The organism is Streptomyces sp. NPDC055140, assembly GCF_053607285.1.
Map to the genome: position 1 here is coordinate 223,353 of NZ_JBSGTG010000010.1, position 56,241 is coordinate 279,593.

The window sequence follows — 56,241 nt, forward strand, 5'->3', positions numbered from 1 at the left end:
ACTCACGGGCGACGAGGGGAACGGGGCGTCACGCCCTGCCGTGCGAACTCCCGGTGACCTCAGGGTACTTGGGGAAAAGTGCGCTTGGAAGGTGCGGCCCCGCGGCGTCAGGAAAGGGACTGCACGGTCTGCCGCACCTGGGTCGCGACGGTGTCCGGCAGGGGTGCGTAGTGGATCCGGGTCAGCGCCTGCTGGCCCTCGTCGCTCGCGGTGTAGGTGAGGAAGGACTTGAGCGCCGGGAGTGTGGCGGCCCGGTTGCCCTTGTCGCACACGATCTCGTACGTGACCAGGACGATCGGGTACGCCCCCGCGGCCGAGTGGCCGTAGCGGAACTTCAGTGACATGTCCTTGCCCGCGCCGGCCACGCGGGCCGCGGCGATTCCCGCGGACGCGGACTCCGGCGACGGGGTGACGGGATCCGCCGTGCCCGTGTCGATGCGGACGGTCGGTACGTGGCTGCTCGCCGCGAAGGACAGCTCGAAGTAACCGATCGACCCGTACGAGGAGTTGACCTCGGAGACGACTCCGCTGGAGCCGTTCGCCGAGCCGCCGCCCCTGGCCTGCCAGGACTTCTCCGCCGCGTAGGGCCAGGCGGCCGGGGCGGCTCCGGCGAGGTAGGCCTGAAGGTTCTGCGTCGTGCCCGAGTCGTCCGAGCGGTGCACCGGACGGATGCGGGTCGAGGGGAGTTCCGCGTCGGGGTTGAGCGCGCGGATCTGCGGGGCGTCCCAGGTGGTGATGCGGGTGTCGAAGATCCCGGCGAGGGTCGCGGCGTCGAGGACCAGGTCGTCGACGCCGGGCAGGTTGTAGCCGACCGCGATGGGGCCGCCCGCCATGGGCAGGTTGATGGCCCGGCCGCCGGTGCACGTCTGCTTCGACAGCTCGACCTCTTCGGGCTTCAGAGCGCTGTCCGAGCCGCCGAACGCGGTCGCGCCGCGCAGGAACTGGGCGGCGCCGGCGCCCGATCCGAGCGGGTTGTAGGCGATCTGGACGCCGGGGCAGGCGCGTTGGTACTGGTCGATCCAGTACTTCATCACGTTCTGCTGGGCCGTCGAACCCGAGCCCGGCACCTGGCTCTTGCCCGCGCAGTGGATGTCGGCGACGGGGGAGGCGTCGGCCGAGGACGCGTGATCGCCGACGGCACCCGGGCCGCCCGCCCCGCACCCCGCGAGCAGGAGCGTGGCCATGACGGCAGCCGCACCGGCCGGAACGCTCCGCTGGATCACACGTCTGGCACGGGCGCTCTGCACTGTCGTTCCCCCTGATGAAACCGCGATCGGAAGGACAAATGCTTACCGATCATGGCGGTCGTGGGGTGACGTGAGGGTGAACTCCAGGCGAAGCACCACCGTACGAAGGGCGAGCGGGGCCCGACGGGCCCCGCTGTCCAGTTCCGCTGACGCTTGGTTCGGCGCTTGGCTCCTGCTCAGTCCTTGTAGTCCGGCGCGATCCGGTCGAGCAGGCGCAGCATCGCCGCCCACGCCAGGTCGTACGCGTCCTCGTCCTGGAAGTCCGAGTTGGCCTCCGCCTCGCCCGCGAGCTGCCGGGCGGTGTACTCGCACACCTCCGGGGAGGGGATGGTGAGCGGGGCGCCGCCGGCCTGCGCGGTGACCTGGATCTCGCAGGCCTTCTCCAGGTAGTACATGCGCAGGAACGCCTGGGCCGCGCTCCCGCCGACGGTGAGCAGGCCGTGGTTGCGCAGGATCAGCGCGGGGTGGCCGCCGATGTCCTCGACCAGGCGCCTCTGCTCGTCCAGGTTGAGCGCCACGCCCTCGTAGTCGTGGTAGCCGACCCGGTTGTGGAACTCCATCGACATCTGGTTCAGCGGCAGCAGGCCGCCCTGCTGCGCGGCAACGGCGCAGCCCGCCTTGGTGTGCGTGTGCAGGACGCAGTGGGCGTCCTCGCGGGCGGCGTGGATCGCGCTGTGGATGACGAACCCGGCCGGATTGACGGGGTAGGGGGTCGGCTCGACCGGGTTCCCTGACAGGTCGATCTTGACCAGGTTGGAGGCGGTGATCTCCTCGAAGAGCAGCCCGTACGGGTTGATCAGGAAGTGGTGGTCCGGGCCCGGCAGGCGCAGCGAGATATGCGTGAAGATCAGGTCGGTCATGCGGAAATGGGCCACGAGCCGGTAGACGGCGGCGAGTTCGCGGCGCAGCCGCAGCTCCGTCTGCGCGGCGTCCTGATCGGCGGCGGGGGTCAGCAGGTCGGTCACGAGACGGCTCCTTCGAGAGTCGGGTCGACCACGGGGGTGAGCGGGCGGCCGGTGCGGTGCCAGGCGATGACGTTCTCGGCGGGCGCGCACACGTATGCGCGCTGCGAGGCGTCGGACAGGAACGCGCTGTGCGGGGAGAGCTGGATGCGCGGATGGGTGCGCAACGGGTCGTCGGCGGGCGGGGGTTCGACCGGGAACACGTCGAGTGCGGCCCCGGCGAGATGCCCGCTGTCCAGCGCCCGCAGGAGCGCGTCGGCGTCGACGAGTTCACCGCGCGAGACGTTCACGAGGAACGATCCCGGCCGCATCCGGGCGAGCAGGGCCTCGTCCGCGAGACCGTGTGTCTGCGGGGTGAGCGGGGTGTGCAGGGACAGCACGTCGGCGCGGCTGACCAGCTCGTCGAGGCCGAGCCGGTCGACCTCGGGCGGCCAGCCGGCCGGGTCGGCGTGCGGGTCGAAGGCGGCCACGCGGCCGAAGACGGGCGCCGCCATCCGCGCCACGGCGCGCGCGATACGGCCGAACCCGACCAGGCCGAGTGTCAACTCGCTTGCCCGGCGCGGCAGTTCGCCGAACTCCGTGTTCCAGCCGCCGCTCCGCACCGTGGCATCGGCGTGCGGCAGGTGCCGTACGAGGGAGAGGGTGGCGGCGAGCGCGTGCACGGCGACGTCCTCGGTGGCCGCGTGCGGCAGGTTGCTCACCCACAGGCCGCGCCGGCGGGCCTCGGCGGTGTCCACCATGTCGTAGCCCGCGGACATCGTGGCCAGCATGCGCACGGTGGGCAGCCGGTCCAGGAGGGCCGCGTCCACGGGGGCGTAGCCGACGATCAGAGCCTCGGCGTCGTGCGCGGCCGCCGCGATCCTGGCGGGGTCGCGGCTCCCGACGACGCGGACCTCGAAGCCCGCGTCGCGCAGGAGGCGTGCGCCCGGCTCGACATCCAGCTCCTCGGGGTCGGTGAAGACCACCACGGGCTGACCCATCTCAATTCTCCCCACGCCTGGAGCGACAAATTCAGGGCGACGAATGATTCGTCGGTCGCTGTGGTGTTGAAGTTACGTTTCGTCTTCCATAATTGTCCAGTCCGCATGAGACGGGCGTCTGTGATGGGCGTCACGAGTGTCCGGCGCCCGTGGCCCCGTGGTCGACAATGGGCGCCGACCCCGGGTGCGGCCGTACCCGGGCAGCCGAGCTGAGGGGAAGCCCCGGTGGACCTGGACCACATCGACCTCGCCGTCGTCCGTGAGCTGCAGACGGACGGCCGTCTGACGTACGAGACGCTGGCGCAGCGGGTCGGCCTCTCCCGGCCTGCCACCCGGGCCCGCGTCCAGCGGCTGCTCGAGGGCGGCGGTGTGCGTGTGGCGGCCGTCGTGCACCCCGCCATTCGGGGCCTCACCGCGTCGGCGCATCTGTCGATCGGTGTCCGCGGTCCGGCCGGGCCCGTGGCGCGCGCCATCGCCGTCATGCCCGAGGCGCCGTTCGTCACGCTGACCGCCGGCGGCTATGCGGTCATGGCCGAGCTGCGCACGAAGGGGATCGCCGATCTGGACCGGGCGATCGAACGCGTCCGCTGCCTGCCCGGCGTCGACGTCGTGGACCCGCTGATCTCCACCCGTCACCTCAAGGACCCGTATCTGCTCGCGGGGGAGCCGGCCGTCACGGAACTCGACGAGACCGACCAGCTCGTCCTGCGCGAGCTGGAGGCCGACGGCCGCCTCCCGTTCGCCGAGCTCGCCGAGCGGGTCGGCCTGTCGGCCGGTGCGGCCCGCGCGCGCACGCTGCGGCTCCTCGACGGCGGCGTCGCGAAGGTCCTCGCGCTGGTGCGCCCCGAACTCCTGGGCCTCGGCATCCTGTGCGGCTTCGCAGTACGCGTCGAGGCGGAGCGGGACGAGGTCGCCGCGCGTCTCGCGGACCGCGAACAGGTCTCCTTCCTGTCCTCCTGCATGGGGCGCGCGGATCTGGTCGGCACGATCACGGTGGAATCCCTCGCGGCGATCCGGACGGCCGTCGAGGACATGCGGGCCGTGAAGGGCGTGCGCGCGGTGGAGAGCTGGGTGCACCTGGAACTCATCAAGGAGCGTTACGAGGATCCGGCTGCCGAATGAGACGCAGGTCGGATGATACGTAAGTGATGGCCCATTTGAACTTACGAAAAGTTTCTCAGCAGCACATCTAGTCAAGTCAACGTCGGTTGCTTATCGTCCATGCGAACGAATCAGCCGCCGCGCCCTGTCTGTGCGCGGCGGCCCTCATGGTCTTCCCACGGTCGAAAGCAGGCCCCCTCATGCACCACCCCCTCGATGACGCCGACCGCACGCTCCTGGTGACAGGCGCGGCGGTGGCCGCCGCCGGAACCCCCGTACGCGCCGAGGCGCTCGCCGTCCGGGGCGGCCGCGTCGTCCACGTCGGCACCGCGGACACGGCACGCGCCGCTCTCGGCGGCCGGATCGACGAGAACCTCGAACTCGACGGCGGCCTCGTCCACCCCGGCTTCGTCGACGCCCACTGCCACCCCGTGATGTACGGGCAGGCCCTGGCCTGGGTCGACTGCCGATCGGCCTGCTCCCCACCTACTCCCAGGTCGGCGCGCTGGCCCCGGTTCTGCTGATCACGCTGCGCCTCGTCCAGGGCATCGCGATCGGCGGCGAGTGGGGCGGCGCCGTACTGATCGCGGTGGAGAACGCCCCGCCCGGAAAGGCCTCGTTCTTCGGTTCGTTCGCCCAACTCGGCTCATCCGTAGGTGCGTTGCTGTCGACCGGCGCCTTCAGCCTGATGAACCTCTTCGGCAACGACGCGTTCATGAGCTGGGGCTGGCGCGTGCCGTTCCTCGCGTCCGCGGTACTGGTGATCGTCGGCCTTGTCGTACGGGTGAAGCTCGAGGAGTCGCCCGTCATGTCCGAGGTGCGCGACGAGCACGCCGCCACCGAACAGAAGCTGCCCGTCGTGGAGGTCTTCCAGAAGGCGTGGCGCACGGTCCTCATCGGCGTCTTCGCCCTGGCCACCGCGACCGGCGGCTACTACGTGGTGACCAGCTTCCTGCTCTCGTACGGCACCGGTGACCTCCACCTGTCCGAGTCCATGCTCCTCAACGGCCTCACCCTGGCAGCGTTCCTGGAACTCCTGGTCACGCCGTGGCTGTCCTGGCTGGCGGACCGGGTGGGCCCGCACAAGGTCGTCATCGCGGGCCTGGCCGGCGTGATCGTCCTGGCGATCCCGCAGTTCATGGTCCTCGGCACCGGCAGCGTCGTCCTGATCTGGCTGTTGATGCTGGCGATGCGCCTGGTGATGTCCGCGCTGTACGGGCCCATCGCCTCGATCCTCGCGGAGGGCTTCGCCCCGCACGTCCGCTACACCGGCATCTCGCTGTCCTACCAGATCTGCAACCTGGTCTTCGGCGGCCTCGCGCCGCTCGCGGCGGTCTCCCTCGCCGCGGCCGCGGGCGGCCACTACTGGCCGACGGCGCTCATGCTCATGGCCATCTCGGCCATCGGCATCTGGTGCACGGCCCGACTCCGGAGCCTGCGGGTACCGCAGGCGGCGGAGGGGACGGCAGCGGTGACGGAACGGGAGGTGGCGAGCGGCGTCTGAGCATCGCCGACCGCTCACCGCGGCCGGACAGGAACCGTGACCGCCGAGGCGCACCGCGCGCCGGGCGGCACGGATCCTGCCCGGCCGCGGTGCTGTCGTCACCCCGGCGTCACCCCGCGCCCAGAGCCTCCGTCCTGCGCCGGTCGAGTTCCCCCTGTACCCGTGCCACGTCCTGCGCGTAGGGGCGGTAGAGAAGGGTGAGGACCGCGCCGTTGACGAGCATCAGGATGACGAGGACCCACAGGAACACCGGCCGGAGTCCGACCATGTCGCCCAGGAAGCCGGCGCCGAGGCTGAACGCCGCCCAGGCGATCGCCTCGAAGACGGACACGTAGATCGCGAAGGCGGCGGCACGCTGCTCGGGTGGGACGACCGCCATGACCATGGGCCGGTTGACCGGCGGGTTGATCCCCTGAGCCATGCCCATGAGGCCGAAGAAGACCGCGAAGAGGGCGATGCCGTCGTACTCGATCTGAGTGCCGAAGAATGCCGTCACGGCGAACGCGAACTGCGCGCCCTGCAACACGGCGACCAGCCCGTACCGGGGGCTGCGGCGCGCGGCCCAGTCGGCCGCGAAGCCGCCGAGAAGGGTGCCCAGGAAGTAGCCGATGCCCATCGGGAGCAGCACCACCGAGGCGACCTGGGTACTGAAGCCGAACACGTCCACCAGATAGACCACACCGAACGTGGAGATCAGGAGGTGGCCGGACAACAGCCGGGACACCAGCAGGATGAACAGGCTGCGGACCCTGAACAGCGCAACCGCCTGCGACCAGGTGACCTTGGTGGCGTGCGCCGTGCGGGCCTCCTGGCCCAGGTCGGCGAGCTGCCGCTCCGCAGCGCCCCGGCCGGGGTCGCGGAACCACAGCCAGATCCCGCAGCCGAGCAGGATGTTGAACGCGCCGATGCCCCACAGACCCCAGCGCCAGCCGTCGTCGACGCCGGCCAACTGGCCTTTGAGCGGGCCGATCACCGAACTGACCAGCGCCACGGCGCCGTACACGAGTCCGACCGCACGGCCCCGTGACGAGCTGTCGAAGAGGTCGCCGATGATCTCGGTGATGACGGGGTGGGCGGCCGCGTAGCCCGCCGCGAGGATCGTGTAGAGCACGAGGAGCTGGGCGAAGTTCTGGGAGAAGCCGGCGGCCACACCCCAGACACCCCACAGGCCCGTCGCGAGGACGAGGACGCCCTTGCGGGACCAGCGCTGTGCGGCCCACACCCAGAACGGGCCCGTGAACACCCCCACGAGCTTGCTCGCGGCGGTGAGGACGCCGAGCGCCCCGAGCGAGATGCCGAGCGACTGCCGGATCAGCGGGAAGAGGCCACTGACGAGGCTCGCCTCGGTGCTGTCGACCAGCAGCGCACCACCGAGCAGCGACAACTGGCGACCGCGCCGGGGCACTCCGGGTGGTCCGATGTCCTTGGTCGTTCTCGCTGGCCCATCGATAAGCTCGGGCATGGCGCCACCCTTTCTTGGCATGGTTCTTCGCTGGAGCGGTGCGGGAGGGAGAGGTGCCTGCCGGTGACGGGGTGGCCGCCCCGTCACCGGCGTTCTTTCGGTGGTGCGGCGGCACGGACCTCTTGGCCCGGGTCGCGGTTCGGTCAGAGCGCGGCGAGTTCCTCGGCGACCAGCCGCAGCCGCGGCGCCGGGAAGAGCCCGCCCGCCATGGCGGCGACATCGATCAGGGGCGTCGGCCCCAGGATCTGCAGGAGTTCCGAGTCCACGACACCTGGCAGGTGGCGGCGCAGGACCTCCACCGCCACCGGGTCGGAGATCAGAGCCCGGATCGGGGTGCGCAGCGAGAAGCGGCCCGCCGGGTAGTCGTCGGCGCGCGGCAGGGGCTGCGTGGCGAGCTCGGCCTGTTCGCGCTGGGCGCGCACCAGCAGGTGTTCCTCGGTGACGGGCCCCACCGCGGGCAGCCCGAGCCGCTCGTACTGGCCGGGCGGCGCCTCGTTCGCCCGCATGAGATCCACCATCAGACGCGCCATGCGCAGCTCCACCGCGTCGTCGGCGAGCGGGGTGCGCTGCTCGGGGTCCGACTCCAGGTCGTAGAGCAGTGTGCCGTGCTGGTACGGGTTGAAGAGCGTGCGCCCGGACATGCGCAGCGTGCGGACGCCCTTGGTGAAGCCGAAGGGTTCGGCGAGCTCCAGGTCCGCGAGCTCCTGCGGCGTGAAGCGTCCGCGCATGTGCGTCGGCATCAGCGTGTGCTCGTGCAGTGGAGCGTTGTCGGGGGAGACGGGCGCCCTCATGTAGACGTAGCGGCCGTCGGTGACATTGACGTGTCCGCCGTGGATGCCGAACAGGCCCGCCTCGCGTACGGACGTGTCCGAGAGCGGCGCGCCCTGCATGTCACCGGGCCGCGGGACGTCGAAGAACTCCAGGAGGGTGGGCGCCAGGTCGATGGTCTGCACGAGGTCCCGGCGCCGCTCGCCCGTCGCGCCGCTCCGGGGATCCCAGGCGAACAGGGGCAGATGGACGAGTTCGTTGTACCAGGGCTGCACGCTCTTGCCCCACCACCCCTTCTCGCCGAGCAGCAGACCGTGGTCCGTGCAGACGAGGAGCAACGTGTCGTCCCACAGGCCGAGTTCGTCCATCGTGTCGAGGACCCGCCCGAGGGAGTGGTCGCACATGGACAGCAGCGCCGCGTACTCGTACCGGGCGTGCCCGACCTGGTCGTCCGTCTCCACCACGCGCTTGTAGTCGGGCCAGTCGAAGTGCGGGCCGTCGTAGTCGTGCGGATAGAGGTCCTTGAAGCGCTGGTGGCTGAAGAACGGCTCGTGCGGGTCGAAGGTCTCTATCTGTACGAACCAGTTGTCCGCGTCGCGATTGGTGTGGACGAACTCCAGGCCGGCGTCGAACGTCAGCGTCTGCGGATGACGGTCCTCGGTCGCCATGTGCGGCCGGTTCACCCAGTCCTGCCGGTAGGCGGCCCCGAACCGGACCTTCTTGAGATCCTCGGGCATCTCGGGATCCGCGACCTGCCCCTTCCAGGGGTCGCCCTCCTGCCCGCGGAAGAACTCCCAGGTGTTGTACCGGCCGTGATAGGTCGCGCCGCCGTCCTCCCAGTAATGGGGGTGGTCGCTGACGAGGTGGGTGTAGACGCCACTCTGCTTGAGCAGTTCGGGCATGGAGTCGTCGAACGGCTCCAGCGGACCCCAGCTGCGGTGCAGGAAGTTGTGCCGCCCCGTGTGGATCTCTCGGCGGGCCGGCATGCAGGGCATCGAGCCCGCGTAACAGTTGTCGTACGTGACCGACCGCTCGGCGAGCCGGGCGAAGTTCGGCGCGTGCGTCCAGTCGCCTCCGTACGGCGGCAGCATCCGCCGGTTGAGGCTGTCGAACATCACCATGATCGCCTTCATGCGGCACCCCCTGTCTGCGTGGATGTACGGCTTTCGGACGCCGGCCGTCCGGTCTCCAGGCGCCGCAGCATCCCTTCGAGCCAGGCCACCCAGCGGTCGACGGACGAGGCGCCGTAGGCGTGCAGCTCGTCGCTGATCTCGCGCGCCAGGTCCTGGTCCAGCTCGGGCAGCGGGTTCTCGAAACCGATGCGCCGGTCGCGGTCGCGGTTGCCGGCGATCTGGGCGCGCCGATAAGTGAGTTCGGTCCTGATCAGCCGGATCGCCGCCTCCTTGTCGAGCGGGGCGGCGAAACTGAACCTGGCCAGGAAGTCGGCGTCCTGGAAGCGGCTGGGCGGATCGTACGGGGAGCGCACCCACTCCATCAGGACGTCGCGCCCCCGTGGCGTCAGCCGGTACACCTTCGCGTCCGGCCGGCCCTCGCGCGGATCGATCTCGTACGCCACCCAGCCGTCGTCGACCATGCGCCCGAGCAGACGGTAGATCTGGCTGTGATGGGCGCGCGAACGGAGGAACTGCCCTTCTGTCTCCACCCACTTGCGCAGGTCGTACCCGCTGAACGGGCGGTACGACAGCAGCGCGAGCAGGACGTACTCGAACTTCACGACCCTCACCCCTATGTGCACAATCACTTATGTGCAGAGATTCATATCGCCGGGGGTGAGGGCAGTCAACAGATCCGGCAGGCTCTTGTCGAGGCGTTCACAGTCGGCCTGAGGTGACCGGGGTGCGGGGCGCCGTCAGATCGGCTGCGTCCGGTGGATGGAGTACTGCTCCATGAGCTTTGCGCGCGTCGCCCCGAGCCGGTACGCGAGGATCTCGGCGACGGTGCGGATCAGGATCATGCCCAGGGCGGGATCGGCCTCGCAGAGATTGCGCACCGCCTGCGCGTCGAACTCGTAGGCGCGTACGGGGCTGAACGCCTCGGCCCCGAAGTCCCACTGGTGCGGCGGGAACAGCCATGACCAGCCGAGCAGATCACCCGCACCCAGCGAGGCGACGGTCACCCGCTTGTGCTCGGTGACCTGGTGGTCCAGCGAGACCGCGCCTGAGCGCACGACCCAGAACCGGTCGGCGATGTGGCCCTCCTCGAAGATCCGCTCGTCCTCGTCGAACGACACCTCCTTGGCGAGCGTCATCAGCCGCTCGCGGTGCTCGTGAGGAAGAGCGGTCAGCAGTCGCGTCGCGTTCGTCATGGACAGGCCTCCTCGCCGAGGTTCCCCACCTTCCATTGGAGCCGCCACGGGCCGATTGAGCACCCCGGGGGCCGCACCGAATCGCGGGAACTACGCAGAGTCACCCATCGGCTTCGCGACGACAGCGGAAAGCCACTCGACGACGTCCGTGGCCTCCTGGTCGCGCGCGATGTCCAGGGGTGTCCTGTCGCCGTAGCCGGCCCGGTAGGGATCCGCCCCCAGCTCGTACAGGTACTGGGCGGTGGCCAGGCGGCCGCCGTGGCAGGCGCGCCAGAACGCGCTGGACACCTCCTCCGGCGTAGGCGGTTCCTCGGCGGTCGCGCAGGCCCGGACCCGGTCGAGCAGACCGAGCGACGCGGCCTGCTGGAACGTGACGTGGGCGCCGTGCTCGACGAGACGGAACGCCGCGCGCCACTGCCCGAAGGCGCAGGCGTCGGTGAGGGGCGTGCCGTCGCCGATCACCGCGCCCGGCGCCTCGATGTCCGCACCGGCCGCGACAAGGGCGTCGACGGCGGCGACGTCGTCATTGCTCGCCGCCCAGTGCAGCGGTGTCTCGGTGTGCGCGCCGGAGAATCGCGCGTCGGGGTCCGCCCCGGCCTGCACCAGGGCGGCGAGAACCTGCGGACCGTTGGGGATGTGGCCGGGCCAGTCGGTCGCGATGTGGAGCAGCGTGCGGATCCCGGAGCAGTCCGGGCGGGCGGTCTCCGCGATCCCGGCGGAGGCCAGCCCCGGGTTCTCGGTGAGCAGGTGACGCAGGGCCGGTACGTCACCCTGGCGGATCGCCTCCGTGACCGCGACGGCGAGCGGGTCCTGAGAGTCGATGGTCGTCGTCATGGGGGGTGCCTTCTGCCGGGACGGGATGAGGCAGGACGAGATTGGGCGGGGCACCGCCATTCTGGCAGTGCCCAGGCGGGCCGCCCCCTGGTCGGCGGGACGGCCCCACCCACGTCAGCGAGGCGACGAACCGCGCGCCCGCAGCAGGTCGGCCATGAGCTTCGTCTCCGACTCCTGAGCGTCGACCATGCCCTGCGCGAGCCGCCGTTCCACCGGGACCTCGCACTGCTGGGCACAGGCGCTCGCCATGTCGATGCCGCCCATGTGATGCGCCGTCATCAACTGCAGGTACAGCACCTCGGCGTCCTTGCCCCTGGCCTTGCGCAGCCGGTCGAGCTCGGCGGCGGTGGCCATTCCCGGCATGAGCGCGCCGCTCTTCGCGGCACTTCCGTCGTCCCCGTGGTCATGCGCGTGACTGCCACCCATCCACGCCATGTAACCGCCGTCCGGCGAGACCTTCGGCAGCCCCCACAGGTCGAGCAGGCCCAGCAGCATGCCGCGCTGGTTGGCCTGGGTGTTGGCGATGTCGTAGGCGAGCCGGCGCACCTCCTCGCCGTCCGTGCGGTCGCGGACGACGAACGACATCTCCACCGCCTGCTGATGATGGACGGCCATGTCCCGGGCGAACCCCGCGTCTGTGGAGCCGACGGCCGGCGGCTCGGCCGACGCCGGCTTCCCCACGCCACTGCCCGGGGTGGCCAGAACCCACAGGGCCAGGGCGAGGGCGACGAGGACGGCCGCACCGATGAAGAGGAGCCGGACGGGAGCGGGCCGCCCGGCCGCTTCGCCGGACCCGGCGGTGTCCGTCGACACCGTCATCAGCTCCCCTCCAGACCGTTGGTGCAGGCGGCGCCGGGCTCGGGGGTCTGCGCACCCTGCACGTACTTGGTGAAGAACTGCCCGACCCGCGGGTCCGACGCCTTGTCGACGGCGAGCTGGTGGCCCCACGCGGACAGCATGATCGGGCCGGTCTGGTCGTCGACCGGACTCATCAGCGAGTAGGGGGTCTTGGCGACCTTCTCGCCGAGCTTCGCGACGTCGGCGTCACCGGCCTTGCCGTTGTACGTCACCCAGACCGCGCCGTGTTCGAGCGAGTGCACGGCGTTCTCGTTCGGTATGGCCTTGGTGTAGACGGTGCCGTCGCACGTCATCCAGGCCTGGTTGTGGTCCCCGCCGACGGGCGGGTTCATCTTGTAGGTGACGGCCTTGGTGACGTGGTTGCGGCCGAGCTTCTTCGCGTCCCAGCTCTTCTCGCCCCGCACGGGCTCCTTCGCCGCGGCTGTCTGCTGCTCGTCCTTGTCGTTCGCGCTGCCGATGGCGTACGCGCCGAAGCCGACGAGCCCGGCGACGATGACTGTGCTGAGCGTGATGGTGATGATGCGGTTGCGCCGGTCGCGGACCTGCTGGGCGCGGCGCATCTCATCGATACGAGTCTTGCGTGCGGTGGCCGCTGCCTTCTTGCTGGTTCTGCTCATGGGGATGACTCCTCGCCGCCGCGCGGTGTCGTGGCGCGGCGGTTCTGCGGGACGGGTGATGTCGTGGTGTGCGCGAGCGCGCGTGCGGCACGGCGGGGCGATGAGCGCCCGCGCCGGCCCGACATCGGCCTAGGTCCGCTGAATCTGGAGGACGTGCAGATCAGGGGCGGTGCCGGAGGGCGGGAGGCCCGAGAGGCTCGGGGGCGGGGCGTCCGGCGTCGCGGCGGCGGGCACGCGGGGGAGAACCGCCGAATGGGGCTGCGCGGGAGCGGAGAGCACGGCGCGTACGCCCCGGGAGACCGGGTCGCAGCACCTGTCCCCGGCCGGGCAGTCGCCCCGGCGCGCGACGGTCTCCACCGTGTGTGGCTGCGCGGATTGCGCATGAGGCTGAGTCGCGCTGCCAGCCGTAACAGAGGTCGCCGTGGGAAGGGAACCGTCCGCCATGCCATCGGTGCCGTGGGCCGCGGGGCCCAGGCACATCACCAGCGCCGCGAGCAGCACGCTCAGGGCAGGGCAGAGCGCGGCGATCCGCGTGGCCCACCACGCGCCGCGCCCCGCACGCTGCGTCCTGCTTCCGGTCATCACCGGTGATGTTAAGCGGTACCTGTGAGTGCCCTGTTGGGCAGGGGGAGCAGTGCGACGGTGTCTACGCCCGGTGGTGTTTACGCGGAGTGGTGGGCGAGTACCGCGTGCGGGTCGGGTGCGCCGGGGTCGGGCGCAGGGTCGGCGTGCACGAGCGCGCCGGTGAGCTTGGGGACGGCGTGCAGCAGGGCGTGCTCCGCGGCGACCGCGACCTCGTGGGCGGCCCGCACGCTGAGCGCGCCGTCGACGACGATGGCGACCTCGGCGCGCAGCCGGTGCCCGATCCAGCGCATCCGCAGTTCACTGACGGCCAGCACACCGGGTACGTGTTTCAGGGCGTGCTCGGCGCTGTCGACGACAGCCGGGTCGACGGCGTCCATCACCCGCCGGAACACCTCACGGCAGGCGTCGCGCAGCACGAGAAGGATGGCGGCGGTGATGGCCAGTCCCACGAGCGGGTCGGCGAGCCGCCAGCCGACGGCTGCGCCGCCCGCCCCGATGAGAACGGCGAGCGAGGTGAACCCGTCCGTACGGGCGTGCAGTCCGTCGGCGACCAGCGCGGCGGAGCCGATGTCACGTCCGACGCGGATGCGGTAGCGGGCGACCCATTCGTTGCCGAGGAACCCGATCACGGCGGCCGCGGCCACGGCCGGCAGGTACGTGATGTCGCGCGGGTTGATGAGCCGGTCGACCGCCGTCCACGCGGCGAAGGCCGCGGAGGCGGCGATGGTCAGGACGATGACGAGTCCGGCGATGTCCTCGGCGCGCCCGTATCCGTACGTGAAGCGGCGGTTGGCGGCCCGCCGGCCCAGGACGAAGGCGACGCCGAGCGGCAGCGCGGTGAGGGCGTCCGCCGCGTTGTGGACCGTGTCGCCGAGGAGGGCGACCGAACCCGAGAGCACGACGACGACCGCCTGTGCCGCCGCGGTCACCCCGAGGGTGGTCAGCGAGATCCACAGGGCGCGCAGGCCACGTTCCGAGGCTTCGAGCGCCTGGTCGGTCTTGTCGGCGGTTTCGTGGGAGTGCGGGGTGAGGACGTGCGCGAGCCGGTGCCGCCACCGGGCCGCCGCCGATGCGGGGCCGTGGCCGTGGTGGCGACCGTCGCTCTGGTGATGCGTGCCGTCGTGGGGTGCGTGTCCGTGCTGAGGGCTCAAGAGTCGGGCCTTCCTGGACGGGGGCGGAGGCTGGAGGGTCGGGGCGGAGCTGGACACCGGAAGGCGTCCCGTTCCATTATGTGCGTATGAGCGCACGCATGCACCTATCACCTGCGCACGGTGCGCACCCGCAAGACCCGAGCGACGAACAACTGGCCTACGCCGCCGATCTCCTCGGCCTCCTCGCCGACCGCACCCGTCTCGTGCTGCTGCACACGCTCGGCAGTGGCGAGGCGGATGTCACGACGCTCACCGAGACGTGCGGCGCGGCGCGCCCCGCCGTCAGCCAGCACCTGGCGAGACTCCGTCTCGCGGGCCTGGTGACCGCCCGCAAGGAGGGCCGCCGCATGGTCTACGCGCTGCCCGACGGGCATCTGCGACGCCTGGTGAGCGAGGCGCTGAACCTCGCGGACCATCACCTCGGATCCCCGTCCGCCTCGCGCGGTGCGGCCGCACCCTTGGAGTGAGGGGGCGGGGAGGTCCGGTTGCCATCAGAACGACGCCGCCCGGAGGGCGCTTGAAAGCCACGGGCTCATCTCCGCCCCGATCCGCCGATGCGACCTTGACGGTGACGTGGTGTCAGTTCCCCGCCGGTGCATCCTGGTCGAGTACGTACAGCTCCGGCAGGTTGACGACGATCGCCTCCTGTGTGCTGCGTGCGATCACGACGACCGCCTCTTCGTCCGGGCTCGGGTTCTCCTCGCGGTGCGGGACGTAGGGCGGCACGAAGATGTAGTCGCCGGGTGAGGTGCGCAGCCTGACTTCCTCCGGGGTGCCGGTGGAGTCGTCCAGGAACACGAACTCCGGGTGGCCCTTCACGACATGGATCGCCGTCTCCGAAGCGCCGTGGTGGTGGTTGGAGGAGGCGGTGTCGGGGGCCACGTGCGTCTGGCCCATCCAGATGCGCTCGGAGCCGACCGTGCTGCCGCTGATCGCCGCGAACCGCCGCATGCCGCCGGTCTGCGCGGTGTCGCCGTCCAGTTCGCCCGCGCGGATGTGGTGGAGCCGGGCGCGGAGCGGCAGCGGCGCGTCATGGTCCGGGAGGTCGGGGTGGAACGCGTCGCGCTCGGGGGAGTCGCCGGGGTGTGAAGGTGTGGCCATGGCAGTCCTGCTCGTCGTGGGCGGGCCGTCGGCGGTGGCCCGGCGTGGAATGCGGGGGGCGCGCGCCGGTGTTGGTGCCGATGACGACGGAGATCGAGGTGCTCGCGGCTCGCTCGGTGCCGTGCTGCGAACGCTCAAGATCTTCGGCCGACCGTAGAGAGCCGGTCGAATGGATGTCAAGATGTGTCCATTGTCGCCGCCCCGGCCTTCGCACCCTTGGTACGGCCCTCGCGGGCCCGCCGGAGCCGGGGTTCGGGCGTGGGGCGCGGCGCGAGCCGGACGTGACGGAAGATTCGGGAAGACGGTGCACATGCAAATCTCGGCGAAGGCGGACTACGCGGTGCGGGCGCTCGTCGAACTCGCCGCGGACAGCGCGCGACCCCTCACCTGCGAGGGGATCGCCTCGGCGCAGGGGATCCCGTTCCGGTTCCTCAAGTCCGTGTTCCGTGACCTGCGTTCGGCCGGCCTCGTGCGCAGCCAGCGCGGCTGTGAGGGGGGCTACTGGCTCGGCCGTGAGGCGGACGCGATATCGGTGGCCGAGGTGATGACCGTGGTGGACGGCGAGTTCTTCACGGTGCGCGGCGAACGCCCGGACAGCCTCGGCCGTTCGGGCGCCGGCCGCAGCGTGAGCGATCTGTGGAGCGACGCCGAGTCGGCCGCGTACGCGCTCTTCGGGCGTACCACCGTAGGGGACCTGGCGCGGGGCGGCGCCCAGGCGCGGGGCGCGACCACCGCCGTGCCGGCGTGAACGGGCCGTCGCCGCGCACGCGGCCGGAGGCGAAGGCGTCCGGCGCGCCACCCGTCGTCACGGTCACCGAGTACACCGACCCCGCCTGCCCGTGGGCCTGGGGTTCGGAGCCCGCCTTCCGGCTGCTGCGCCAGGGTCTTGCGCCCCGCCTGGAGTGGCGTCGCGTCTACGGGATCCTGTTCGACGAGGACGACGACCCCGCACCCGACCCGGACGCCGAAGCCCGCTGGTACGAGGGGTTCGTCAAGGGTGTGGCCGCGCACACGCGGGCGCCGTACGCCGCCCGGCTGCACTGGCTGACGCGGACGAGCTGGCCGGCCTCGGTCGCCGCGAAGGCGGCGCGGGATCAGGGTGACGCGGTGGCCGAGCGGGTGCTGCGCAGACTGCGGGAGACGACGTTCGTGCTCGGCAGGCCCGCGGACACGGCCGAGGGTGTCGCGGCGGCGGTGAGCGGAGTGCCGGGCCTCGACCTCGACCGCCTGCTGAGCGAGCCCACCGCGACACGTGCTCGCGCCGCGGTCCGGGAGGACCGGGCCGAGACCCGTCGGCCGTTGCGCGAGGTGTGCGGCCTCGAAGGCGAAGGGCCGCACCCGGGCGGGGCGAAGGAGGTGGGGGAGGGGCTGCGGTACGCGCTGCCGACGCTGCTCTTCGACGGCCCCGGCGGTCGCGTCTGCGTCCCGGGATGGCGTCCCCTGGACGAGTATCTGGACGCCGTGACCACCGCCGCGGGTGAGCCACTGGCTCCTCCCGCCCGGCTGACCGCACGCGAGGCGCTGGACCTCTGGCGCAGCCTCACGCGGCCCGAAGTGGAACTCCTGACCCACGAGCGCACCCCACCGCCGTACGCGGTCGAACTGGCCACGGCGAACGGCCCGGTGTGGCTCCACCCCGACGAGGCCGACACCCACCCGGCGCTACGTCCTCACGCCCTGCCGTAAGGCGAGACCCTCGTCGGACCGCTGCACGGGCCGTCCCCTCCGTGGCAGGCCCAATTGCCTGATGAGCCCTGGCGGTTCGGGCAAAGACGCAGGTCGCCGGGGTCTCGGCCAATGAGACACCTTTTGGTGTCCATTGACAGGGCCGTGCCGTGGGCGTGAGGATGCGGACATGCATTCATTGCACCCCGGCGTGGTCTGCCGCTACGTGGACTATCGGCGCACCTCCAGCGCACTCTGTCACTGACCCGGCCGTCGCCCGCGGTCTCTTTTGGCGCCGCACCTGCCACGGCAGGTTCCTGAGCGCCGTCATCTCACGACGCCATCGCCGGATCCGGAACGGTCACTCAACTCGCTCTCTTGAGAGGCGTGTTGGGGCGACTCGCCCTGAGCGCTCGCTCCCGCGTGCTCGCTGCTCTCCCGCTTCGGGTGTCCCGTTCCGCGTCCTGATGTGACCCCTTGATCCGGCGTACCGCCGCACGAGGCACTCCGCCCTGCCCTGTTCCGCCCTCCCCTCTCCTCCCGTCATGCCCGCTTCCCGCGCCCCTGCGCGGTCCGGCACGGCCGAGAAAGGTGCGCACCCATGCCGCAGCCGCCCTCCCTCACCCCTCACACGCCACCCGCCGGCGCGGGAATCGACCGGGCACGACCCGCGCTCGGCCGCAGGTCCTTCCTCGGGCTCACCCTCGGCGCCGGCGCCTCGCTGGCCCTCACCGCCTGCGGAGGTGAGTCCACCTCGGCCGCCGGAACCGCGCAGGGAACACTCAAGTGGGGCTGGGACCTGCCCACTTCATGGGACCCGGTCACGTCGTCCGCGGGCTGGGACGTCCACTCCCTCTCCCTCGTCTACGCGGGCCTCACCAAGCTCGACGAGAAGGGCACCGCCGTACCGGCCCTGGCGAAATCATGGAAGTACAACAAGGAAGGCACCGTCGTCACCTTCACCCTGCGCGAGGGCCTCAAGTTCAGTGACGGTTCTGTGCTCGATGCCACCGCCGTGAAGAAGAGCATCGAGCGGGGCCGCGACTACGAGAAATCGCTGATCGCCGCGCAGCTCACCGGCGTGAAGAAGGTGACAGCAGTCGACACGCACACGGTCGAACTGAGCCTGGCCGCCCCCGACTTCCAGCTGCCGGCCCTCCTGGCGGGGAAGACCGGCATGGTTGTGAACCCGAAGGTCTTCGACACGGACGCCGCGAGCCTCGCGACGAAGCCCTCGGGCGCGGGCCCCTACACGCTCGTCTCCTATGTGCAGAACGCCAAGGCGGTGCTACGCCGGAACGCCGGCTACTGGGACGCGGGCCGGATCAGGACACCCAACTTCGAGCTGTATCCGCTGCCCGAGCCCTCGACGGTCGTCGCCTCGCTCACGTCGGGGCAGTACAACGTCGCGCAGATACCGGGCAGTCAGGTGAAGGCCGCCAAGGCCGCGGGCCTCGAGGTGCAGGTCATCCCGTCCATGGTGGTGGCCGTGCTCGACGTCCACATCGGCAGGAAGCCGTTCGACGACCCGGATGTCGCCCTCGCGCTGAAGTACGCGATCGACCGCGAGGAACTCCTGAAGACGGCGTCGTTCGGCTACGGCGAAGTGACCCGGCAGCCCTTCCCGCGTGGATACGCGGGACATGACGACGCCCTCGACAAGCTGTTCCCGTACGACCCCGCCAAGGCGAGGGAACTCCTCGCCAAGGCCGGCCACGCCGACGGGCTCGAGATCAAGCTCGCCGCGCAGAAGGCCGAGGGTGTGCCCGAGCTGATCCAGGCCCAGCTGAAGAAGGTCGGCATCACCGCCACCATCGAGACCGTCCCCGCCGACCAGGCCACCCAGATCGTCTACATCCAGCGGCAGAAGGCCCTGTACGTCGACCAGTTCGCCGGGCGCGACGCCGCGACGCAGGCCTTCCAGGTGCTGTTCGGCAAGGAGGGTCTGATGAACCCCGGCCGCACCGTGTCGCCCGAACTGGAGAAGGCGCTCGACACCGTGCGCCGCACACCCCTCGACTCACCGGACTACCCCGAGGCCCTGCAGAAGGCCACCGGCATCGCCGTACGCACCATGCCGAACGTCTTCCTCTACACCGTCCCGCGCATCCTCGCCCGCAACCGCAAGGTGTCCGCCATCCCCTCCTACCCCGTCGTCCAGCGGTTCGAGGGGGTCACCGTCTCATGACCGCCCCGACTCCGACGGCCGCCGGGACGACACCCCGGACGCACCCCCTGCGGGCCCGGCTGGCCGCCGCGCCCCGGTCGGTGGGCCGCGTCGCGGCGACCACGGTCACCGTGTTCCTGCTCGCGTCGCTCCTGACCTTCGCGCTCGGCGCCCTCTCGGACGCCAACCCCGCGGCGGCGGTGCTGGGCGACCTGGCGACCCCGGCCGACATCGCCCGCATGGAGGCACAGTTCGGTCTCGACCAGCCCCTCGCCACGCAGTACCTGACCTGGCTGGGGCACGCGTTCACCGGCAACCTCGGCGTCTCCTGGTTCACCGGCGTTCCCGTGGCGGACAGCATCACGCAGGCGCTCCCCGTCGACCTGTCCATCGCCGGACTCGCGCTGCTGCTCGCCGTGGTCATCGGCGGCGGGGCGGGCATCGCGGCCGCCCTCGACAACGGCGGAGTGATCGACCGGACCGTCACGCTGGTGTGCTCCGTCCTCGCCACCCTGCCGCCGTTCCTCATCGGCATCGTGCTCATCGTCGTCTTCGCGGTGCAGTTCGGGGCGCTGCCCACCGGCGGCTACGAACCACTGGGCGCCGGAGCCGGCCAGTGGCTGCGCTACGCGATCCTGCCCGCCCTCGCCCTCAGCCTCGACGCCGCGGCCTCCATCGCCCGACAGCTGCGCACCTCACTCGTCGGAGCGCTGCGCGAGAACTATGTGACGGGCGCTCAGATGCGCGGGTTCTCCGCCCGCCGCGTCCTGTTCGGACACGTCCTGCGCAACGCGGCGGGGCCCGCCCTGACCGTCCTCGGCGTCAGCGTGCCCGTCATCCTCGGCGGCGCCGTCGTCACCGAGAAGATCTTCAACCTGCCCGGCATCGCCCAACTCTCACTCCAGGCGGCCGAGAAGCACGACATCCCCGTCATCCAGGGAACACTCCTGGTCACCGTGGCAGTCGTCCTCGTCGCCAACATCGCGGTCAACGCGCTGCTCGCCGCACTCAATCCGGCCGCGGCGCGGCGACAGTCCGGCGGGCGCAGGTCGGCGCCGGACCGAGGGGGCGCGGCATGAAGGTCCTGCGCCGCACGTGGCGTCTCCGCTCGGCCCGCATCGCCGTGGCCGTCCTCCTGCTCGTCGCGTTCCTCGCCGTGGCGGGTGGCGCGGTCGCCCCGCACGACCCGCTGGCCCAACATCCCACCGACATGCTCCAAGGGCCGGGCGCGGGACACCTGCTGGGCACCGACTACCTCGGACGCGACGTGCTGAGCCGGCTCCTCGAAGGCACCGGGCTCTCCCTGGCCGGTGCGCTGGAGTCCGTCGGCGCCGCGATGCTCCTCGGCATCATCCCCGGCCTGGCATCCGTATGGCTGGGCCGCACGGTCGAATGGACCGCGCAGCGCGCCGCCGACACCCTCATGATCATGCCGTTCACGGTGTTCGCGATCGCCGTGGTCGGCGCGCTCGGCAACGGCATGCACCAGGCGATGCTCGCGCTCGGTGTCCTGTTCGCCCCGCTGTACTTCCGGGTGACGCGCGCCGCCGCGCTCGGCCTCAAGCAGGCCCAGTTCGTGGAGGCGGCCGAGCTGATGGGCGCCTCGCGCCGCTGGATCCTCCGTACCCACGTCTGGGGCAAGGTCCTGCCGACGATCGCGGTCACCACCGCCCAGACCGTGGGACAGGCCCTGCTGGTCGTCTCCTCGCTGACCTTCCTCGGGCTGGGCGTCCAGCCGCCCGCGCCCACCTGGGGCGGCATGCTCGCCTCCGACCTGGGCTATCTCGCCCAGCAGCCGTGGGCCCCGCTGATCCCCGGCGCCGCCATCATGATCACCGTGGGGGCGCTCAACATCCTCGCCGACGCGATCCGGGACGGCGACGCCTCCCGTCTCCCGACCGACGCGGCTCAGCCGGCCCCCGGCCCCGTACCCGTACGTGACGACGGCCGGACCGCCGAAGCCGAGCACCGTGACCAGAAGGAGGCGCAGGACCATGTCGCGACCGTCTGAGAAGTCACCCGCCGATCTCGTCCTCGGCGTCGAAGGCCTCGACGTGAGCGTCGGTACGGGCATCCGCGCCGTACGCGACGTGTCCCTGGGAGTGCGCCGCGGCGAGGCTGTCGGCCTGGTGGGGGAGTCCGGCAGTGGCAAGACCCTGACCTGCCGCTCCGTCCTCGGTGTACTGCCGCAGGGCTGCCGCGTCACCGGCGGCAGGATCACACTCGCAGCCGCCCACGGCGGCAACGACCACGACTACGAGCAGATAGAGCTGACCGCTCTGGCGCGCAAGCAGTGGGACGCGGTACGCGGCCGCCGCGTCGCCGCCGTGTTCCAGGACCCCGCCTCGTACCTCAACCCCTCGCTGACCGTCGGACGCCAGCTCGCCGAGCAACTGCGCGTCGGGCAGGGGCTGTCGCGCACACAGGCACGAACCCGGGCCCTCGAACTGTTCGCGGCCGTGGGCCTGCACCGCCCCGCCGACCTGTACAACCAGTACCCGCACGAGCTGTCCGGCGGCATGCTCCAGCGCGTCCTCATCGCCATCGCCGTCTCCTGCGCGCCGGAACTGCTCATCGCGGACGAGGCCACCACCGCCCTGGACGTCGTCATCCAGGCCGAGATCCTCGAGCTCCTGCGCACCCTGCGCGAGGAGCGGGGACTGGCCCTGCTCCTGGTCACCCACGACCTCGCCGTGGTCGCCGAGACCTGTGACCGTGTCGTCGTCATGTACGCGGGCGAGATCGTCGAGGACGGTCCCACCGCCGACGTGCTCGCCGCCCCCGCCCACCCGTACACCGAGGCACTCCTGAAGGTGGCGTCGCTCGGCGACTGGGGGCGCCGCGACCTGGAGGTCATCCCCGGCCGTCCGCCCGAGACCGGCGCCGAGACGGCCGGCTGCCGCTTCGCGGACCGCTGCGCCTACGCGGACGCCGCCTGCGGCGCGGGACCCGTCGCCCTGCGCACCCGCGAGGACGGCCGCCGCTCCCGCTGCCTGCGCCCGCTCGCGGCGGCCGACCCCGTCACGGCAGCCGCCGAAACGACCGTAGGAGTCCCCGCATGAGTACCGCAGTGGAGAGGGGCCGACAGGCCGACACCGAAGCGGAGTCGGCGGCCGTCCTGGAGATCGAGGGCGTCAGCGTGTCCTACGGCCACCGAGGCGGAACACGCGGCGCCGCCCGCCGTACGCGCGTCCTCGCGGACGTCGACCTGACCGTGCGGCCCGGCGAGATCGTCGGCATCATCGGCGAGACCGGATCGGGCAAGACGACCCTGGCCCGCGCCACCGTGGGGCTCGTGGAGCCCGACCGCGGACGCATCCGGTTCGAGGGGCGCGACCTCACCGGCCTGCGCGGCCGCGAGCTGCGCGCCTTCCGCGGGCAGGGGCGCGTCCAGTACATGTTCCAGGACCCACTGCGTTCGCAGGACCCGGACCTGACGGTGCGGCAGATCGTGGCCGAACCGCTTGCCGCCGTCGGCGCGCTCGACCGCCGGGAGAGGGCGGTCAGGGCCGACGAGGCGCTGTCCCTGGTGGGCCTGGACGCCGAGGCCGTCGGCGGCCGCACGCCGGGGCAGATCTCCGGCGGGCAGCGCCAGCGCGTCTCCCTCGCCCGCGCCGTCGTCACACGGCCCCGGCTGCTCCTGAGCGACGAGCCCGTCAGCGCCCTCGACGCCTCCAACCGCAACCTCGTCCTGAACCTCCTCGACCGGCTCCGCCGCGAACTCGGCCTCGCCGTCGTCGTCATCTCGCACGACCTGAGCTCGCTCGCAGGGATCGCCGACCGGGTCGCCGTCCTCTACCGGGGGCGGCTCGTCGAGCAGGGGCCGATCGGCCGGGTACTGGAGCACCCGAGCCACCCGTACACCGCACTGCTCACCGCGTCCGCGCCCAGCGTGCGCCGGGAACACCGGCTCCTGCCCGCACAACTCCGAGCCCCGGCCGGACGGGCGCCCCTGCCCGACGACGAAGGCTGCGTCTTCGCCCCGCGTTGCCGCTTCGCCACCGCCGAGTGCCGCGTCGAGCCGGCCCGCGCCGACGTGACCGGCACCCGTGTCGCGGCCCACACCGTCGCCTGCCACCACGCCGACTCCTGGCGCGACGACCTCAACTGACCTTCGCCGCCCACCCCTTGCCCCCGGAGCACACCACCATGCCCATCGAGTTCATCGGCATCGCCGCCACCCAGGAGACCAGTGAGAGCGGCGCCGGGACACCCCCGGCGGCCCGCGACGGCATCTCCGCCCAGACCGAGGCCGGACACGCGAGCGGCCCCGTCGTCCAGCCCGCGTACCTGCGCGAACTCGCCCGCGCCCACGAGGAGTCGGGTTTCGACCGTGTGCTCGTCGCCCACTCGTCGGCGAGCCCCGACGGGTTCACCGTCGCCGACCAGATCCTCACCCACACCGACCGCCTCGGCGTGCTGCTCGCGCACCGCCCCGGCTTCGTCGCCCCTACGCTCGCGGCCCGAAAGTACGCCACACTCGACGCCTTCCACCCCGGACGCGTCGCCCTCCACGTCATCACCGGAGGAGACGACGCCGACCAGGCCCGGGACGGTGACTTCAGTGACAAGCCGACCCGCTACCGCCGTACCGACGACTACTTGAACGTGGTCCGCAAGGAGTGGGCCGCCACCGACCCCTTCGACCACGAAGGCGAGTTCTACCGGGTCAAGGGCGGCTACTCCGCCGTACGGCCCGCCACGCCGGTGCCCGTCTACTTCGGCGGTGCCTCCGCCGACGCCGTACGGGTCGGCGCGAAGCACGCCGACGTGTACGCCTTCTGGGGCGAACCCCTCGCCGGCATCGCCGAGCGCATCCGCGAGGTGCGGGCCGCCGCCGCGCCGCACGGCCGCAGCCCCCGGTTCAGCGTCAGCCTGCGCCCCATCCCGGCGGCCACCGAGACCGAGGCATGGGAACGGGCCGGGGAGATTCTGCGACTGACGAAGGAGCGGGCGGGCGAGGCCCGCAAGGCGTTCTCCCTCGACCACAGCGAACAGCGCGGCTCCCAGCGGCTCCTGGAGTACGCGGCCCAGGGCGACGTGCACGACAAGCGACTGTGGACCGCCATCGCGAAGACCACCGGTGCGGCCGGCAACTCGACGGCGCTGGTGGGAAGTTACGAACAGGTCGCCGACTCGCTCCTCGACTACGTGGCGCTCGGCGTCAGCACCCTGCTGATCCGAGGCTTCGCGCCCCTTGCCGATGCCCGCGACTACGGCACCCTCATCGGCCTGGTCCGCGCGGCGAGCGCGCGCACCACGAGCCCCGCCGCCCTGGAGGACCCCGTGGTGCCCGCATGACCCCCGCCCCCGGCGGCCCCCTGCCGCCGGCCCCGGCGCTCGCGCTTCCGCCTCCCGACCTCGACCGCCTGCCGGGCATCACCCGCCAACTCGCCGCCCGAGCCGCCGAACACGACCGTGACGCGACCTTCCCCACCGACGGGTTCGCGCTTGTCCACGACGCCGGGCTCCTCACCGCGACCGTCGCGGCGCGGCACGGCGGATCCGGCGCGGGTCTGGCCGATACCGTCCGTATTCTGTGCGCCCTCGGTGCGGGAGACCCGGCCGTCGCCCTGGTCACGGCCATGACGCTGTTCGTGCATGCGGCGGAGGGCCGTGCGCCCGGGTGGCCGCCGGCCGCGTACCGCGAACTCCTCGCCGAGTCGGCGGCGGGCCCCGCCCTCGTCAACGCGCTGCGGGTGGAACCCGAACTCGGCAGCCCCGTGCGCGGCGGGCTGCCCGCCACCACCGCGCGCCGCGCCGGGGACCACTGGCTTCTCACCGGCCACAAGATCTACTCGACGGGAGCCGTCGGCCTCAGCCGCATGCTGGTCTTCGCGCGGACCGACGAGGACCCCGTACGTGTCGGCACGTTCGTCGTTCGCGCGGGCAGCCCCGGGGTCACCGTAGAGCCGACCTGGGACCACGTGGGTCTGCGCGCGAGCCGCAGCGACGACGTCCTGTTCGACGACGTGCGGGTCCCCGTCGCCGACGTCATCGGCCTCGCCACCCCGGGAGCCGTGCCCGGCGCCCGCCCCGACGCCGTCACCGGCGCCTGGAACGCGCTGGGCCTCACCGCGCTCTACCTCGGCGTCGCGTCCGCGGCCCGCGACTGGCTCATCGGGTTCCTGCACGAGCGCGTACCCACCGCCCTGGGCGCTCCGCTCGCCGGCCTGCCCCGCTTCCAGACGGCGGTCGGCGAGATCGAGACCGCTCTCACCGGCGCCGGCACTCTTGTCGACGCACTCGCCGCCCGGGTCGACGCGGGCGACGAACAGGCCGCGGTCCAGGCCGGGATGGCCAAGGTGACCGGGACCCGCGCCGCCGTCACCGCCGTCGAACAGGCCCTGGCCCTCACCGGCAACCACGGGCTCACCCGCGCCAACCCGCTGCAACGCCACTACCGGGACGTGTTGTGCAGCCGCGTCCACACACCCCAGGACGACTCCGTCCTCCTCGCGGCGGGCCACGCCGCTCTCGACCGCGGCGCAGCCCCTGCCCCCGCCCGCACCTCCGCACCGAAAGGCCCCTACCTGTGACCAGCCCCTCCGTCGAGTTCATCGGCATGATCGGTACCCAGGACGCCTCCGAGACCCGGCCCGCAGCAGGACCGCTCGTCGACGCCGCCTACACCACCCGCTTCGCCCGCGCCCATGAGGACGCGGGATTCGACCGGATCCTCATCGGCTACAGCTCGTCACGGCCGGACGGCCTCCAGGTCGCCGCGCACGTGGCCGCCCGCACCGAACGCCTGGGACTGCTCATCGCGCACCGGCCGGGCTTCATCGCCCCCACGCTGGCGGCGCGGAGCTTCGCCACCCTCGACCAGTTCACCGAGGGGCGCGTCGCCGTGCACACCATCACGGGTGGCAACGACGCCGAGCAGCGCCGCGACGGCGACTACCTGGACAAGGAGGAACGCTACGACCGGACCGACGAGTACCTCGGCATCCTGCGCCGAGCCTGGTCTTCCACCGACGCCTTCAGCCATGAAGGCCGCCACTACCGCTTCGACGACTACGCCACCGGCGTCCTGCCCTTCCGCGACACTGGCATCCCGCTGTACTTCGGCGGCTCCTCGGACGCCGCCTACCGGGTGGGCGCCAAGCACGCCGACACCTTCGCGCTCTGGGGCGAGCCGCTGGCCGAGACCGCCGAGCAGATCGCCTCCGTCCGGGCCGCCGCAGAGGCCGCCGGACGCAGCGAACCGCCCGGCATCAGCGTCTCGTTCCGTCCGATCCTCGCCCAGACCGAAGAACTCGCCTGGGAACGGGCCCACCGCATCCTCGACACCATCAAGTCCGGTTCGGGCCGCCCCTTCTTCGACCAGGCCCGCCACCACACCGGCACCACCCCGCAGAACGCCGGCTCCCGACGCCTCCTCGCGGCCGCCGCCAAGGCCGACCTCCACGACCGTGCCCTGTGGACCCCCACCGCCGTGGCGACCGGCGCGGGCGGCAACACCACCGCACTCGTGGGCACTCCGGAGACCGTCGCCCAAGCGCTGCTCGACTACGTCGACATAGGAGTCACCACCCTGCTCATCCGCGGCTTCGACCCGCTCGACGACGCCGTCGACTACGGCCGCCACCTGCTCCCGCTCGTCCGCCAGGAGCTCGCCCACCGCGCCTCGGCGCCCCTCGCCCCCACAGGAAGCACCCGATGACCGACCTGGACACCACCCCCGCCCCCACATCCACCGCGCACACCTGGCGGCCGCCCACCGGCATCGCGCCGCGCGGCACACTCGTCGTCCTGCCGGGCCGGGGTGAACACGGCCCGGTCTACGAGAGGTTCGGCCGGCGCATCGCCACCGACGGCTATGTGGTCCACGCCCTCGACACGGTTCCGTCCACATCCGCCGACGCTGTCCAGGCGTCGGTCGCGGCGGCACTCGGCCCCGACCCGGCGACCCCGGTCGTTCTCGTCGGCAGCGACACGGGCGCCCTCCAGGCCCTGAACGCCGCGGCCGAAGCCGATCCGGCAGCTCCGCTCCAGGGCCTGATCGTTGCCGGCGTCGCGTCCACGGACGGCGCGGCCGCGGCGGATCCGGGCGACTGGCAGGCGGAACTCGAAGCGCGTACGGCCTGCCCGACACACCGTCAGAAGCTCACGGACGACGCGGGGTTCTCGCGTGGCCGACTGTCCGAACCCATACCGGACGCCCTTCGCACCGTCGCACGCCCCGGCCTCCCCACCCTCGTCCTCCACGGTGCGGCGGACCCCGTCACACCGCTCGCCCTGGCCCGCGCCCTGACCGCCGAACTGGACCGCGCCACGCTCGGTGTCCTGCACGAGGGCCGTCACGACGTCCTCAACGACGCGTCGCACCGCACCACCGCCGCCACCGTCGTGGTGTGGCTGGAGCGCCTGCGCGCGGACGCGGACCTGGCGCCCGTCCTCACCCTCGAATGACCCGGCCGCCCACGACGAAGGGGAAAACACGATGACTCTGTCCACCGAACCGCGCACGCTCCGGGCGGACGACACCGCCACCGACGAGATCCTGCGCCGAACCCTGCGGCGCCACGCGGCCGGCGTCACGGTCATCACCGTGCCGGGCCCGGCCGGCTTCACCGCGACGTCCTTCACGTCCGTGTCCCTGCGCCCCGCCCTGGTCTCCTTCTGCCTCGGGGCGACGGCGTCCACCGCCGAGGCGGTCCGGCGCGCGGACCGCTTCGCCGTCCACCTCCTGGGCACGCACAACGCCGCCCTGGCGGCGCAGTTCGCGCGCAGTGGCGCGGACCGGTTCGAGGGAGTCGACCACGCGCCCGACCCGGGCGGCCTCCCCATCCTGCGAGCGGCCCCGGCCTGGCTCACCGCCCGCGTGGTCACCCGCCAGCACGTCGGCGACCACCTCCTCGTGATCGGCGAGGTCGACGCGGGAGCGGTCCACGAGGAAGCACCGGCCCTCGTCCACCACGACGGAGCGTTCGCGGCTGCCTCGCGCCTGACCGGGGTGCTGACGGCCTGAGGCGGCGCTCACGGGGTGCTTGACGCGGGCGACGTGTGCGCCTGTCCGGGCGGGACGACCGCCGACGGTCGTCCGGCATCCGGGCGGCCGAGCTCGGTCACTGCACCCCGTGCGGCCGGAACTGGATGCTGATCCGTCCGCCGGCGGCCCGCGTCGTCTTCGGGATGGCGTGCTCCCACGTCCGCTGGCAGGAGCCGCCCATCACGATCAGGTCGCCGTGGCCCAGCGGCCGGCGGACCACGTCGCCGCCGTCGCGGGGGCGCAGCAGCAGGTCGCGCGGCGCACCCACGGACAGGATGGCGACCATGGTGTCCTCACGGGCGCCGCGGCCGATGCGGTCGCCGTGCCAGGCGACGCTGTCGCGGCCGTCGCGGTAGTGGCACAGCCCGGCCGTCGTGAACGGTTCCCTGAGCTCGGCCGCGTAGTGCGCCGACAGTGCCTGTCGGGCCTCGTCGAGGACGGGGTGCGGGAGCGGCTCGCCCGCGCCGTAGAAGGCGAGCAGGCGCGGCACGTCCACGACCCGCTCGTACATCTGCCGCCGCTCGGCCTTCCACGGCACGTCCGTGGCCAGCTGCTCGAACAGGGCGTCGGCGCCGCTGAGCCAGCCCGGCAGCAGGTCGATCCAGGCGCCGTCGCCGAGCACGGTCCTGCGGACCCCGTCCAGCGGGCGCAGTCGCACGTCGTCGCTCTGGTCGAACAGGGACCCCTGGAGTTGGTGCGTTGCCATGAGGACAGCGTACTCCTGGATTCGAACGTGTGCGCTAATTGGCTGGACGCGGATACCCCGTGCCCTGCGAAACTGGGCGTGTGGACGAGATGAGGCGGTTCCGTCGGGCGGCCGGAGTGTGGGCGGCGCACGGAGGTGACGACGGGCCGGTCGCAGAGGCGGCCCGCGAGCTGGCCGTCGAGGCCGGTGTGCGCAAGGTCGTCCTGGTCGAGGGGGAGAGCGACCTGGTCGCCGTCGAGGCGCTGGCCCGGCGGCGTGGACGCAGCCTCGACGAGGAGGGCGTCGCGGTGCTGCCGCTCGGCGGCGCGATGAGCATCGGGAGATTCCTCGCCGTGTGCGGCCCGGACGGGCTCGACGTCACCGTCGCCGGGCTGTGCGACGCGGGGGAGGAGCACTACTTCCGCAGCGTTCTGGAGCGGACCGGCCCGCGCCCCCACCTCACCCACGCGGACATGGAGCAGCTCGGCTTCTACGTGTGTGTCGCGGACCTGGAGGACGAGCTGATCCGCGGCCTCGGTGCGGACACCGTGCAGGAAGTCCTGGACATCGAGGGCGACTTGAGGTCCTTCCGCACCTTCCAGAAGCAGCCGGCGCAGCGGGACCGGGGTGTGGAGCGGCAGTTGCGCCGGTTCATGGGGACGCACAGCGGCCGCAAGGCGCAGTACGCGCGCTCACTCGTGGAGCGGCTCGACCTCGACCGGGTGCCACGCCCTCTGGACCGGCTCCTCGCGCATGTCTGACTCCGGCACGCAACACATCCGACTCCGGCGGGCACCGCCGACTGCGGTACGCATGTCAGGCCCCCGGCTCGCGCAACTGACTCCGTCGCCGCGAACGGCGGTCAAACAGGCAGCAGCCGCGCGATGAGCGCGCTCAGCTGCTGGGCGTTGCGGCACTCGTGCATCTCGACGATCTCCGCGTACGTGTCGGCCGCCGAGTCGCCGGTGTCCCACAGCGAGCGCCGTTCGGGGTTGAGCCAGTACACCTTGCGGGCGCGCCCGGCGACGTCCCGCAGCGCCCCCGTGTTGGGGTCGCTCATGTTCGTACGGGCGTCGCCCAGGATGAACACGGTGCTGCGCGGGCCGACCGCGTCCGCGTACCGCTCGGCGAACTCGCCCAGCGACGTGCCGTAGTCGCTGCTTCCGTGCCAGCCCGTCACGGCCGCCGCCGAGAGGATGCGCGCGCTGAGCCCCTCGGGCCCGGCCGCGTCGCGGCCGATGAGATCGGACACCTCGTCGACTCGGTTGACGAAGGCGAACACCCGCACCTTGCTGAACTGGTCGTGCAGCGCCTGCACCAGCAGCATCGTGAAGTTGGCGAACCCCGCGACCGAGCCGGACACGTCGCACAGGAGGACCAGTTCGGGACGGGCGGGGCGGCGGCGACGCAGCACGGGACGCATCGGGACGCCGCCCGTCGACAGGGACCCACGGAGCGTGCGGCGCAGGTCGATCCGCCCGCGCGCGGCCCGGCGCCGGCGGGCGGCGAGGCGGGTGGCCAGCTTGCGGGCCAAGGGCTGAACCGCCCGGCGCAGCTCGTCCAGCTGGGCGCGCCCAGCGATGAGGAAGTCGACACGGTCGGCGGTCGGTGCGATCGCGCGGCGGGCGATCTCGTCGGTGCCGCGACGCTCGGCGACCCGGCGCCGCGCCTCGCTGCCCACGCGCCCGCGGAAAGCCTGGATGCGGCGACGGATCTCGTCCGCCTGGAGCCGGTCGGTGAACTCGTCCTCGCCGGCCGCCCCGGACCGGATCCCGGCGAGGATCCGGGCGAGCAGGGTCTCCGGGCGCAGCCGCGCCAGCGTCTGGTGCGAGGACCAGCCGTCCGAGCGGCTGGACGGACCCGATCCTCCGGACCCGCCCGAGCCGCCCGCCCCGTTCGCCGTGCCGTAGCCGCCGAGGCCGTCCACCGCCTCGGCCGCCAACTGGTCGAGCAGTTCCTGGTCGTTGGCGGCGAGCGCGGAGGCGAGCCGCTCACGCAGGTCGGCCGTGTCGGAGTCCCGCCACGTACGCCCGGCTCCCGGCTCGTGCCGTGTGTCTTGCGGGGCGCCGACGCTCCGGGGAAAGTACAGATCGAAGACGGGGTCGAAGACGGCCCGCTGTCCCTCGCTGTGCAGCAACGCTGCCGCCAGTCCCTCCCGCAGGTGCTCACGGTCGGTCAGGCCGAGCGCCTCGACGGCGAGCCCGGCGTCGACGGTCTCGCCGGTGCCGATCCGGACGCCGTGCGAGCGCAGTGCCTGCACGAGCGCGGTGAGCCGCTCGGGGACGCCGGCCGCCGTCGCGCTCACACGGCGTCCAGGTCCAGCTTGGCCGCCGCCTTCAGCACATCCTCCTGATGCTTGAGGACGACGCCGAGCGTGTCGCGTACGACCTCCTCGTCGAGGGTTCTGGCACCGAGGGCGAGGAGCGTGCGGGCCCAGTCGATGGTCTCCGCGACCGACGGCACCTTCCGCAGGTCCATCGCACGCAGCGCGCCGACCACCCGCACCACGGCCTGCGCCAGCACCTCGTCGAGACCCGGCACCTTGAGACGTACGATCCGGCGCTCCAACTCCTCCTCGGGGAAGCCGATATGGAGGAACAGGCAGCGGCGGCGCAGCGCCTCGGACAGCTCGCGGCTCGCGTTGGAGGTGAGGACGGTGAAGGGGCGGCGCGTCGCGCTGATCGTGCCGAGTTCGGGCACCGTGACCTGGAAGTCGCTGAGCACCTCCAGGAGCAGGCCCTCCACCTCGACGTCGGCCTTGTCGGTCTCGTCGATGAGCAGCACCTTCGGGTCACTGCCGCGGATCGCCGTCAGCAGCGGGCGCGGCAGCAGGAACTCCTCGCTGAAGATGTCCGTACGGGTCTCGTCCCACGACTCGTCGCGGCCCGCCGTGATGCGCAGGAGTTGCTTGGCGTGGTTCCACTCGTACAGGGCGCGCGACTCGTCCACGCCCTCGTAGCACTGGAGCCGGACGAGAGTGGCGCCCGCGACCTCGGCGACCGCCTTGGCCAGTTCGGTCTTGCCGACGCCCGCGGGGCCCTCGACGAGGAGCGGCTTGCCGAGGCGGTCGGCGAGGAAGACCGTGGTGGCCACCGCGGGGGACGCCAGGTAGCCCGTCGCGGCGAGCCGCGCGGACACATCGTCGACGGACGTGAAGTACCCGGACGTCATGGGTGAGCCCCCTCCTCGTGCGGCGCCGCGCGCCGGCTGGTCTCCGGCCACTGGATCAGTTCCGCGAGGGCCTCCACAACAGGGAGGCGTTGTTTGCGTCGTAGGTCACGTGCCACAGCCGTACGGAACGCCCGAACCGACCTCTCCTCGCGGGCCCGAACTGCTGGGTCTCAATCCGAGACCCTCGTATGCTGACGGCATGAGGCGGACCTCCTTTGCCAACTGGCCCTGCTCCATCGCCCGCACCATGGACCTGCTCGGCGACTGGTGGACGCCGCTCGTCCTGCGTGAGGCGTTCTACGGGATCAAGCGGTTCGACGTGTTCCAGGAGGAGCTCGGCATCGCGCGCAACACCCTGGCCGACCGCCTCCGGCGCCTCGTCGACGAGGGGCTCATGGAGAAGCGCGCCTATCAGCACGAGCCCGTCCGCTACGACTACGTCCTCACGGACATGGGACGCGACTTCTTCGGCGTGCTCGCTGCGATGAACCGCTGGGGCGACCGCTGGCTGGCGGAGGAGGCCGGTCCGCCCGTCGTGTTCCACCACGACCGGTGCGGCCAGGAGGGCCACGCCGAGGTCGTGTGCAGCGAGTGCAAGGAGCCGATGACGGCCGAGAACACGAGGCCCCGGATCGGCCCCGGCTATCCGCCCCGGCTGGCCGAACGCCCTGACATCAAGGCGCGTTTCGCCGACTGACTACCAGTCGTCCCGCCCTGTCCTTCCCCCTTGACGAGTGAGTCTATCTACGCAACTCTCATGCTCAGGGTCGCTTTTTTACGGACCCGCACAGTGAACTTCCCGCATACGGAGAGGCAACCGGCAATGGAGTGGACGGGCGCGCGCTACGCCGACAAACCGACGGTCGAGGTCCGCAGAAGGGTCCTGGCGTCGCCGGAGCGGGTGTGGGAGTTGGTCTCCGACATCAACCTGATGCCCACGCTCAGCGCCGAACTCCAGTCGGTCGCCTGGCTGGACGGGGCGGCGGGACCGACGCTCGGCGCGCGATTCGCCGGACACAGCAAGCACGATTCGCTGGGGGAGTGGCAGACCACCTCGTACGTCGTCCGGTTCGAGGCGCCCCGCGTGTTCGCCTGGGCGGTCGAGGACCCCGAACATCCCAGCGCCCTATGGAAGTTCACCCTGACACCGCTCGACGACGGCGGCACCGAGCTTGCCCAGTGGATGCGGCTCGGCCCCGGCCGCTCCGGGCTCTCGTACGCGATCGACCGGATGCCGGAGAAGGAGCAGAAGATCGTGTTCGTGCGGCTGCGGGAGTTCGAGCGGAGCATCACCGCCACGCTCGACGCGATCAAGGACCTGGCCGAGGGCGGCCCGGCTCCGGAAGGGCGGGGCGAGTGATGCGTACGTCCACGACGATCGAGGCCTCGGGCGGCAGTTGGCGCGAGACGGTCGACTTCGTGACCGAGGCCGAACGGCTCGGGATGGACATCTGCTGGGTGGCCGAGGCGTGGGGCTCGGAGGCCCCCTCGCCGCTCGGATACCTCGCGGCGCGCACGGAGAGGATGCTGCTCGGCTCCGGGATCATCCAGCTGGCCACCCGCACCCCGGCCGCGATAGCCCGCGCGGCGATCACCCTCTCCAACATCTCCGAAGGCCGCTTCCTGCTCGGACTCGGCCCTTCGGGACCGCAGGTGATCGAAGGACTGCACGGGGTCCCCTTCGCGCGGCCCCTGACCCGTATGCGCGAGACCGTCGAGATCGTCCGGCAGGCGGTGGCGGGAGAGAAACTCGCTTACGAGGGGCGGGAGTTCACCCTCCCGCTTCCCGGCGGCGAGGCGAAGCCGATGCGCCTGTCGATGCGGGCCGAGTACGACCTGCCCGTCTATCTGGCCACGCTCTCGCCCAAAATGCTGCGGCTGACCGGTGAGATCGCGGACGGCTGGCTCGGCACGAGCTTCGTGCCCGAGGGCGCGCAGGGGGCCTACTTCGACCATCTGGAGGCGGGGCTCGCCGCAGCCGGCCGTAAGCGGTCGGACCTGGACATCTGCCAGGGCGCCGAGGTGGCGTTCGCCGACGACGAGGACGCGCTGCGCGCGATGGTCGCGGGCCGCAAGAAGGAACTGGCCTTCAGTCTGGGCGGCATGGGATCCGCGACCACCAACTACTACAACAACGCCTACAGCAGGCAGGGCTGGGCCGACACGGCGGCCGAGGTCCGCGCCCGCTGGCAGGCGGGCGACCGCGACGGCGCCGCGGAACTGGTCACCGACGACATGGTCCTGGCCACCACCCTCATCGGCACCGAGCCCATGGTCCGCGAACGCCTGCGGGTCTGGAGCGCCGCGGGCGTCGACACGGTCCGCCTCTACCCGGCCGGCGACACACTGGAGGCCCGCCTGACCACGCTGGGCAGGGCGCTGGATCTCGTACGGGACGTGGGGCGCGAGGAGCGCTAGTCGGGGCGTGTGCGGGTCCGCTGTTCACGCGTAGTTGCTGAGCTCGATCAGGTTGTCGTCCGGATCCCGCACGTACACGCTGAGGACGGGGCCGGTGGCGCCCGTGCGTTCCACCGGTCCTTCCTCCAACGGGACGCCATGGCTTGCCAGTTCGGCGATGATCCGGTCGACGGGCTCATCGACGATCAGGCACAGGTCAGCGCTGCCGGGAGTGGGGCGGGCCGCCTTGGGCTCGAACTCGCGGCCCGCCTCGTGGAGGTTGATCTTGCTGTGGCCGAAGGCCAGCGCACGGCGGCCGCCCCGGAAGGTGACCGCCTCCATGCCCAGGACCTTCGTGTAGAAGGCCACTGTGGCGTCGAGGTCGTGCACGGTGAGGACGAAGTGGTCGAGTCGGTCGATGCGCATGGCGGAACCCAATCAAGCACCGGGCGGCTTGTCGACGCACGCCCGAACGCTGCCCGTCGCTGCGTGGGCGGCCCACCGTGCCGTCGGCCGGGGAGTTCGGTCAGCCGGAGAGTTCGTTCGCCGCCCTTTCGATCAGGTCCGCGACCGCGGTCGGCTGCGAGGCCAACGAAGCGTGCCCTGCGGCGAGTTCGATGACGGCCCGCGGGTTCATCCGTTCGGCCATGCGGCGTTCGCCGGCCGGATTGATCATGCGGTCGTCCGTCGACACCTGGTACCACGTCGGCTTGACCCGCCAGGCGGGGGCGGTCACGTTGTCCCCGAACGTCGAGGCCAGGGGTGCTTTCTGGGTGACGGCCATGACGAGGGCCTCGTCCGCTGGCAGGTCCTGGCAGAAGCTCTCGTGGAACTTGTCCTGCTTGATCCACAGGTAGCCGTCGGAGTCAGGTGCGAGGTTCTCGATCGCCGCGGGCGGCAGTTCCTGGCTGATCTGCCCAGGGCTCTCGCCTGCGTCGGGCGCGAATGCGGCGACGTAGACGAGGCCTGTCACGTTCGGCAGGTCGCCCGCCTCCGTGATGACGGCGCCGCCGTAGGAGTGCCCCACCAGGAGTACAGGGCCGTCCACCTGCTTGACCATCTTGCGCGTGCGTTCGGCGTCGTCCGCCAGGGAGGTCAGAGGGTTCTCCACCGCGTGAAGAGAGCCGAAACCGCGGTTGTGCAGCTCCACGATGACCTTGGCCCAGTGGGCGGCGCCGCCCCAGAACCCGTGCACCAGAACGACAGTCGCCTTGTCGGCCATGACGACACACCAATTTCGATCGGGGAGAGCGGTCCCTCCCACGCTAAGCCCGAGGTCACGGCCCGGCCACCGCTGACGGTGGCGGGGTCGTGACCTCGGATCCCAGGGCTATCCCAGCACCCTCCCCAGCGCGGCGAGCGCCGACTCCAGTTCCTCGCGGGTGATGGTCAGGGGCGGGGCCAGGCGGATCGTCGAGCCGTGGGTGTCCTTGACCAATACGCCCTCGGCCAGGAGGAGTTCGCTGATCCGGCGGCCTGTGCCGATGGCCGGGTCGATGTCGACGCCCGCCCACAGCCCGCGGGCCCGGAAGCCCGTGACCCCCTTGCCGGTGAGGGCCTCGAGCCCGGCGCGCAGCACCTCGCCCAGATCGGCCGCCCGGCGCTGGAACTCGCCCGTGGCGAGCAGGTCGACGACGGCGGAGCCGACCGCCGCGGACAGCGGGTTCCCGCCGAACGTGGAGCCGTGCTCGCCCGGCCGCAGCACCCCGAGAACGTCCCGTCCCGCGACGACCGCAGACACCGGCACGATGCCGCCGCCGAGCGCCTTGCCGAGGAGCAGCATGTCGGGGCGTACGGCTTCGTGGTCGACGGCGAGCGTGCGGCCCGTGCGGCCCAGGCCCGACTGGATCTCGTCGGCGATGAACAGACAGCCGGCCCGCCGCGTCAGATCGCGTACCCCGGTGAGATAGCCGTCGTCCGGGATGACGACCCCGGCCTCGCCCTGGATGGGTTCGAGCAGGACGGCCGCCGTCGTCTCGTCGACCGCCGCCTCGAGCGCGGCCAGGTCGTTGTAGGGGACCACGCGGAAGCCCGGCGTGAACGGCCCGAACCCGGCGCGGGCCGACTCGTCGGTGGAGAAGCTGACGATCGTGGTCGTCCGGCCGTGGAAGTTGCCGTCCGCCACGACGATCGTCGCCCGGTCCGCGGGGACGCCCTTGACCTCGTACGCCCACTTGCGGGCGACCTTGACGGCGCTCTCCACGGCCTCGGCGCCCGTGTTCATCGGCAGGACCATGTCGAGGCCGGTCAGTTTCGCGAGGCCCTCGGCGAAGCCGGCCAGACGGTCGTTGTGGAAGGCACGCGACGTGAGCGTGAGCTGGTCGAGCTGACGGTGGGCGGCCTCGACCAGGGCCGGGTGGCGGTGGCCGAAGTTGAGGGCCGAGTATCCGGCGAGGAGGTCGAGGTAGCGGCGGCCCTCGACGTCCTCGACCCAGGTGCCCTCGGCGCGGGCGACGACTACGGGCAGGGGGTGGTAGTTGTGCGCGAGTACCGGCGTCTCGGCGCTGATGAGATCCGCCGAGGAACGCGGGGCTTTGACGGGGGCGACGGTCATGAACGGATCTCCTGGGTGCAGCACTTGATGCCTCCGCCGGCCTTGTGGAACTCGGAGAGGTCGACGGGGACGGGGACGTATCCGCGGTGGTCGAGCTGTTCGATGAGCCCGGTGGCCTGCGGGGCGACGAACACGTGGCGGCCGTCGGAGACGGAGTTGAGGCCGAAGGCCATCGCGTCGTCGCGGGTGGCGAGCACGGCACGCGGGAAGAGCCGCGCGAGCACCTCGCGGCTCCCGGCCGAGAACGCCTCCGGGTAGTACGCGATCGTGCCGCCGCCGGGATCGTCGGCATCGTCGGGGTCTTCGAGGGCGAACAGCGCGGTGTCCAGGTGGTAGAAGTACGGGTCGACCAGACGCAGTCCGATGACCGGTACGCCGAAGAACTCCTGCGCCTCGTCGTGCGCGGCACGCGTCGTACGGAATCCGCTGCCCGCGAGTACGTAGCGGCCCACCGGTACGAGATCGCCCTCGCCCTCGCAGACCGACGCCGGGTGGTGGACGTCGTAGCCCGCCGCCTTGAACCACGTCTCGTACTCCGCCGACTCCGGGCGGCGTTGCTCGGCGTGGAAGTTCGAGCCGAGGACGCGGCCGGCCACGACGAGCGCTGAGTTCGCGGCGAACACCATGTCGGGCAGGCCCGGGACCGGCGGCACGGTCTCGACCGTGTGCCCGTGCGCGCGGTAGGCGTCGATCAGGGTCTGCCACTGCGCGAGGGCGAGCGCGGTGTCGACCCGCACGTCGTCGCGCATCCACGGGTTGATGGCGTAGTGAACGTCGAAGTATCTGGGCTCACACACCAGATAGCGCCTGGGCACAGACGGGTACCTCCGCTTCCTGCGGGACGACCATCAGAGGGTCTCTCCACGGTAGGAAGCGGCGGTCGCGCTCGACAAGACCAGTTGAATGCGTATGCCCGCAGCAATGCTGCGCAGAATGGGAGGTCAGCGTTGGATTGCTGCGTCGTCGGGGGCGGGCTCTCGGGCGCCGGCCTCCGCGCTGTCCGGCAGCAGGTGGGAAAGCACCATGTAACTGATCGTCTTGCGGATGAACGGCTCGGCCCTGATGCGTTCGAGCACCTCCTCGAAGTGGCCGACGTCCGTGGCCCTGACGTGCAGCAACGCGTCGGCGCCGCCCGTCACGGTCATCGCGGAGGTGATCTCCGGGTGGTTGCGCACGACTTCGGCGAGCCGACGGGGCGGCGCCGCCCCGTCGCAGTACACCTCGACGAACGCCTCGGTGCTCCAGCCGAGCGCGGCCGGCCGGACCGTGGCGGTGTACCCGGTGATGACATCGTTCTCGCGCAGCCGGTCGGCGCGCCGCTTGACGGCGGTGGCGGACAGGCCGATGGCCGCGCCGATCTCCGCGAAACTCGTCCTGGCGTTGGCGATCAGGGCCGCGACGATCTTGCGGTCGAGGTCGTCGAACGCCACATGCTTGCTGTTCATGGCCGGTGGTCCTTCTCGTGCTGGTCACGGGCGCGCAGGGCGAGGGCCACCAGAGCGGCGTCCTCGGGGCGCCGCACGTCGCGGCCGGTCAGCTCGGCGAACCGGTTGATCCGCTGCTGGATCGTGTTGCGATGGCAGTACAGGGCGGCCGCGGTGTCCGCGACGGACCCGGTCCCGGCCAGATGCGACCGTACGGTATCGAGGAGGCGCTTCGTCTCGCCGGCGGGCACCGCTTCCGCGTCGAGCCCGCTGAGGACGTCGTCGGCGAGATCCCGTCCGAAGCCCTCGGCGCGCTGTACCAGGACATCGAGCCAGCTGTCCTCAAGCCGTCGGGGCCCCGCCGCGTCCGACGGCAGCACGCGCGCCGTGGCCGTCGCGAGCACCACCGCACGAGGCACCGCGGCAAGGCCCGCCGCGGCGGAAGCGACCCCGCACGGCGTCTCCTGGAGCAGCCCGAGTACGGACTCCGCCGTGGTGCGCCGGCCCAGCTGCACGGCGAGCACCAGATCCGAGGCGACCTCCTGCAGCTGGACAGGAGTCTCCGCCGTGCGCAGCGCCGTGGCGGTCCTGCGCAGGCCCGCGCCGTACTGCGGCGGCGCCACCGCGCACAGGAACCGGTCGTCGGCCTGGAAGCCGAGGGCGAGCGCGGCGTCCCGCACCACCGTCGGATTGCGGCCCTCGCTGTCCAGGAGCCGGGCGAACCACATGCGCCGCTCGTCCGCCGCACGGCGACCCATGTCCAGAATGGTGCGCTGGTACGCCGTCATGATGCCGGTGACGTGCTTCTCCACGGCCTCCCACACGTGGTACGCCGACGTCACCAGCTCGGCCTTGTCCTTCTCGCCCGCCTTGTCGACGAGAGCTGCCCAGACGACGCGGAAGTCGAGGCGCGCCGCCGCGAGGAGGGAGTCCAGCGGGACACCCTGACGGGCGCGCCGCTCCCCGACCCGTTCGGAGACGGTGGCGATGCGCTCGGACAGGGGCAGCCCGGCGACCGTGCGCAGCAGGAACTCGAACGCCTCCCACGCCGTGGCGCGGAAGTCCTCCTCCGAGACGCGGTCCGCGTAGGAGGCACGGACCGGCCGTACGCACTCCACCCAGAGGCCGACGAGGCTGTCGATGTCCTCCAGGCAGCGCCGGGCCAGCTCGGTGACCCGGGGATCCGGAGGTGGGAAGAGGATGGACTCACTGTTCATGTGCACAATCCTGGCCGCCCCATCGGCGCCAAATCAACGTTGGCTTCGCGCCACACCCCGTGAATTCTTGGAGTGTCCGGCAGGCCGTGGCCGGAATTACACCGCATGGAGGGCCGGGAAACTGTGCATTTGACCCCTCGCGAGCTGGAGCGGATCCAGCTGTTCACCGTCGCGGAACTCGCGCGCCGCCGCAGGGCGCGCGGGCGGAAGCTGAACGCGCCGGAGGCGATCGCCCTGATCTGCGACGAGGTCCTCGAAGCCGCCTGGGACGGCCTGAGCCTCGACGAAGTGATCGCGGCGGGCCGCAAGGTCCTCACCGAGGACGACGTCATGGACGGGGTGCCGCAGATGGTCACCACGATCCAGGTCGAGGCGCTGTTCCCGAGCGGTACGTCGCTGGTGGCGATCGACCACCCGATCCCCACCGCGGGCGGAAGCGGCGAGCCGGGGCCGGGCGCCGTCCGCACCGCACCCGACCCGGTCCTGATCAACACGGGCAGGGTCCGCTCGCGGCTGACCGTCCGTAACAACGGAGACCGCACCGTCTACCTGTCCTCGCACTACCCGCTCGCCGAGGTGAACGCGGCCCTGGAGCTCGACCGCGAGGCCGCCGCGGGCATGCGGCTCGACATCCCGGCGGGCACCGCACTGTCCTTCGAACCCGGGGCCGTACGCGAAGTCGACGTGGTGACGGCACGCCATGAGGAGGCGTCATGACACAGGTCGACCGCCGCACGTACAACGCCCTCTACGGGCCCACGACCGGCGACCGGATCCGGCTCGGCGACACCTGCCTGTGGGTCGAGGTGGAGCGGGACGACGGCACGCCGGGCGACGAACTGCTCGGCGGCTGCGGCAAGACAGTGCGCGACGGACTGCTGGCATCGCCCCGCTCCGAGCGGGACTCCGCGCTCGACATGGTGGTCGCCGGAGTGGTGCTGATGGACCCGGTGCTCGGCGTCCGCAAGACGGACATCGGCATAAAGGACGGCCGGATCGTCTCCGTCGGCGGCGTCGGCAACCCGGACGTGATGGACGTCGACTTCGCCATCGACTCGCACACCTCGGTCATCCCGGGCGAGGGCCTGATCGCCACCCCCGGCATCGTGGACAGCCACGTCCACCTCTCCTCGCCCGAGGTGGCGCCCGCCGCGCTGTCCGCCGGAGTCACCACGCTCGTCGGCATGGGCCTCGGCGGCGTGTGGGAGATCGGCTGCAACCCGGCGCACAATCTGCACACCCTGATGGCGTCCTGGCGCGGCACCCCGCTCAACATCGCCTTCCTCGCCCGGGGTTCCTCCACCTCGCGCGCCCTGCTCGACGAGTCCGTACTCGCGGGCGCCGGCGGCTTCAAGATCCATGAGGACTTCGGGGCCACCCCGCGCATCATCGAAACGTGCCTGGGCGCCGCGGAACAGGCGGACCTGCCCGTCGCGATGCACACCGACTCCATGAACGAGTCCGGCTACCTGCGCGACACCATCGGCGCCACCCGCGGCCGTACCGTGCACGCCTACCACGTGGAGGGCGGCGGCGGTCACCCCGACCTCCTGGAGATCCTCTCCGAGCCCAACGTCCTGCCCTCGTCGACGACCCCGACGGTTCCGTACACCGCCAACACCGTCGGCGAGCTCTTCCCGATGACGATGACGGTCCACCGGCAGAACCACCACTCGCCCAGCGACATCGAGATCTCCAAGGGCCGCATCCGAGGCCACGCCATCGCCGCGGAGAACGCCCTGCACGACCTGGGCGCGATCAGCATCGTCAACTCCGACTCCATGGGCATGGGCCGGATGGCCGAGACCGTACGCAGGACCTGGCAGCTCGCCCATGTGCAGGCCCTCGCGAACGGCGCCGGCGGAGTGGAACACCCCGCCAACGCACGGGCGTTGCGCTATCTGGCGAAGATCACCCTTAACCCGGCGATCGCGCACGGCCTGGCCCACGAGGTGGGCTCCCTCCAGCCGGGCCGCATGGCCGACCTCGTGCTGTGGCACCCCGCGTGGTTCGGCACCAAGCCCGAACTGGTCGTCAAGGGCGGCTTCGTGGCCTGGGGCAACACCGGATCGGGCTCCGGCTCCACCCGCCTCACCCAGCCCCGCACCTACCGCCCCTACTTCGGCGCACTCGGCGACGCCCCCGCACGCCTCTCGCGGATCTTCGTCGCGCAGGCCGCACTGGAGGACCGGGCCGCCCGCGCCGCACTCCCGCAAGGCCTGCAGTACGCGCCGATCATCGGTGCACGGGGCCTGACCCGGGCCGACATGCTGCACAACACCGCCACGCCACGCGTCCACGTGCCGCGCGAGCCCGCGCCGGTCCTGGTCGACGACATCCCCACCGGAACCGACGCCGTCACCGAACTGCCCCTCGCCCAACTGCACCACTTCGCCTGAGGGACGGACCCACCCCATGCTCCTCGATCTGCTGGTGCGCAACGCGCGCATCCTCACCCTCGACGACGACCGGCCCACCGCCCGCACCCTGGGAGTCCTGCACGGCAGGATCGTGGGACTCGACGACGACGTCGAAGACCTGCCCGCGCGCCGCGTCCTGGAAGCGGGCGGCGCCACCCTCGTCCCCGGTTTCAACGACGCCCACTGCCACACCGCGTGGTTCGGCCTCACCCTCGCCCAGCTCGACCTGTCCAAGACCCGGTCGGTGGACGAGGTGTACGCCGCCGTCGCCGACCACGCGGAAGGCCTGCCGCCGGACGCGTGGGTGATCGGCGCCGGACTGGACCACCACAAGCTCGGCGGCGTCCAGCCGCACCGCGACGCCCTCGACCGTGCGGCGGGCGGCCGCCCCGTCTGGCTCAAGCACACCTCCGGACACGCCTGCGTCGTCAACTCACCCGTTCTGGAGAAGGCCGGCGCGCTCACCGACGGGTTCGCCGACCCCACCGGCGGCGTCGTCGCCCGGGACGCGGACGGGCGGCCCGACGGACTCCTCGAAGAGACCGCGCAGCAGCTCGTGCAACGCCAGGTGCTGCCCTACCCCGTGGCCACCCTCGCCGACGCGATCGGCGCCGCCACCCGGCACTACCTCGCCGAGGGCGTCACCAGCTTCACCGAGGCCGGCATCGGCGGCGGCTGGATCGGGCACAGCCCGGTGGAGCTCGCCGCCTACCAACTCGCCCGCGAAAGAGGCACGTTGCACGCCCGGGCCCAGGTGATGGCCGCCTCCGACGTGCTGCACCCCCTCACCGCTCACGCCGACGACGCCATCACCCTCGGCCTCGACCTCGGCATGCGCACCGGCTTCGGCGACGACCGGCTCTCGCTGGGACCCGTCAAGATCTTCCTCGACGGCTCGCTGCTCGGCCGCACCGCCGCCGTCACCGAACCGTTCTGCGGCTGCCCCCACGACACATCCACCACCGGTTACTTCCAGAGCGATCCCGAGGTCATGGCCGACACTGTGGTGGCCGTCCACCGGGCCGGCTGGACCGTCGCGGCCCACGCCATCGGCGACCGGGCCGTCGACCTCGCACTGGACACCTTCGCCCGTGCCCAACGGGCCCACCCACGCCCCGAGGCGCGGCACCGGATCGAGCACGCCGGCGTCGTACGCCCCGATCAGCTGGCCCGCTTCGCCGAGCTGCGCGCCGTGCCCGTGCCGCAGCACAACTTCCTGTACGCCTTCGGCGACGCCATGGCGGCGGCGCTCGGGCCGCAGCGCACCCCGTGGTCGTACCGGCTGCGTTCCCTGCTCGACCTGGGCATTGTCGTGCCCGGAAGCTCCGACCGGCCGGTCGCTCCCGGCGCCCCGCTGCCCGCGATGCAGTCCATGGTGGAACGCCTCACCGAGACCGGCGCGCCCTATGGCGCGGACGAGAGCGTCACGGCGCTCGCCGCGCTGCGTGCCTGGACCGTCGGCTCCGCGCACGCCACGGGCTACGGCGACCGCAAGGGCGTCCTCCGCCCCGGTTACCTGGCCGACTTCACCGTTCTGGACGCCGACCCCACCCGCATCCCGCCGGACCGCATCGGTGCGATCCGGATCCTGGCCACCTCCGTCGGGGGCACCGTCGCCCACGACCCGCTCGGCCTGACCGCCTCCACCTGAGGCACCCTCCCCGCTCCACCGTCCCCCGACCGCCCAGCGGTCACCGTCCCCCGGGAGATTCCGTGAGCTCCAACAGCACGACGCCGCCAACAGGCCGCACCGTCGCCGGCACCGCCGACATCAAGCGCCTCCTGTCCGCCGCGTTCATCGGCACCGCCCTCGAGTGGTACGACTACTTCCTCTACGGCACCGCGGCCGCGCTCGTCTTCAACAAGCTGTTCTTCCCCTCGCTCGACGCCACGACGGCCACCATCGCCTCCTTCGTGACCTTCGCAGTCGGCTTCGCGGCCCGGCCCGTCGGCGCCGCGGTCTTCGGCCACATCGGCGACCGCTACGGACGCAAGGCCGCGCTGATCATCACGGTCGTCATGATGGGCGTCGCCACCGGCTGCATCGGCCTCCTCCCGTCGTACGACACCATCGGCATCTGGGCCCCCGTCCTGCTCGCCGTACTCCGCTTCGTGCAGGGCATCTCGGTCGGCGGGGAGTGGAGCGGCGCGATGCTCCTGACCCTGGAACACACGCCGAAGGAGAAGCACGGAACCTACTCGGCGGTGCCCCAACTCGGCTCACCCGTAGGCACGTTGCTGTCCAGTGGTGCCTTCGCCCTCGTCGGCCTGCTGCCCGACGACGCCTTCTACGCGTGGGGCTGGCGCATCCCGTTCCTCGCCGCCTTCGGCCTGCTCGTCTTCGCGCTCTACCTGCGCCTGCGCATCGAGGAGTCCCCGGTCTTCCGCGCCATGACCGAGGACGCCGAGAAGAACGGCCCCGCGCCCGCACCCCTCGTCGAGGCCTTCCGCAAGACCTGGGGCCGCATGATCATCAGCGTGCTCGCGGCCTTCCTCGGCATCGGCGGCTTCTTCCTGCTGACCACCTTCATGATCTCGTACGGCACCGAACAGCTCGGCATCGCGAAGTCCGTGATGCTGAATGCCACGCTCCTTGCCGCCGTGGCCGAGATGGTCGTGATCTACATCGGCGGCCGGATCGCGGACCGCGTCGGCCCGTGGAAGGTGTGCGCCGTCGGCGGTGTGCTGTCTGTCCTGGTCGCCTTCCCGGTCTTCTGGCTCGTCGACACGGGGCAGACCGCCCTCGTCATCCTTGGTGTGACGCTCGGCGTCGCCGTCATCTCCATCCCGTACGCCACCATCGGCGCCGTCGTCACGGACCTGTTCCCGGACACCTTCCGCTACAGCGCCGTCGCGATGTCGTACAACCTCTCCGGTGTCCTCGGCGGCTTCGTCCCGCTCATCGCCGCCTGGCTGACCGGCGTCACCGACGGCGCGTCCTGGGGTGTCGCCCTCCTCCTCGTCCTGATCGCCGCCTGCACCGCGGCCGGTTCCTTCCTGGCCGGCCCGCTGCTCGGCAGCCGGTCCGCCACCCCGTCCGAGCACACCTCCGCACCTCAGAAGGCCACCGCATGACCCAGCACCACCCCGCCCGTCCCGGCGGCCAGGTCCTCATCGACCAGCTGTCCGCGCACGGCGTCGAGACCGTCTACGGCGTGCCCGGCGAGAGCTACCTCGCCGCGCTCGACGCCCTGCACGACGCCCCCGTCCATATGGTCGTCTGCCGCCACGAAGGCGGGGCCGCCTACATGGCGGAGGCCCATGGAAAGCTCACCGGGCGCCCCGGAGTCTGTTTCACGACCCGGGGCCCCGGGGCCACCAACGCGCTGGTCGCCCTGCACACGGCGTACCAGGACGCCACGCCGATGATCCTCTTCATCGGCCTGGTGCCACGCGGCCACGCCGACCGGGCCTCCTTCCAGGAGCTCGACCTGCGCGGCACGTTCGGCGCGAGCGCCAAGCTCGTCGAGACCATCGACGACGCCGCGCGCATCCCCGAGTACGTCGCCCGGGCCTTCGCCGTCGCGAGCAGCGGCCGGCCGGGACCCGTGGTCCTGGGCCTGCCGGAGGACATGCTCACGGACGTCGTCGGTGTAGCCGACGCCATCCCGCTGCCCGTCCCTGGCGGCGGCGTCACCTCTGCCGAACTCGCCTGCCTGGAAGGGCTGTTGACGACAGCCGAGCGACCCCTCCTCTTCCTCGGTGGCGGCCGCTGGACCCCGCACGCCCGCGCCGCCGTACGGGACTGGGCCGAGGCATGGTCCCTTCCCGTGGCCGTGGACTTTCGCTGCCAGGACCTCATCGACAACGAGTCCGAGGTGTACGTCGGTCCGCTCGGCTACGGACGCGACGACGCGCTCGCCCGGCGAGTGCGCGAGGCCGACCTCCTGCTGGCCGTCGGGACCGCACCGGGTGACGTCGCGACCGACGGATTCACGCTGCTCCCCACCGACGGCACGGGACCGCGGCTCGTCCAGGTGCTGCCCGAACCGCAGCCGCCGGGCGCCCTGTACCCCGCCGCACTCACCCTGCTCGCCGCCCCCGAGGCCTTCGCCGACCCGGTACGCACCCTGCGCCCTGGCAGCCCCCTGCCGTGGGCCGTGCGGACCAAGCAGGACAGGGCCGCGCATCTGGCATTCCGCACCCCGGTCCCGGAGGAGGATCCGCTCGACCTGGCCACCGTCTTCACCGCCCTCGACGACCGGCTCCCCGCGGACGCCGTCATCACCTTCGGCGCCGGCAACCACGCCATCTGGGCGCAGCGCTTCCTCACGTACCACGACGGCACACGCCAACTCGCCCCCCGCAACGGATCCATGGGATACGGCATACCCGCAGCCGTGGCCGCCGCGATCCACGATCCGGACCGCCTTGTCGTCTCCGTCGCGGGCGACGGCTGCTTCCTGATGAACGGTCAGGAGCTCGCCACCGCCGTGGCCGAGGGCGCCAAGCCGCTGATCATCGTGCTGAACAACGCCAAGTACGGCACCATCCGCCAGCACCAGGAGCAGGCCTACCCGGGACGGGTCAGCGGCACCGCCCTCGGCAACCCCGACTTCGCCGCGTACGCCCGCGCCTTCGGCGCCCACGGCGAAACCGTCACCGTCACGGACGAGTTCGGGCCCGCGCTCCAGCGGTCCCTCGGCAGCGGCAAGGCCGCCCTCATCGAGCTGAAGGTGACCGACGGGCGTCTCGCCCCCGGCGTCACCGTCGCCTCCCTGCGCAAGGAGAGCTGCCATGTCTGACCTGACCCTGCACAACATCGTCGACGGCCGCAGCGCCGAGGTAGCCGACCGCATGGAGCTGACCGACCCCGCCACCGGAGAGGTCTACGGCACCGCGCCCCGCTCGTCCGCCACTCAGGTGGACGCGGCCGTGGCCGCCGCACGGCGCGCCCTGCCCGCCTGGCGCCGGAGCACCCCGGCCCAGAGGCAGGAGGCACTCCTGCGCCTGGCCGACCTGGTGACCGAGCACGCGGACCGTCTGGTCGACGCGGAGGTGCGCAGCACCGGCAAGCCGCGCGAGACGACCCGGACCCTCGAAGTCGGCCGTGGCGCCGATCAGTTGCGCTTCTTCGCGGGCGCCGCGCGGGTCCTGGAGGGCGTCGCCGCCGGCGAGTACGCGGAGGGCCACACCTCGTACGTCCGCCGCGAGGCCGTGGGCGTCGTCGCCCAGGTCACGCCCTGGAACTATCCGCTGATGATGGCCGTGTGGAAGCTCGGCCCCGCGCTCGCCGCGGGCAACACGGTGGTCCTCAAGCCGTCCGACACCACGCCCTGGTCGACCGTCCTGCTCGGCGAACTCGCCGCGCGCGTCTTCCCGCCGGGCGTCGTCAACATCGTGTGTGGCGACCGGGACACCGGACGCGCGCTCGTCGCCCACCCGGACGTCGACATGGTGGCCATCACCGGCAGCACCCGGGCCGGCTCCGAGGTCATGGCCGAGGCCTCGCGCGAGGTCAAGAACGTCCACCTCGAGCTGGGCGGCAAGGCCCCGGCCGTCGTCTTCGCCGACGTCGACCCCGTCCGCACGGCCCGCGCCCTCGCCGACGCCGCCTTCTTCAACGGCGGCCAGGACTGCACCGCCGTCACCCGGATCCTGGTCCAACGCGAGGCCCACGACGCCCTGTTGACGGCTCTCGTCGACGCCGCACGCGACACGGCTACCGGTGCGCCGGACGAGGACGCCTTCTACGGCCCCCTCAACAGCGCCGCCCACGCGGCGCGCGTCGAGTCCGTCATCGCGACGCTTCCCGAGCATGCGCACGTCGAGACAGGGGGCACGCGCCTCGACCGCCCCGGGTACTTCTTCCCGCCCACCGTCCTCTCCGGCGTCCGGCAGGACGACGACGTGGTGCAGGGGGAGATCTTCGGCCCCGTCGTCACCGTCCAGCCCTTCGACACCGAGGAAGAGGCCGTCGCTCTGGCCAACGGCGTCGACTTCGGCCTGGCATCCAGCGTCTGGACCGCCGATCTGGGGCGCGCCATGCGACTGAGCGCCGAGCTGGACTTCGGCTGCGTCTGGCTGAACTGCCACCAGGTGGTCCTCGCCGAGATGCCCCACGGCGGATACAAGCAGTCGGGCGTCGGCCGCGACCTGAGCCGCTACGGCTTCGACGACTACACGCGGATCAAGCACGTCATGGCCGCGCACGCCGCCCCCTGACGCGCACCGCCGTTGCCGTGCTCGGCCCGCTACTTGATCAGTGCGTTCGCCACGACGACGATCAGGCCGAGCAGCGCGTCGCCCAGGCCGAGGAACAGCGACCGGGCCCACGTCCGGCCGCTGAACCGCGCCGCCGTCAGACCCCAGCCGAAGAGCAGGGCGACGTTGAAGCCGAGGGCGACGTACTCGATCCCCGGGTAGTTCCACCAGCCGAGCCCCGCCCCGAAGAGCATCACGAGCGTCGGCAGGGTGGCGAGGAGCAGCGGCCACTCCTCGGCGAGCGCCCGCACCGCGGCGAGCGCCCCGTGGTGGGTCTCGTCCCCGCGCCGGGCGATGAGGTGCGCGTATCCGTGCGCCAGGGCCGAGGCGAACGCGGTGATCAGGAGCCACTTGGCGTCGTACAAGCGGTCCGCGCGTGACGAGCGCCCGTACTGGGTGAGCGCGGCGACCATGGAACTGGCGAGGACGGCTCCGTAGACGCCGCCGAACAGCACGTTGGGCCGGGCGGCGCCACGGCTCAGGGTGCGGCCGCAACGGCGGAGGGTCTGGCGGGTGTTCATGACGGGATCCTCGGGGACGTCCGTGGGGCGCTGTGCCTGGGCGATGGGGTGGGCGGAGGGGGCGGGCAGCGCCGGGTGAGTGGTCGGCTGTCCGGCCACTTTCGCCCGGGGTCGGTGGGGGTGGGTCGGAGCGACACGCGTGGCATGTGCCGGTTTCTCCCGAGTTCCGAGATGGCCGGGTGGGGGTGCGCATCATTGAAGTTGAGTCCGGGTTCAGGTACGTTTCGCATGCCTGCCGAATCCGCGACCAGGAGGCTGTCCCTTGAGTACCCGAATCAGCGCCGTCCTCTTCGACTTCGGAGGAGTGCTGACCACCAGCCTGATCGAGGCATTCGAGGCCTTCGGCGCCACGCTCGGCGTGGATCCACGGCTCCCGCTCCGGCTGCTCGCGAAGGATGAGCGCTCCAGCGCCCTCCTCGTCGAGCACGAAGAAGGCCGGCTCGGCCAGCGTGAGTTCGAGGACGGCTTCGCCGAGCGGCTGCGCGCGCACGGTGCCGACATCCAGGGGCCCGGCCTCCTGACCCTGATGCAGACCGGACTGCGCCCCGACCAGGCGATGCTCGACCTCGTCGCCGAAGTGCGGAACGCGGGACACCGCGTGGGCCTGCTCTCCAACTCCCTGGGCGACGACTGCTACGCGGGCTTCGACCTGGAGTCCATGTTCGACGCCGTGGTGATCTCAGGCGAGATCGGCGTACGCAAACCGTCCCGGCGCGCGTACGCCATCGCATGCGAGCGCCTGGGCACCGAGCCCGCCGAGACCGTCATGGTCGACGACCTCGAACACAACATCGTCGCGGCACGACGCGCCGGCCTCGCAGGCATCGTCCACCGCGAAGCGGCCACGACCGCCGTGGAGTTGAGGGCCTTGCTGCACCAGGACGTGACGACAGCGGAAACGCAGGCAGACGCGTAGCACGGCCCCGTTCCCGCCGGCCGGCCGCGCCGCGCCGGTGCGCCGGTCCCTGAAATCCATCCCCCGTGAGGAGAACCACGTGTTCGAGCTGACCGACAGGGCCAAGGAGTACCAGGAGAAGCTGCTCGCCTTCATGGACGAGCGGATCTACCCGGCGGAGCCGGTCTACGAGGCGCAGATGGCGGAGTCGCGCGATCCGCACTTCCACCCGCCCATCCTCGAGGAGCTCAAGGCGGACGCGAAGAAGCGCGGGCTGTGGAACCTCTTCCACCCCCACCCCGAGTGGGGCCCCGGACTCACCAACCTCGAGTACGCCCCGCTCGCCGAAATCATGGGCCGCAGCGCGCACCTGGCCCCCGAGGCCACCAACTGCAACGCGCCGGACACCGGCAACATGGAGGTGCTGACGCTCTTCGGCACCGACGAGCACAAGGAGAAGTGGCTCAAGCCGCTCCTCGACGGTGAGATAGCCTCCGCCTTCGCGATGACCGAGCCCGCCGTGGCGAGCTCCGACGCCACCAACATCCAGCTCCGGATGGAGCGGGACGGCGACGACTACGTCCTCAACGGACGCAAGTGGTGGACCTCCAACGCCCTGCACAAGAACTGCAAGGTGCTCATCGTGATGGGCAAGACGGAGCCGGAGGCCGCGACGCACCGTCAGCAGAGCATGATGGTGGTGCCCATCGACACCCCCGGCGTCACCGTCCTGCGCAACCTCCCCGTCTTCGGATACCAGGACCGCGAGGGGCACGCAGAGGTCGTCTTCGAGGACGTCCGGGTGCCGGTCACCGCGCTGCTCGCCGGAGAGGGCGACGGCTTCATGATCAGCCAGGCCCGGCTCGGCCCCGGCCGCATCCACCACTGCATGCGTGCCGTCGGCATGGCCGAGCGCGCCCTCGACCTGATGATCGACCGCGCCCAGGCGCGTACGACCTTCGGCGAGCCCGTCGCGAACCGCGCCAATGTGCAGGACTGGATCGCCGAGGCCCGCATCGAGATCGACATGGTCCGGCTGCTCACCCTCAAGGCCGCGTACCTGATGGACACGGTGGGGAACCGGCACGCGCGCACCGAGATCGCCGCGATCAAGGTGGCCGCGCCGGAGGTCGCGCTCAAGGTGGTCGACCGGGCCATCCAGGTGCACGGCGGGGGAGGCGTCTCCGACGACTTCCCGCTCGCCAGCATGTACGCGCATCTGCGCACCCTGCGCCTCGCCGACGGACCCGACGAGGTCCACAAGCGCACCATCGCCATGCGGGAACTGCGCCGCCGGGAGCCGCAGTGGGGCCGCACCCGCTGACCGACCGGCCCCCGGTGCGGGGCCCTGCCGGGCCGAGGGAGGACGGAGGCGATCGGCGCACGCGGGTGTGCGAAGATCGCCTCGCTCCCGTACGGCCGGTCACAGGTGCGCGCAGTGCCCGGCGGGCAGAACGGGCGAGCAGCAGCAGAAGCCAGCAGAGGAAGGCCCCACGACATGACCACCCGCGGCCACGCATCCGACGGGGAGGGCATCCCCTCGCTCGCGGACACCTCCGCCCTGCGTGAACCCCCCGCCACCGCGCGCGGCGCCCGGACCCGCGCCGCGCTCGTGGCCGCGGCCCGCGTTGTGTTCGAACGGGACGGCTATCTGGACTCGCGCCTCACCGACATCACCGCCGAGGCGGCCTGCTCGACCGGCACCTTCTACACGTACTTCGCCGGCAAGGAGGAGATCTTCCAGGCCGTGCTCGAAGTCGCGCAGGACGACATGCTGCACCCGGGCATGCCACGCCTCGACCCCGAGGACAGCTCGCCCGTCGGCGTGATCGAGGCCAGCAACCGGGCCTACTTCGAGGCGTACAGACGCAACGCGAAGCTGATGCTGATCCTCGACCAGGTCGCGGCCGGCGACTCCGGGTTCCGGGAGGTGCGGCGGCGCCGGAGCCGCGCGTTCGCCGACCGCAACGCCCGCGCCATCAAGGACCTCCAGGACCGCGGGCTCGCGGACCGCGACCTCGACCCCCTCATGGCGGCGCGGGCGCTCTCGGGCATGGTGAGCCGCATGGCCTACTACGCGTACGGGCTCGGTGAGAACCACACGCTCGACGAGCTGGTCGAGACGTCCACCGCGCTCTGGGCCAACGCCCTCAAGCTGGACAGGAACGCCGAGTAGCGCGACAGGAGCGCCAGGCGGGGGGAGTTGCGGCGGCCCAAGGGGCAATCGCCGCACGCCCCTTGACCGAACGGCACCCGCTCCCGGAGTGTGTGGTGGCTGAGCCGCCCATATTCCACGGAGGCATGTGTGACTCGTCCGAGAAGTCGTAGAACCCGCAGTGCGGCGACCGCCGCACTGGCTGCCGGGTTGCTGATGGGGGCGTCGACGGTGGCCTCCGCTGATTCGACAACGTTGTCAGAGGCTAGGACAACGTTGTCCACGTCCAACTCGCCTGCCGCCGCCGCGAAGCCGTCCCTGGTGGACGACCCCGCCGCCTACGTGGACCCGCTCATCGGCACGGGCCGGGGCGGAGCGAGCGTCGGCGAGATCAACAACTTCCCGGGCCCCGCAGCCCCGTTCGGCATGATGCAGTTCTCGCCGGACACGGCAGGCTCGTACGCCGGGTACCAGTACCACAGCGACAAGATCCGCGGCTTCAGCCTCGATCACGCCTCGGTCGGCTGCACGGCATTCGGCGACGTGCCGATCCTGCCCGTGACCGGAGACGTCGGCCCGGCCCCGTGGGACCGGACCGAGTCCTTCTCGCACGACGACGAAAAGGCCGAACCCGGTTACTACGCGGTCATGCTGGGAGACTCGAAGGTGCGGGCCGAACTGGCCGCCACCACGCGTACGGGGCTGGCGCAGTTCACGTTCCCCGAAGGGGCGGACGCGGCCCAGGTGCTCGTGAAGGGCGGCGCCAGCCTCTCCGGCAACAAGCACGCCGACCTGCACGTCGTCGGCGACCGGCAGGTCACCGGGTCCGCGACGACCGGCAACTTCTGCGGCAAGGGCAACGAGTACACGGTCCACTACGCGATCACCTTCGACCGCCCGTTCACCGCGCACGGCACCTGGGACGGCAAGACCGTCTCCAAGGACAGCGACACCGTGGACGCCCCCAAGGCGGGTGCCTACCTCACCTTCGGGACGGCCGACTCGCGCACGGTGCGGGCCAAGGTCTCCATGTCGTACGTCTCCGTGGACGGCGCCGAGGCCAACATGGCGGCCGAGGTGCCCGGCTGGAGCCTGGACGCCCTGCGCCGGCAGACCCGCGACCAATGGGCCGCCACGCTGGGCAGGATCCGCGTCGCCGGGCGCGACACCGGTGAGCTGAAGACGTTCTACACCGCGCTGTACCACTCGTTGATGCACCCGAACACCTTCAACGACGCCGACGGACGCTACATCGGCTTCGACGACAAGGTGCGCACGCTGCCCGCGGGCCACAACCAGTACGCCAACTTCTCCGACTGGGACACCTACCGCTCGCTGGCGCCCCTCCAGGCGATGCTGTGGCCGAAGCAGGCCAGTGACATGGCGCAGTCGCTCGTCAACGATGCCGAACAGGGCGGCTGGTGGCCGCGCTGGCCCCTGGCCAACGACTACACGGGGCAGATGACGGGCGACAACTCCGTCCCTCTCATCGCGAACCTCTATGCCTTCGGCGCCCGCGACTTCGACCTCAAGAAGGCGCTGAAGTACCTGGTCAAGGGCGCCACTTCGGTGGACGACACCCCGGGTGCGTACACGGAGCGGCCGGGGATCGGCGAGTACGTCGACCGCGGCTACATGCCCAACAACGACGCCTCGCGCGGCGACCACCAGCGGGTGGGCGGCTCCGTCACCCTGGAGTGGGCGATCGACGACTTCGCCATCGCTCAGCTCGCGAAGGCCGCGGGCGACAAGGACACCGCCGCGACCTTCACCCGCCGGGGCCAGAACTGGCAGAACATCCTCAACCCCGCCACCGGCTACCTCCAGCCGCGCGGCGAGGACGGCCGCTTCCCGGACGGCCCGGCCTACCAGCCGCCGCCCCCGGGCAAGTTCGGCCAGGACGGCTTCGACGAGGGCAACGCGGCACAGTACAACTGGCTCGTCCCGCAGAACACCGAGGGTCTGATCGCGGCCATGGGCGGGCGCGACGCGGCCGCCGACCGCCTCGACACCTTCTTCACGAAGCTGAACGCGGGTCCGAACGAGCCCTACATGTGGGCGGGGAACGAGGTCGACTTCGGTGTGCCGTGGGTGTACAACCACCTGGGCATGCCGTGGAAGACGCAGAAGGCCGTGCGCGACGTGGCCACCACCCTGTTCAGCCCCACGCCCGACGGCGAGCCCGGCAACGACGACCTCGGGGCCCAGTCCTCCTGGTACGTATGGGCCGCGCTCGGCCTGTACCCGTCGACACCCGGCACCCCGGATCTCGCCGTGCACAGCCCGCTCTTCGAGCGCGCGGTCCTGGATCTGCCCGGCAAGGGGCGGGAGTTGGACATCCGCGCCCCGCAGGCGTCCGCCGACGCGCCGTACGTCCACGGGCTCACGCTCGACGGCCGCACCTGGGAGCGCACCTACCTCCCGCAGTCCGCGGTGAAGGACGGGGCGCGCCTCGACTTCACGCTGTCCGGCACGCCGGACAAGACCTGGGCGACGTCCGCGAAGGCCGCGCCGCCCTCGTACCGCTCGGGCGAGCGATCCTTCCTCGCGAGCGCGACGCCCAACGCGGCGTCGGCCGTTCCCGGCGGCGACGCGGCGAAGGTCACCGTCCACGGTCAGCGTCTGGCCGGCCACGACAAGACGCTGACCGTCACCGCGCAGGCCCCCGAAGGGCTGACCGTCTCGCCCACGGGCGGGCCGCTCGGCCTCGACGCGAAGACCGGCTCGGGCGAACTCACCCTCTCCGTGAAGGCCGCTGCCGGCACGGCCGAGGGCTACTACGAGATCCCGTTGACCGTCCGTGGGAAGGGGACAGCGGACAAGCCCGTACAGCTCTCCGTGTTCCTGCTCGTCGCCCCTGAGGGCGGTCTCGCGGCCGCGTACGACAACGCCGGATCCTCCGACGACGCCGACCGGGGCCAGGGTGACTACGACGGCGACGGCAACACCTACTCCCGTCAGGGTCTCGAAGCCGCCGGTCTCAAGGGCGGCACGCGCGTCGAGGTGGCGGGCACGTCCTTCGTGTGGCCCGCCGCGCCCCAGGGGCGGCCCGACAACGTCGCCGCCGCGGGTCAGCGCATCGACCTGGCGGACCGGGCGAAGGACTCCGGGAAGCTGCTGTTCGTGGGCTCGGCGACGCACAGCGACCAGCGCGGCAGCGCCACCGTGACGTTCACCGACGGCTCCACCGCCACCGCGGATCTCTCGTTCGGCGACTGGACCCTGCCGGGCGGCGGGACGGACCCGGTCTTCGGCAACACGACCGTGGCCCGCGTCGACCACCGCAACCAGGCCGGGGGCGCCGGGCCCGCCGCGTACGTCTTCGCCACCAAGCCCTACGACGTGCCGGAAGGGAAGCACATCAAGAGCGTGACCCTGCCGGACAACGGCAACCTGCACGTCTTCGCGGTCGGCCTCGGCTGAGGTCACCCGGTCCGATCGAGTGCCCGCCTCACGGGGCGGGCACTCGAACGCGGTCGCCGTGTCGATTCGTCCGTGCCGCCGTGCGTCAACTACCGTCTCACCGCGCTCGGGCGCTCGCCCGAGCAGCCGCCGGCCATGGTCCGCGCGGGCCGTCGAGAGACAGGAATGCCGCCGATGAGCTCGGGGTTCGACGGGCAGACACCGTACGGCGACGAGCTGCGCACGCCGCTGCGCGACTTCCTGCGCACCGAGACCGGCAGCGCCTCCGTGCTGCTCGTCGCGGCGCTCGCGGCACTGGCCTGGGTGAACATCGGCCCCGGCACGTACGAGGACTTCTGGGGGACACACTTCTCCGTGCGGGTCGGTTCCGCCGGGGTGTCGCTGGAACTGCGGGAGTGGGTCAACAGCGGCCTGATGACGATGTTCTTCTTCGTCGTCGGCCTGGAGGCGCGGCGCGAGTTCGACATGGGGGAGCTCCGCGAACGCCGGCGCGTCACACTGCCCCTCGTCGCGGGACTCAGCGGCATGCTAGTCCCCGTCGCCGTCTACCTGGCCATCAATGCCGGACAGGGCACGGCCCACGGCTGGGGCGCCACGATGTCGACCGATACGGCGTTCGCCCTCGGCATGCTGGCCCTGCTCGGCAACCGGCTGCCCGGCGGCCTGCGCATCTTCATCCTGACCGTGGCCGTCGTCGACGACTTCGTGGCGCTGATCGTCATCGCCGTCGCCTACAGCGGCCACATCGACGTCCCCGCCCTCCTGGTGGCTCTCGGCCTGTTCGGCGTGATCCTGCTGGTACGGGCCACCGGCACCCGGCGAGGCTGGGTGTACGCGCTGTTGGCCGTCGCG

54 protein-coding genes (1 of these 54 cut by a window edge) are annotated in these 56,241 nt (G+C 71.6%); 31 read left to right on the plus strand and 23 right to left on the minus strand.

Features of this window, described 5'->3' with window-relative positions:
* Positions 1–107: 107 nt before the first annotated feature.
* From pstS to ACWFR4_RS21275, 3 genes are all read right to left on the minus strand, one after another.
* Positions 108–1,184 carry a phosphate ABC transporter substrate-binding protein PstS gene (pstS, locus tag ACWFR4_RS21265; RefSeq protein WP_453653938.1) on the minus strand — a complete coding sequence of 359 codons (1,077 nt, stop codon included), beginning with the start codon at positions 1,182–1,184 and terminating at the stop codon, positions 108–110.
* Positions 1,185–1,423: 239 nt separating this feature from the next.
* Positions 1,424–2,212, minus strand: coding sequence for a class II aldolase/adducin family protein (locus ACWFR4_RS21270; protein WP_453653940.1), 789 nt, complete (start codon positions 2,210–2,212; stop codon positions 1,424–1,426).
* Entirely contained in the window at positions 2,209–3,189 is a 981-nt protein-coding gene (locus ACWFR4_RS21275) for a C-terminal binding protein (protein ID WP_453653942.1), read from the minus strand. The genes ACWFR4_RS21270 and ACWFR4_RS21275 overlap by 4 nt, the downstream gene beginning before the upstream one ends.
* Before the next feature lie 225 nt (positions 3,190–3,414).
* On the opposite strand from ACWFR4_RS21275, the gene ACWFR4_RS21280 reads away from it, so the two are divergent.
* The 3 genes from ACWFR4_RS21280 to ACWFR4_RS21290 all read left to right on the plus strand — a co-directional run bounded on the left by ACWFR4_RS21280 (position 3,415) and on the right by ACWFR4_RS21290 (position 5,794).
* Entirely contained in the window at positions 3,415–4,311 is an 897-nt protein-coding gene (locus ACWFR4_RS21280; RefSeq protein ID WP_453653944.1) for an Lrp/AsnC family transcriptional regulator, read from the plus strand.
* Between the two features lie 179 nt (positions 4,312–4,490).
* Positions 4,491–4,814: a hypothetical protein gene (locus ACWFR4_RS21285; RefSeq protein ID WP_453468157.1), complete on the plus strand. Its 324-nt coding sequence runs from the start codon at positions 4,491–4,493 to the stop codon at positions 4,812–4,814.
* Between the two features lie 29 nt (positions 4,815–4,843).
* Entirely contained in the window at positions 4,844–5,794 is a 951-nt protein-coding gene (locus tag ACWFR4_RS21290) for an MFS transporter (protein WP_453654036.1), read from the plus strand.
* 109 nt (positions 5,795–5,903) lie between these two features.
* Here the strand turns inward: ACWFR4_RS21290 and ACWFR4_RS21295 are convergent, their stop codons facing one another.
* From ACWFR4_RS21295 to ACWFR4_RS21335, 9 genes are all read right to left on the minus strand, one after another.
* Positions 5,904–7,256, minus strand: coding sequence for an MFS transporter (locus ACWFR4_RS21295; RefSeq protein ID WP_453653946.1), 1,353 nt, complete (start codon positions 7,254–7,256; stop codon positions 5,904–5,906).
* Between the two features lie 143 nt (positions 7,257–7,399).
* Complete coding sequence (locus ACWFR4_RS21300) at positions 7,400–9,157, minus strand: sulfatase (RefSeq protein WP_453466822.1); 1,758 nt, start codon at positions 9,155–9,157, stop codon at positions 7,400–7,402.
* Complete coding sequence (locus ACWFR4_RS21305; protein WP_453466824.1) at positions 9,154–9,759, minus strand: PadR family transcriptional regulator; 606 nt, start codon at positions 9,757–9,759, stop codon at positions 9,154–9,156. Before ACWFR4_RS21305 ends, ACWFR4_RS21300 begins: the two co-directional genes overlap by 4 nt.
* A gap of 135 nt (positions 9,760–9,894) precedes the next feature.
* Positions 9,895–10,350 (minus strand): cyclic nucleotide-binding domain-containing protein, encoded by a 456-nt coding sequence (locus tag ACWFR4_RS21310; RefSeq protein WP_453466826.1) that lies wholly within the window; start codon positions 10,348–10,350, stop codon positions 9,895–9,897.
* Between the two features lie 90 nt (positions 10,351–10,440).
* Positions 10,441–11,184 carry an ankyrin repeat domain-containing protein gene (locus ACWFR4_RS21315; RefSeq protein WP_453653948.1) on the minus strand — a complete coding sequence of 248 codons (744 nt, stop codon included), beginning with the start codon at positions 11,182–11,184 and terminating at the stop codon, positions 10,441–10,443.
* A 114-nt stretch (positions 11,185–11,298) separates the two neighbouring features.
* Positions 11,299–12,003 carry a DUF305 domain-containing protein gene (locus ACWFR4_RS21320; RefSeq protein ID WP_453653950.1) on the minus strand — a complete coding sequence of 235 codons (705 nt, stop codon included), beginning with the start codon at positions 12,001–12,003 and terminating at the stop codon, positions 11,299–11,301.
* Positions 12,003–12,659 carry a DUF3105 domain-containing protein gene (locus ACWFR4_RS21325; protein WP_453653952.1) on the minus strand — a complete coding sequence of 219 codons (657 nt, stop codon included), beginning with the start codon at positions 12,657–12,659 and terminating at the stop codon, positions 12,003–12,005. The genes ACWFR4_RS21320 and ACWFR4_RS21325 overlap by 1 nt, the downstream gene beginning before the upstream one ends.
* 129 nt (positions 12,660–12,788) lie before the next feature.
* The gene (locus tag ACWFR4_RS21330; protein ID WP_453466834.1) at positions 12,789–13,241 is read right to left on the minus strand and encodes a hypothetical protein; all 453 of its coding nucleotides are present in this window, start codon (positions 13,239–13,241) and stop codon (positions 12,789–12,791) included.
* An 80-nt stretch (positions 13,242–13,321) separates the two neighbouring features.
* On the minus strand, positions 13,322–14,395 hold the full coding sequence (locus ACWFR4_RS21335; protein WP_453466836.1) for a cation diffusion facilitator family transporter: 1,074 nt from the start codon (positions 14,393–14,395) through the stop codon (positions 13,322–13,324).
* Positions 14,396–14,481: 86 nt separating this feature from the next.
* Here ACWFR4_RS21335 and ACWFR4_RS21340 point away from each other — a divergent pair, with 86 nt between their 5' ends.
* Positions 14,482–14,862 (plus strand): ArsR/SmtB family transcription factor, encoded by a 381-nt coding sequence (locus ACWFR4_RS21340; RefSeq protein WP_453466838.1) that lies wholly within the window; start codon positions 14,482–14,484, stop codon positions 14,860–14,862.
* 112 nt (positions 14,863–14,974) lie between these two features.
* On the opposite strand, the gene ACWFR4_RS21345 is transcribed toward ACWFR4_RS21340, so the two are convergent.
* Complete coding sequence (locus ACWFR4_RS21345) at positions 14,975–15,496, minus strand: cupin domain-containing protein (RefSeq protein WP_453653954.1); 522 nt, start codon at positions 15,494–15,496, stop codon at positions 14,975–14,977.
* 310 nt (positions 15,497–15,806) lie between these two features.
* On the opposite strand from ACWFR4_RS21345, the gene ACWFR4_RS21350 reads away from it, so the two are divergent.
* The 12 genes from ACWFR4_RS21350 (at position 15,807) to ACWFR4_RS21405 (ending at position 28,302) form a co-directional block, all read left to right on the plus strand.
* Complete coding sequence (locus ACWFR4_RS21350) at positions 15,807–16,244, plus strand: RrF2 family transcriptional regulator (protein ID WP_453653956.1); 438 nt, start codon at positions 15,807–15,809, stop codon at positions 16,242–16,244.
* Positions 16,241–17,182, plus strand: coding sequence for a DsbA family oxidoreductase (locus ACWFR4_RS21355; RefSeq protein WP_453653958.1), 942 nt, complete (start codon positions 16,241–16,243; stop codon positions 17,180–17,182). Before ACWFR4_RS21350 ends, ACWFR4_RS21355 begins: the two co-directional genes overlap by 4 nt.
* A 580-nt stretch (positions 17,183–17,762) precedes the next feature.
* Complete coding sequence (locus tag ACWFR4_RS21360) at positions 17,763–19,349, plus strand: ABC transporter substrate-binding protein (protein ID WP_453466846.1); 1,587 nt, start codon at positions 17,763–17,765, stop codon at positions 19,347–19,349.
* Positions 19,346–20,407: an ABC transporter permease gene (locus tag ACWFR4_RS21365; RefSeq protein WP_453653960.1), complete on the plus strand. Its 1,062-nt coding sequence runs from the start codon at positions 19,346–19,348 to the stop codon at positions 20,405–20,407. The genes ACWFR4_RS21360 and ACWFR4_RS21365 overlap by 4 nt, the downstream gene beginning before the upstream one ends.
* A complete protein-coding gene (locus ACWFR4_RS21370; protein WP_453466850.1) occupies positions 20,404–21,339 on the plus strand; it encodes an ABC transporter permease in 936 nt (311 codons plus the stop codon). The genes ACWFR4_RS21365 and ACWFR4_RS21370 overlap by 4 nt, the downstream gene beginning before the upstream one ends.
* On the plus strand, positions 21,323–22,390 hold the full coding sequence (locus ACWFR4_RS21375) for an ABC transporter ATP-binding protein (protein ID WP_453653962.1): 1,068 nt from the start codon (positions 21,323–21,325) through the stop codon (positions 22,388–22,390). Before ACWFR4_RS21370 ends, ACWFR4_RS21375 begins: the two co-directional genes overlap by 17 nt.
* Positions 22,387–23,439: an ABC transporter ATP-binding protein gene (locus ACWFR4_RS21380; RefSeq protein ID WP_453653964.1), complete on the plus strand. Its 1,053-nt coding sequence runs from the start codon at positions 22,387–22,389 to the stop codon at positions 23,437–23,439. The genes ACWFR4_RS21375 and ACWFR4_RS21380 overlap by 4 nt, the downstream gene beginning before the upstream one ends.
* Positions 23,440–23,477: 38 nt before the next feature.
* The gene (locus tag ACWFR4_RS21385; protein WP_453653966.1) at positions 23,478–24,629 is read left to right on the plus strand and encodes an LLM class flavin-dependent oxidoreductase; all 1,152 of its coding nucleotides are present in this window, start codon (positions 23,478–23,480) and stop codon (positions 24,627–24,629) included.
* A complete protein-coding gene (locus ACWFR4_RS21390; protein WP_453653968.1) occupies positions 24,626–25,867 on the plus strand; it encodes an acyl-CoA dehydrogenase family protein in 1,242 nt (413 codons plus the stop codon). The genes ACWFR4_RS21385 and ACWFR4_RS21390 overlap by 4 nt, the downstream gene beginning before the upstream one ends.
* Before the next feature lie 26 nt (positions 25,868–25,893).
* A complete protein-coding gene (locus ACWFR4_RS21395; RefSeq protein WP_453654038.1) occupies positions 25,894–26,994 on the plus strand; it encodes an LLM class flavin-dependent oxidoreductase in 1,101 nt (366 codons plus the stop codon).
* The gene (locus ACWFR4_RS21400; protein ID WP_453468670.1) at positions 26,991–27,743 is read left to right on the plus strand and encodes an alpha/beta hydrolase; all 753 of its coding nucleotides are present in this window, start codon (positions 26,991–26,993) and stop codon (positions 27,741–27,743) included. The genes ACWFR4_RS21395 and ACWFR4_RS21400 overlap by 4 nt, the downstream gene beginning before the upstream one ends.
* 31 nt (positions 27,744–27,774) lie before the next feature.
* The gene (locus tag ACWFR4_RS21405; protein WP_453653970.1) at positions 27,775–28,302 is read left to right on the plus strand and encodes a flavin reductase family protein; all 528 of its coding nucleotides are present in this window, start codon (positions 27,775–27,777) and stop codon (positions 28,300–28,302) included.
* Positions 28,303–28,399: 97 nt separating this feature from the next.
* On the opposite strand, the gene ACWFR4_RS21410 is transcribed toward ACWFR4_RS21405, so the two are convergent.
* Positions 28,400–29,029, minus strand: a complete 630-nt coding sequence (locus ACWFR4_RS21410) for an alpha-ketoglutarate-dependent dioxygenase AlkB (RefSeq protein ID WP_453653972.1) — start codon at positions 29,027–29,029, stop codon at positions 28,400–28,402.
* Between the two features lie 80 nt (positions 29,030–29,109).
* On the opposite strand from ACWFR4_RS21410, the gene ACWFR4_RS21415 reads away from it, so the two are divergent.
* The gene (locus ACWFR4_RS21415) at positions 29,110–29,769 is read left to right on the plus strand and encodes a TOPRIM nucleotidyl transferase/hydrolase domain-containing protein (RefSeq protein ID WP_453653974.1); all 660 of its coding nucleotides are present in this window, start codon (positions 29,110–29,112) and stop codon (positions 29,767–29,769) included.
* 101 nt (positions 29,770–29,870) lie between these two features.
* On the opposite strand, the gene ACWFR4_RS21420 is transcribed toward ACWFR4_RS21415, so the two are convergent.
* Positions 29,871–31,313 (minus strand): vWA domain-containing protein, encoded by a 1,443-nt coding sequence (locus tag ACWFR4_RS21420; RefSeq protein ID WP_453653976.1) that lies wholly within the window; start codon positions 31,311–31,313, stop codon positions 29,871–29,873.
* A complete protein-coding gene (locus tag ACWFR4_RS21425) occupies positions 31,310–32,179 on the minus strand; it encodes an AAA family ATPase (RefSeq protein WP_453466068.1) in 870 nt (289 codons plus the stop codon). Before ACWFR4_RS21425 ends, ACWFR4_RS21420 begins: the two co-directional genes overlap by 4 nt.
* Before the next feature lie 199 nt (positions 32,180–32,378).
* On the opposite strand from ACWFR4_RS21425, the gene ACWFR4_RS21430 reads away from it, so the two are divergent.
* The 3 genes from ACWFR4_RS21430 (at position 32,379) to ACWFR4_RS21440 (ending at position 34,597) form a co-directional block, all read left to right on the plus strand.
* Positions 32,379–32,876, plus strand: coding sequence for a winged helix-turn-helix transcriptional regulator (locus ACWFR4_RS21430; RefSeq protein ID WP_453466066.1), 498 nt, complete (start codon positions 32,379–32,381; stop codon positions 32,874–32,876).
* Positions 32,877–33,002: 126 nt separating this feature from the next.
* A complete protein-coding gene (locus ACWFR4_RS21435) occupies positions 33,003–33,539 on the plus strand; it encodes an SRPBCC family protein (protein WP_453653978.1) in 537 nt (178 codons plus the stop codon).
* Positions 33,539–34,597, plus strand: coding sequence for an LLM class flavin-dependent oxidoreductase (locus tag ACWFR4_RS21440; protein WP_453466062.1), 1,059 nt, complete (start codon positions 33,539–33,541; stop codon positions 34,595–34,597). Before ACWFR4_RS21435 ends, ACWFR4_RS21440 begins: the two co-directional genes overlap by 1 nt.
* Positions 34,598–34,621: 24 nt before the next feature.
* Here ACWFR4_RS21440 and ACWFR4_RS21445 read toward each other — a convergent pair whose 3' ends face one another.
* From ACWFR4_RS21445 to ACWFR4_RS21470, 6 genes are all read right to left on the minus strand, one after another.
* Positions 34,622–35,002 carry a VOC family protein gene (locus ACWFR4_RS21445; protein ID WP_453466060.1) on the minus strand — a complete coding sequence of 127 codons (381 nt, stop codon included), beginning with the start codon at positions 35,000–35,002 and terminating at the stop codon, positions 34,622–34,624.
* Between the two features lie 100 nt (positions 35,003–35,102).
* Positions 35,103–35,798 (minus strand): alpha/beta hydrolase, encoded by a 696-nt coding sequence (locus ACWFR4_RS21450; protein WP_453653980.1) that lies wholly within the window; start codon positions 35,796–35,798, stop codon positions 35,103–35,105.
* A 108-nt stretch (positions 35,799–35,906) separates the two neighbouring features.
* The gene (gene rocD / locus ACWFR4_RS21455; RefSeq protein WP_453653982.1) at positions 35,907–37,130 is read right to left on the minus strand and encodes an ornithine--oxo-acid transaminase; all 1,224 of its coding nucleotides are present in this window, start codon (positions 37,128–37,130) and stop codon (positions 35,907–35,909) included.
* Positions 37,127–37,927, minus strand: a complete 801-nt coding sequence (gene ddaH / locus ACWFR4_RS21460) for a dimethylargininase (protein WP_453653984.1) — start codon at positions 37,925–37,927, stop codon at positions 37,127–37,129. Before ddaH ends, rocD begins: the two co-directional genes overlap by 4 nt.
* A 144-nt stretch (positions 37,928–38,071) precedes the next feature.
* Positions 38,072–38,575, minus strand: coding sequence for an Lrp/AsnC family transcriptional regulator (locus ACWFR4_RS21465; RefSeq protein ID WP_266570529.1), 504 nt, complete (start codon positions 38,573–38,575; stop codon positions 38,072–38,074).
* Positions 38,572–39,771, minus strand: a complete 1,200-nt coding sequence (locus ACWFR4_RS21470; RefSeq protein WP_453466052.1) for a helix-turn-helix domain-containing protein — start codon at positions 39,769–39,771, stop codon at positions 38,572–38,574. The genes ACWFR4_RS21465 and ACWFR4_RS21470 overlap by 4 nt, the downstream gene beginning before the upstream one ends.
* Before the next feature lie 123 nt (positions 39,772–39,894).
* On the opposite strand from ACWFR4_RS21470, the gene ACWFR4_RS21475 reads away from it, so the two are divergent.
* The 6 genes from ACWFR4_RS21475 (at position 39,895) to ACWFR4_RS21500 (ending at position 48,356) form a co-directional block, all read left to right on the plus strand.
* Positions 39,895–40,488 carry an urease subunit gamma gene (locus ACWFR4_RS21475; RefSeq protein WP_453466050.1) on the plus strand — a complete coding sequence of 198 codons (594 nt, stop codon included), beginning with the start codon at positions 39,895–39,897 and terminating at the stop codon, positions 40,486–40,488.
* The gene (locus ACWFR4_RS21480; protein ID WP_453653986.1) at positions 40,485–42,170 is read left to right on the plus strand and encodes an urease subunit alpha; all 1,686 of its coding nucleotides are present in this window, start codon (positions 40,485–40,487) and stop codon (positions 42,168–42,170) included. The genes ACWFR4_RS21475 and ACWFR4_RS21480 overlap by 4 nt, the downstream gene beginning before the upstream one ends.
* A 16-nt stretch (positions 42,171–42,186) precedes the next feature.
* Positions 42,187–43,842: an amidohydrolase gene (locus tag ACWFR4_RS21485; protein WP_453653988.1), complete on the plus strand. Its 1,656-nt coding sequence runs from the start codon at positions 42,187–42,189 to the stop codon at positions 43,840–43,842.
* 62 nt (positions 43,843–43,904) lie between these two features.
* Complete coding sequence (locus ACWFR4_RS21490) at positions 43,905–45,266, plus strand: MFS transporter (protein ID WP_453653990.1); 1,362 nt, start codon at positions 43,905–43,907, stop codon at positions 45,264–45,266.
* Positions 45,263–46,936: a thiamine pyrophosphate-dependent enzyme gene (locus ACWFR4_RS21495; protein ID WP_453653992.1), complete on the plus strand. Its 1,674-nt coding sequence runs from the start codon at positions 45,263–45,265 to the stop codon at positions 46,934–46,936. The genes ACWFR4_RS21490 and ACWFR4_RS21495 overlap by 4 nt, the downstream gene beginning before the upstream one ends.
* Complete coding sequence (locus ACWFR4_RS21500; protein WP_453653994.1) at positions 46,929–48,356, plus strand: aminobutyraldehyde dehydrogenase; 1,428 nt, start codon at positions 46,929–46,931, stop codon at positions 48,354–48,356. Before ACWFR4_RS21495 ends, ACWFR4_RS21500 begins: the two co-directional genes overlap by 8 nt.
* A gap of 29 nt (positions 48,357–48,385) precedes the next feature.
* On the opposite strand, the gene ACWFR4_RS21505 is transcribed toward ACWFR4_RS21500, so the two are convergent.
* Positions 48,386–48,916 (minus strand): hypothetical protein, encoded by a 531-nt coding sequence (locus ACWFR4_RS21505; RefSeq protein WP_453466070.1) that lies wholly within the window; start codon positions 48,914–48,916, stop codon positions 48,386–48,388.
* Positions 48,917–49,178: 262 nt separating this feature from the next.
* Between ACWFR4_RS21505 and ACWFR4_RS21510 the strand changes: the two genes are divergently transcribed.
* The 5 genes from ACWFR4_RS21510 to nhaA all read left to right on the plus strand — a co-directional run.
* Positions 49,179–49,832, plus strand: a complete 654-nt coding sequence (locus tag ACWFR4_RS21510; protein ID WP_453653996.1) for an HAD family hydrolase — start codon at positions 49,179–49,181, stop codon at positions 49,830–49,832.
* A gap of 79 nt (positions 49,833–49,911) precedes the next feature.
* A complete protein-coding gene (locus ACWFR4_RS21515; RefSeq protein WP_453469344.1) occupies positions 49,912–51,135 on the plus strand; it encodes an acyl-CoA dehydrogenase family protein in 1,224 nt (407 codons plus the stop codon).
* A 174-nt stretch (positions 51,136–51,309) separates the two neighbouring features.
* Positions 51,310–51,987, plus strand: a complete 678-nt coding sequence (locus ACWFR4_RS21520) for a TetR/AcrR family transcriptional regulator (protein WP_453469345.1) — start codon at positions 51,310–51,312, stop codon at positions 51,985–51,987.
* A 255-nt stretch (positions 51,988–52,242) separates the two neighbouring features.
* A complete protein-coding gene (locus ACWFR4_RS21525; protein ID WP_453653998.1) occupies positions 52,243–55,389 on the plus strand; it encodes a GH92 family glycosyl hydrolase in 3,147 nt (1,048 codons plus the stop codon).
* Between the two features lie 165 nt (positions 55,390–55,554).
* Positions 55,555–56,241: the 5' end (the start) of a Na+/H+ antiporter NhaA gene (gene nhaA, locus ACWFR4_RS21530; protein WP_453654040.1), read on the plus strand. 1,215 nt of this gene lie beyond the right edge of the window; the window shows 687 of its 1,902 coding nt (coding positions 1–687); the start codon lies at positions 55,555–55,557; its stop codon lies off the right edge, out of view.

Bases quoted from the DNA above. Each gene is read 5' to 3' on its own strand.
- pstS (WP_453653938.1), bottom strand. From the start codon at position 1,184: ATGGCCACGCTCCTGCTCGCGGGGTGCGGGGCGGGCGGCCCGGGTGCC.
- ACWFR4_RS21275 (WP_453653942.1), bottom strand. From the start codon at position 3,189: ATGGGTCAGCCCGTGGTGGTCTTCACCGACCCCGAGGAGCTGGATGTC.
- ACWFR4_RS21285 (WP_453468157.1), top strand. From the start codon at position 4,491: ATGCACCACCCCCTCGATGACGCCGACCGCACGCTCCTGGTGACAGGC.
- ACWFR4_RS21295 (WP_453653946.1), bottom strand. From the start codon at position 7,256: ATGCCCGAGCTTATCGATGGGCCAGCGAGAACGACCAAGGACATCGGA.
- ACWFR4_RS21300 (WP_453466822.1), bottom strand. From the start codon at position 9,157: ATGAAGGCGATCATGGTGATGTTCGACAGCCTCAACCGGCGGATGCTG.
- ACWFR4_RS21310 (WP_453466826.1), bottom strand. From the start codon at position 10,350: ATGACGAACGCGACGCGACTGCTGACCGCTCTTCCTCACGAGCACCGC.
- ACWFR4_RS21315 (WP_453653948.1), bottom strand. From the start codon at position 11,184: ATGACGACGACCATCGACTCTCAGGACCCGCTCGCCGTCGCGGTCACG.
- ACWFR4_RS21320 (WP_453653950.1), bottom strand. From the start codon at position 12,003: ATGACGGTGTCGACGGACACCGCCGGGTCCGGCGAAGCGGCCGGGCGG.
- ACWFR4_RS21325 (WP_453653952.1), bottom strand. From the start codon at position 12,659: ATGAGCAGAACCAGCAAGAAGGCAGCGGCCACCGCACGCAAGACTCGT.
- ACWFR4_RS21330 (WP_453466834.1), bottom strand. From the start codon at position 13,241: ATGACCGGAAGCAGGACGCAGCGTGCGGGGCGCGGCGCGTGGTGGGCC.
- ACWFR4_RS21340 (WP_453466838.1), top strand. From the start codon at position 14,482: ATGAGCGCACGCATGCACCTATCACCTGCGCACGGTGCGCACCCGCAA.
- ACWFR4_RS21345 (WP_453653954.1), bottom strand. From the start codon at position 15,496: ATGGCCACACCTTCACACCCCGGCGACTCCCCCGAGCGCGACGCGTTC.
- ACWFR4_RS21350 (WP_453653956.1), top strand. From the start codon at position 15,807: ATGCAAATCTCGGCGAAGGCGGACTACGCGGTGCGGGCGCTCGTCGAA.
- ACWFR4_RS21360 (WP_453466846.1), top strand. From the start codon at position 17,763: ATGCCGCAGCCGCCCTCCCTCACCCCTCACACGCCACCCGCCGGCGCG.
- ACWFR4_RS21365 (WP_453653960.1), top strand. From the start codon at position 19,346: ATGACCGCCCCGACTCCGACGGCCGCCGGGACGACACCCCGGACGCAC.
- ACWFR4_RS21370 (WP_453466850.1), top strand. From the start codon at position 20,404: ATGAAGGTCCTGCGCCGCACGTGGCGTCTCCGCTCGGCCCGCATCGCC.
- ACWFR4_RS21375 (WP_453653962.1), top strand. From the start codon at position 21,323: ATGTCGCGACCGTCTGAGAAGTCACCCGCCGATCTCGTCCTCGGCGTC.
- ACWFR4_RS21380 (WP_453653964.1), top strand. From the start codon at position 22,387: ATGAGTACCGCAGTGGAGAGGGGCCGACAGGCCGACACCGAAGCGGAG.
- ACWFR4_RS21385 (WP_453653966.1), top strand. From the start codon at position 23,478: ATGCCCATCGAGTTCATCGGCATCGCCGCCACCCAGGAGACCAGTGAG.
- ACWFR4_RS21390 (WP_453653968.1), top strand. From the start codon at position 24,626: ATGACCCCCGCCCCCGGCGGCCCCCTGCCGCCGGCCCCGGCGCTCGCG.
- ACWFR4_RS21395 (WP_453654038.1), top strand. From the start codon at position 25,894: ATGATCGGTACCCAGGACGCCTCCGAGACCCGGCCCGCAGCAGGACCG.
- ACWFR4_RS21400 (WP_453468670.1), top strand. From the start codon at position 26,991: ATGACCGACCTGGACACCACCCCCGCCCCCACATCCACCGCGCACACC.
- ACWFR4_RS21405 (WP_453653970.1), top strand. From the start codon at position 27,775: ATGACTCTGTCCACCGAACCGCGCACGCTCCGGGCGGACGACACCGCC.
- ACWFR4_RS21410 (WP_453653972.1), bottom strand. From the start codon at position 29,029: ATGGCAACGCACCAACTCCAGGGGTCCCTGTTCGACCAGAGCGACGAC.
- ACWFR4_RS21425 (WP_453466068.1), bottom strand. From the start codon at position 32,179: ATGACGTCCGGGTACTTCACGTCCGTCGACGATGTGTCCGCGCGGCTC.
- ACWFR4_RS21430 (WP_453466066.1), top strand. From the start codon at position 32,379: ATGAGGCGGACCTCCTTTGCCAACTGGCCCTGCTCCATCGCCCGCACC.
- ACWFR4_RS21435 (WP_453653978.1), top strand. From the start codon at position 33,003: ATGGAGTGGACGGGCGCGCGCTACGCCGACAAACCGACGGTCGAGGTC.
- ACWFR4_RS21440 (WP_453466062.1), top strand. From the start codon at position 33,539: ATGCGTACGTCCACGACGATCGAGGCCTCGGGCGGCAGTTGGCGCGAG.
- ACWFR4_RS21445 (WP_453466060.1), bottom strand. From the start codon at position 35,002: ATGCGCATCGACCGACTCGACCACTTCGTCCTCACCGTGCACGACCTC.
- ACWFR4_RS21450 (WP_453653980.1), bottom strand. From the start codon at position 35,798: ATGGCCGACAAGGCGACTGTCGTTCTGGTGCACGGGTTCTGGGGCGGC.
- rocD (WP_453653982.1), bottom strand. From the start codon at position 37,130: ATGACCGTCGCCCCCGTCAAAGCCCCGCGTTCCTCGGCGGATCTCATC.
- ACWFR4_RS21465 (WP_266570529.1), bottom strand. From the start codon at position 38,575: ATGAACAGCAAGCATGTGGCGTTCGACGACCTCGACCGCAAGATCGTC.
- ACWFR4_RS21470 (WP_453466052.1), bottom strand. From the start codon at position 39,771: ATGAACAGTGAGTCCATCCTCTTCCCACCTCCGGATCCCCGGGTCACC.
- ACWFR4_RS21480 (WP_453653986.1), top strand. From the start codon at position 40,485: ATGACACAGGTCGACCGCCGCACGTACAACGCCCTCTACGGGCCCACG.
- ACWFR4_RS21485 (WP_453653988.1), top strand. From the start codon at position 42,187: ATGCTCCTCGATCTGCTGGTGCGCAACGCGCGCATCCTCACCCTCGAC.
- ACWFR4_RS21495 (WP_453653992.1), top strand. From the start codon at position 45,263: ATGACCCAGCACCACCCCGCCCGTCCCGGCGGCCAGGTCCTCATCGAC.
- ACWFR4_RS21500 (WP_453653994.1), top strand. From the start codon at position 46,929: ATGTCTGACCTGACCCTGCACAACATCGTCGACGGCCGCAGCGCCGAG.
- ACWFR4_RS21505 (WP_453466070.1), bottom strand. From the start codon at position 48,916: ATGAACACCCGCCAGACCCTCCGCCGTTGCGGCCGCACCCTGAGCCGT.
- ACWFR4_RS21520 (WP_453469345.1), top strand. From the start codon at position 51,310: ATGACCACCCGCGGCCACGCATCCGACGGGGAGGGCATCCCCTCGCTC.